This window comes from Microcella pacifica (genome assembly GCF_009371975.2).
GTDB lineage: Bacteria > Actinomycetota > Actinomycetes > Actinomycetales > Microbacteriaceae > Microcella > Microcella pacifica.
In genome coordinates, this window is the sequence record NZ_VIKT02000016.1 from 12642 (window position 1) to 68695 (window position 56054).

Sequence of the window (56054 nt, forward strand, 5' to 3'; positions counted from 1 at the left end):
CCGTTCTGGCCGCCGAGGAGCACGGTGCCGAGGATGCTCTGCGCTGGCTCGCGGAGCGCACGGGCCGCTGACCGCCGGTCTCCCTGAGCGCCGCCTGGCAGGTACCTGCGCCCTCCGAGCCTGCGCCCTACTCTGGGCGTGACCGCTCCGGCGACGACCGTCCGCGACCGAGAGGAGTCCGCCATGAGCGAGGCCCGCACTGCCGCCGCACCGTCACCCTCCACCGGGGGCGCCGCGCTCTCGCCGCCCACCCGCCGTCGTGCGCTGCGCATCCTCGTCGTCGTCCTCGCGATCGGCCAGCCGGTGTCGTCTCTCGTCTTCGACTGGCTGTCGCCCTCGACGCTGCAGTCGGGGGCCGAGTTCTCGCCGATCGTGCCGCCTGGCGCCTGGTTCGCGATCTGGGGCGTCATCATCGTCCTGAGCATCGCGTGGGCGCTCGCCCAGGTGCGGCCGTCGACGGTCACGGTCGACACGGGCATCCGCGACCGCCTCGCGGGGCCCACGGCGGTCGGCTTCGTCGCCGTCTCCCGCGGCTCGATCGTCTACGCGGTCACCGTCAGCTATGCGCTCGTCGGTGTGGGGCTGAGCACGGCGGAGGCCGGTCTCACGGCGCTCTGGATCACGTGCATCGCGGGCGTGAGCATCGTGTGGGCCTCGGTCATCGCCATCCGCCTGCTGGATGCTCGGCACCCCGCCCTCGGGGCGCGCAGTACCGAGGCTCACGGCCGCGCCCTCTGACCGCCCTCGGGCTCAGCTCACCCAGCCGAGCTGTCGCAGCCAGCGCGCGCACGCTGCCGTCCAGTCGGCGGCGTTGCCCGCCTGCTCGCCGTCCGGCACCCCGTCGACGAGGCCGAGGCCGTGGCGCCCACGGGGATACACGTGCAGCTCGTGCGGCACGGCGTGCGCCGCGAGCGCCGACGCGAGCCGGTAGGCGTGCTCCACGGGCACGGCGGCATCCTCTGCGGTGTGCCGGAGGAACGTCGGCGGAGCATCCCGCGTCACCATACGGTCGACCGACAGCGCACGCCGCGTCCACGGCGCCGCCCACCGCCCCATGAGGTTGTGGCGCGAGCCGGCGTGCGTCGGCAGCTGCATCGACACGACCGGGTAGCAGAGGATCGCCGCGTCGACGAGGTGACTGGTCGCGGATGAGCGCGAGGGGCCCGACATCGCGGCGTGGCCGGCGAGGTGGCCTCCGGCCGAGAATCCGAGGATGCCCAGCCGCCCGACCCCGTCGGCCCGCAGCTCGGCGACCCGCGTGCGCACCGCGTCGATCGGGCCGGGGTGGCGCGCGGCGTTCCCGTTGACCGATGCCACCGGGTAGTGCAGCACGCTCGCCGACAGGCCGAGCGACCGCAGCCACTGCGCGACCGGCTCGCCCTCGTGGTAGGCGTGGTGGCCGTAGCCGCCGCCCGGCAGCACGATGATGTGCGGCACCGTGCCGTCCTCCGGCGCGCTCACGGGGTGCCCGCCGCGAAGACGGCGTTCTGCAGCTCGTCGGGCCGCACGGGGTGCCACGGCTCGCGCGCATCGAGCCGATTGGTGAGCAGCACGAGGCACAGGCCGGTGGCAGGGGAGAGCCAGAACTGGGTCATCGACCAGCCCTCGTGGCCGAAGACGCTGTGGTCGACGAGGCCGGGGCGGCGCGGCAGGTTCCAGCCGAGGCCGAAGTTCTCGAAGCGCTTGCGCGGCTCCGGGTCGATGATGAACAGCCCCTCCGTGCGAGGCCGCTGCATCGCGGCGAGCGTCGGTGGCGAGACGACTGCGCCGTCGCCGGCGAGGACGGAGCGGCCGACCGCGAGCAGGTCCTCCGCGCTCGCCGCGAGGCCGGCGGCCGGATGCCGTTGCGCGAACATCGCCTCAGGGTCGTGCCCCATGACGTCCCCGCCGTGCACGCGCGGGGTGCCCGCCGTGTCGAAGGAGAGCCCCTCGGCGCCAACCGCGCTCGTGAGCTGCGCGAGCCGCGATTCGAGGGTGTCGCCCGTCGCGGATTCGAGGATCGCCGAGACGCCCGCCCACGCGAGGTTGTTGTAGCGGCGGGCGGTGCCGACGATCGTCTCGAGGGCCGTGCGCTCGATCGTCTCGTGCAGGCTCGTGGCGCCCGCGGGCATCGGAGCACCGAGCGGGTGGTCGACGATGCCGCTCGAATGGCTCATGAGGTGGGCGAGGGTGACGTCGGGGCTCAGGAACCCTGGCAGAGCATCCCGCAATCGGGCGTCGACAGTGAGGGAGCCCTGCTCGACTGACCGCATGACTGTGAGGGCCACGAGGGGCTTCGTGACCGAGTACAGCGCGAAGCGGTCCTCGGTCGTCGTCGGGCGGTCGTCGACGGCGCCGAAGGCCTCCAGATGCTGCGTGCCGGCGGCGTCGGTGATGCCGAGCACGGCGGCGGGGAAACGGCCGGCGTCGACGTGGCGCCGCACCCAGGCGGTAGCGGCGCTCCAGCGCGGATCGGCGGATGCGCCGCTCACGACGCTGTGCCCGCTCATGCGACTGTGTCGGTCACGTGCGGCAGAACCTCGGCGGCGATGAGGTCGAGGTGCTCGAGGTCGGTCATGTCCATGCACTGAAGGTAGACGCGACGAGTGCCGAGGTCGGCGACGCGCTGCAGCTTCTCGACCACCTGCTCGGGGGTGCCGACGAGCACGCCCTCCTCGGCCGCGGCGCCCGCCCGCCCGGGGTCGATGCCGGCCGCGGCGCAGCGACGCTCCAGCTCGGCTGGGGACGCCGCGACGATCGTCGGCAGTGCGACCGAGAGCGAGAGCGTGAGCGGATCGCGACCCTCCTCGCCGCACACGCGGTGCAGGTTCGCGAACGCGTCGCGAACCTTCTCCTCTCCCACGAAGCCGATGTTGAACTCGGTCGCGTAGCGGGCTGCGAGCTGCGGGGTGCGCTGCGGGCCGCCGCCGCCGACGATGAGCGGAACAGGAGACTGGACGGGCTTCGGCAGGGCGGGGGAGTCGGTCAGGGCGTAGTGCGCACCGTCGAAGGCGAAACGCGCGCCGACAGGGGTGCGCCACAGGCCCGTCACGATCGCGAGCTGCTCCTCGAGCATCCCGAATCGCTTCGTGGGAAAGGGGATGCCGTACGCCGCGTGCTCCTGCGCGAACCAGCCCGTGCCGAGGCCGAGCTCCACCCGGCCGCCCGACATCGCATCGACCTGGGCGACCTGGATGGCGAGGATGCCCGGGTGGCGAAACGTCATCGACGACACGAGCGTGCCGAGGCGGATGCTGCTCGTCTCGCGCGCGAGGCCCGCGAGCGTCGTCCACGCATCCGTCGGGCCGGGCAGGCCGTCGCCGTCACCCATGACCAGGTAGTGGTCGGAGCGGAACCAGCCGTCGAAGCCGAGCCGCTCGGCGTGCTGCGCCTGGCGCAGCATCGTCTCGTAGTCGGCCCCCTGCTGGGGCTCGGTGAAGACGCAGAACTCCATCGTGTGACCTCCGCCTTCGAGCCTAGAGGGCGCGGGCGGCGCCCGGCGCGGAGCTCGACTGCCTCAGGAATCGAGCGTGGCGAACGCCTCGTCGACGAGGGAGGCCAGCCCTTCGAGGTTCACCTTCTCGAGCGACGGGATCGTGAGAGCAGCGGCGCCCTGCTTGAGCGAGCCGAGCCGGCCCTGGTACTGGGCGAGCAGGTAGCCGCCCTCGGCGACCGCGTTCACGTAGAGGCTCACGTGCTTCTGCTGCTGCGCGAGGCCGAGCAGGAACCACTCGACGCTCTCGCCCTTCGGCCGGGGCTGCTCGATGCGCGCGTAGCCGATGATGCGCTGCTCGGTGCCGCCCCAGAACACGCCCTCCCAGAGCTCGCGCTCGCGGCCACCGAGCCGCTCGCCGATGAGCGCGTCGATCGCGCGCACGGTCTCGGCGTGCGGCCCGTCGAGACTCGCGAGGAACTCGTCGACGTCGGCACCGGTGCGCTCCATGGGGAGCCAGTGTAGGCGCGCTCGGCGGAGCGGGCCAGGAGCCCCTACTCTCGAAGCATGAGCATGCTCGACGGGCCCGGCGTCGTTCTCGGCGTGGCGTCGCTCGTGCTCGGGGAAGGCATGGAGCAGCGGCACGCCGAGCTCGTCGTGCGCGCGGGCGTCAACGCCGGCGCCGCGGCGCTCGACACGGCGCGGGCCTACGCCTCGGTCGAGGACGACGCTGTGGGCGAGCGGCTCGCCGTTGTCGCCGAGGAGCGTCGGCCGGGCATCCCGGTGATCACGAAGGCCGGCCACTACCGTCTCGGCACCGCCTCGTGGGACGCCGACGGCAGCGCCGCCCGGCTGCGCCGCGATGCGGAGCGCAGCGTCGAGGTGCTCGGGGGGCCACCCGCACTGCTACTGCTGCACCGCGCCGACCAGGTCGACGACGTCGCGGCATCGGTGCGCGCGCTCGACGAGCTGCGGCGCGAAGGGCTCGCGCTGCGGATCGGGGTCTCGAATGCCTCCGTGGAGATGCTCGAGCAGCTCGAGGGCATCGCCGAGATCGACGCCGTGCAGAACCGGCTCGGGCTCGGAGTCGAGTCTTTCGCCGAGTACCGGTACTGCCGTGAGCGCGGCATCGACTTCTTCGCCTACGCGCCCTTCGGCGGGCCGAGAGCCGCTCCTCTCGCGACGCGCGTGCCCCGGGTGGCGGCGCTCGCCGCCGAACGGGAGCTGTCGGTGCACCGACTCGCGCTCGCCGCGATGCTCGACGCGGTGCCCGGTTGCTGGCCGGTCATCGGGCCACGCCGCATCGAGAGCGCGGTCGACAGCATCCGCGCTCGCGAGCACGAGGTCGACGACGCGCTGCGCGCGGCGTTCGCTGACGATCTGACGTCGCGCGGGGTGTCGGTGCAGGAAGCCCCGAACGCGTGAGCGTGAGGAAGGACCCCGCCGCGACGACCACCACAGCGCCGCGACGGGGTCGGAGGGAGCGGAGATGCGCATCCCGCTCTCTCGAGGTCAGCCGCGCGGTATGAGCCGCTGCAGCTGAGTCACGTGGCCAGGCTCGAGCTCCTCGAGGGAGGTCACGCCGAGCAGGCGCATGGTGCGGGCGATCTCGGAGCCGAGGATCTCGATCGCCCGGTCGACGCCCTCGCGGCCGCCGGCCATGAGCCCGTAGAGGTAGGCGCGGCCGATCAGGGTGAAGCGTGCCCCGAGGGCGACGCTCGCGACGATGTCGGCGCCGGTCATGATGCCGGTGTCGAGGTGCACCTCGGTGTCGTTGCCGACCTCGCGCACGACCTCCGGCAGGAGGTGGAAGGGGATCGGCGCGCGGTCGAGCTGGCGCCCGCCGTGGTTCGAGAGGGTGATGCCGTCGACACCCAGATCGGCGAGCCTCCTCGCGTCGTCGACGGTCTGCACGCCCTTGACGACGAGTTTGCCCGGCCACTGCTCCTTGATCCAGGCGAGGTCCTCGTAGGTGACCGTGGGGTCGAACATGGAGTCGAGAAGCTCGGCGACGGTGCCGTCCCAGCTGGAGAGGCTCGCGAAGGCGAGCGGCTCGGTGGTCAGGAAGTCCCACCACCACCACGGGCGGGGGATCGCGTTGGCGATCGTGCCGAGCGTGAGGGCCGGCGGAATCGAGAAGCCGTTGCGCTTGTCGCGCAGGCGCGCGCCGGCGACGGGCACGTCGACGGTGACGAGGAGAGTGTCGAAGCCGGCCTGCGCAGCGCGGTCGACGAGCTGCATCGACTTCTCGCGGTCCTTCCACATGTAGAGCTGGAACCAGTTGCGACCCTCGGGCGCCGATGCTCGAACGTCCTCGATGCTCGTCGTGCCCATCGTCGACAGCGAGAACGGGATGCCCGCCGCAGCGGCCGCGGAGGCACCAGCCTCCTCGCCCTCGGTCTGCATCATGCGCGTGAATCCGGTGGGCGCGATGCCGAAGGGCAGCTCGACGCGCGACCCGAGCACATCCCATCCGGTGTCGACGCGGCTGACGTCGCGCAGGATCGCGGGGTGGAACTGGATGTCTTCGAAGGCTTGCCGCGCACGCCCGAGCGAGATCTCGGCCTCCGCCGCACCTTCGGTGTAGTCGAAGGGCGCCTTCGGGGTGCGCCGCTGCGCGATCGCCCGCAGGTCGTGGATGGTCAGCGCGCTCTGCAGCCGCCGCTTCTTCGCGTCGAGCGTCGCCTTCTTGAACTTCATGAGCGGCGCGAGCTCGCTCGGGCGGGGGAAGCGGCGTTTCACCATGGGGCTAATCCTTTGCGTGTGTCTGGTCGTAATGGCCGAGGAGCCGGTCGCGGGCGCCCTCGATGTGGGCTCGGGTGAGCTGCCCGGCGACGGCAGCGTCGCCGCGGGCGACGGCATCGAGGATGCTCTGGTGCTGGTCGACCACATCCCCGAGGGCGAGCAGCCGGTGCGATTGCACCTGCCCGGTGCAGAGCTCGATCTCGCCCATGAGCAGCCCGTGCAGGCGTGCGAGGCGCGGCGAGTGCTGCGCTTCGACGAGGGCGCGGTGGAAGGTCACATCTGCGCGGGCCAGTGGCGCGGTGTCGCCGTCGTCGGAGACGAGTGCATCGCTCAGCATGCGCTGGGCCGCGACGGCGTCGGCGGGGTGTGTGCCGCTCTCGGCGAGGTTGCGCAGGGCGGCGACCTCCACGGTCGCGCGCGCGGCGTAGAGGTCGACGATGTCGTCACGGGTCAGCTCGGGCACGCGCGCGGTCTTGTGCGCGGTGCGTCGCAGCAGCCCGTCGGCGACGAGGCGCTCGAGCGCGACCTTCGCGGTGGGGCGGGCGACGCCGAAGCGGTCGGCGATCGCCTGCTCGGTCACGGCCGAGCCTGGAGCCTCGCGCTGCGTGAGGATGCTCTCCCGCAGCGCCTCGTAGACGGCGTCGGGCACGCGCGTCACAGCGAGGGCTTCGGCGGTCATGCGCTCGACCGTACCAGATTGTTAGACAAGTGTACGAGGAAAGTATGGGCGAGCCCGCGCGGCGACGGAGCTACCGCGCGGTGCTCGCGCGCACCACGAGTTCGGGTTGGAAGACGACCTCACGGGGGTCGAGCCCCGGGTCGGCCACGGCCTCGAGCAGCAGGTCGATCGCGGTGGAGCCGATGAGCTGGCTCGGCTGCCGCACCGACGTGAGGGGCACGACGGCCGCGCTCGCGAAGTCGATGTCGTCGTAGCCGACGAGGGCGATGTCGTCCGGCACACGCAGGCTGCCGGTCATGACGAGAGCCTGCAGCACGCCGACCGCGAGCAGGTCGTTGACGGCGAAGATCCCGTCCGGACGGTCGGCCGGAGTGCGCGCGGCGACCTCCTCGCCGCCACGTCGGCCGTCGACGACCGTGAGCCCGGGGGCGTTGATGATCTCGAGCGTCGAGTCGGAGACCTCGGCGATCGCCCGCCGTGCGCCTGTCACGCGGTCGGCGACCTGGCGGATGTCGAGCGGCCCCGCGAGGAGCGCGATGCGGCGACGGCCGATGTCGAGCAAGTGGCGCACGGCGAGGTACCCGCCCGCGACGTCGTCGACGGCGACGGAGGAGAACCCCGTGCCCTCGCCGCGCCGGTCGACGAGCACGGCCGGCGTGCCGCGCTCGCGCAGCCGCTCGAGCCGCTCGGTGACATCTCCGAGAGGAGAGATGAGCACGCCGTGCACGCGCTGCTCCTCGAAGAGGTCGAGGTAGGTGGATTCCCGTGCAGGGTCCTCGTCGCTGTTGCCGAGCAGGATCGACAGGCCCTCGGCGGCGGCGCGGTCCTCGGCGCCGCGCGCGAGCTCGGTGAAGAACGGGTTGCGCACGACGAGCCCGACCGTGCGGCTGCGCCCGGCGCGCGAGGCCGACCCTGCGGGCCTCCACAATTCAGGAGATCCTGCACACGTGGTGCTGCCGCGAGTGCTGGATCCGCGCGCGTCGGTCGCCGTGGACGCCAACACTCCTGAATTGTGGGGATGCCGCAGCGGCATCGTTGTGGGGCCGGGTGCCGGCGACAACGCGGGCGCCGCACTCGGGCTCGGCGCGCGCCCCGGCGACGTCGTCGTCTCGATCGGCACGAGCGGCACCGTCTACGCCGTGAGCGCAGACCCGGTCGCGGATGCTCAGGGCACGGTCGCCGGGTTCGCCGACGCCGCGGGAGCCCACCTCCCGCTCGTCGCGACGCTCAACGCCGCGCGTGTGCTCGACGCCGTCGCGCGCCTGCTCGGTGTCGACCACGACGGTCTCGCCGAGCTCGCCCTCGCCGCGCAGCCCGGCGCCGACGGCCTCGTGCTGCACCCGTACTTCGAAGGCGAGCGCACTCCCAACCTGCCCGACGCGACCGCGACGCTCACCGGCCTCACGCTCGCGAGCACGACGCGGGAGAACCTCGCGCGCGCGGCGGTCGAGGGCATGCTGTGCGGCCTCGCCGACGGGCTCGACTCGATCACGGGCCTCGGCGTGCCGGCTGAGCGCATCCTGCTCATCGGCGGTGCTGCGCGCAGCGCCGCGGTCGGGCCCGTCGCGGCGCAGGTGTTCGGCGTGCCGGTCGTCATCCCCAAACCGGGTGAGTACGTCGCCCTCGGCGCCGCCGCGCAGGCGGCCTGGGCGCTCGGCGACGCGCGGCCCGAGTGGCCCGTCGAGACCTGGGCCGAGCATCCCGCCGATGCGCGCCCGGTGATTCGAGAGCAGTACGCCGCACAGGGCTAGCCTGGGGGCATGGCCGAGACGCGCTCCGCCCCGCCGATGCCGATCGTGACGCTCACGATCAACCCCGCGCTCGACGTGAGCACCTCCACCGAGCGCGTGCGTCCCGAGCACAAGATGCGCTGCGGCCCGAGCCGCGTCGACCCGGGCGGCGGGGGCATCAACGTGAGCCGGGTCATCCGGCGCCTCGGGGGTCAGTCGACGGCGATCTACGCGCTCGGCGGGCCGACCGGTCAGGCCTACCGCCAGCTGCTCGAGGCCGAGGGCATCATCGGTCGGGTCATTCCGATCGGCGGGTCGACGCGCGAGAACGTCACCATCGACGAGACGTCGACGGGCGACCAGTTCCGGTTCGTGCTGCAGGGCCCCGAGCTGAGCGACCGCGAGTGGCAGGCCGCGCTCGATGCGACGGAGGATGCGAGCAGGCTCGGCGGCTACGTCGTGCTGAGCGGCTCTCTCGCCCCGGGCGTTCCCGACGACTTCTACGCCCGGGCGACCCGAGCCGCCCACCGCCACGGCGCCCGTGCGGTCGTGGATGCCTCGGGCGAGGCGCTCGAGGCGGCGCTCGACGAGGGCGTCTTCCTCATCAAGCCGAGCGGACGCGAGCTCGGCGAGCTCGTCGGCGCGACCCTCACGACGATCGAGGATCGCGTCGCGGCCGCTGAGGAGCTCGTGCGGCGAGGCCGCGTCGAGACCGTCGCCCTCACCCTCGGCGGCGACGGTGCCGTGCTCGTGAACCGCGAGGGCACGACGCGGTTGCGTCCGCCCCCGATCGAGGTCGCCTCGACGGTCGGTGCGGGCGACAGCTTCCTCGCCGGGGTCGTGCTGCGCCTCGCCGAGGGGCGCGACATCGCGGAGGCGTTCCGCGCTGGAGTGGCGGCGGGGGCCGCCGCGGCGATGACAGCCGCGACCGAGCTGTGCCATCGCGATGATGTGGAGCGTCTCGAGAGCGAGTTGGCGGAGGCGTCGCACTGACGCTGTGCGCGGGAACGCCACCGGAGAGCGGCGTTCGAGGAAACATCGCCGCAATACTGCCCGAGTAGGGTGGGTCCATGGCCGACCTGTTCGAGGGATACGCGCCGACGCCGACTCGGCGCGGCTCCGCGGTCGCCTTCGACGAGATGTTCGCCCCCGACAGCGAGGTGCGCCTGCCCTACCGGCAGATCCATCAGGCTCTCGCCCAGATGAGCACCGACGAGCTGCGCGGCCGCACCGAGGCGCTCGCCGACAGCTATCTCGCACAGGGCGTCACCTTCGACTTCGCCGGCGAGGAGCGACCCTTCCCGCTCGACGCCGTTCCTCGCGTCATCGACCGTGCCGAGTGGGTCGACGTCGAGCGCGGCATCGCCCAGCGCGTGCGGGCTCTGGAGCGCTTCCTCTCCGACATCTACGGGCCGCAGAAGGCCATCGCCGACGGCGTCATCCCGGCCGGCATCATCTCCTCCTCCTCGCACTTCCACCGCGCCGCGGCGGGCATCCAGAGCGCGAACGGCGTGCGCATCCAGGTCTCCGGCATCGACCTCATCCGCGACGAGCACGGCGCGTGGCGCGTGCTCGAAGACAATGTGCGCGTGCCGAGCGGCGTGAGCTACGTCATCTCGAATCGCCGCGTCATGGCGCAGACGCTGCCCGAGCTGTTCGTCTCGATGCGCGTGCGCCCGGTCGGCGACTACCCGAACCAGCTCCTGCACGCCCTGCGCGCCTCGGCGCCGAGCGGGGTGGGGGAGCCGACGGTCGTCGTCCTCACGCCGGGCGTCTACAACTCGGCGTACTTCGAGCACACGCTCCTCGCGCGCCTTATGGGCGTCGAGCTCGTCGAGGGTCGAGACCTGTTCTGCTCGGGCGGGCGCGTCTTCATGCGCACGACGAGCGGCCCGCAGCGCGTCGATGTGATTTACCGCCGCGTCGACGATGAGTTCCTCGACCCGCTGACGTTCCGCGCCGACTCGATGCTCGGCACGCCGGGCCTCATGCTCGCGGCACGCCTGGGCAATGTGACGATCGCGAACGCTGTCGGCAACGGTGTCGCCGACGACAAGCTCGTCTACACCTACATGCCCGATCTGGTGCGGTACTACCTCGACGAGGACCCGATCATCCCCAACGTGGACACCTGGCGCCTGGAGGAGCCGGATGCTCTCGCCGAGGTTCTCGACCGCCTCGACGAGCTCGTGGTGAAGCCCGTCGACGGCTCGGGCGGCAAGGGGCTCGTGGTGGGTCCGGCGGCCGGCCGGCAGGAGCTCGACGAGCTGCGCACGCGGCTCATCGCCGACCCCCGAGGGTGGATCGCGCAGCCGGTCGTGCAGCTCTCCACCATTCCGACGCTCGTCGATGAGGGCATCCGGCCGCGTCATGCCGACCTGCGGCCTTTCGCGGTCAATGACGGCAGCGATGTCTGGGTGCTGCCCGGCGGCCTCACGCGCGTCGCCCTCCCCGAGGGGCAGCTCGTCGTGAACTCCTCGCAGGGCGGCGGCTCGAAAGACACCTGGGTCGTCGGCCGACAGGCGATGGTCTCCGACAGCCACGACATCCAGGGCATCGTCACCGAGCAGGCGACGGTCACCCAGTCGATCCCGATCATCACGGATGCCCACGCGCACCTGCCCGACCACAATCCGCAGGACGATCCTCGGCAGGACCAGCAACAGCAGCAGCAGCAAAGCGCGAAGAAGAACCCGAGCAATGGCGCTCCCCGTGGCAAGGGGGAGGCATCATGATGCTCAGCCGGATCGCCGAGAGCCTGTTCTGGATCGGCCGCTACGTGGAGCGCGCAGACGGCACCGCCCGCATTCTCGACGTGCACCTGCAGCTGCTGCTCGAGGACCCCTGGATCGACGAGGACACCGCGTGCCGGTCGCTCCTGAGCGTCATGGGCAGCGCCGTGGCGCCGGACCATGCCCTCACGCGCGGCGATGTGCTGAGCATCCTCGCCGTCGACCGGTCGCACCCCGCCTCGATTGCCTACTCGATCGGCGCAGCGCGCGAGAACGCGCGCCGCGCCCGCGAGGTCGTGAGCACGGAGCTGTGGGAGGCCCTCAACACGACGCGCGCCCGAATGCCGCGCCGCGTCGCCAACGACAAGGTGCACGAGTTCTTCGGCTGGGTGCGCGAGCGGTCGGCGCTCGCCGTCGGCATCGTCGAGTCGTCGTCGAGCCGCGACGAGTCGTGGAGCTTCTTCACGCTCGGTCGCAGCCTCGAGCGCGCCGACATGACCGCGCGCCTGCTCGCGACGCGCTCGCTCACCGAGGCCTCGGGTCCGTCGTGGACGACGATCCTGCGCAGCTGCGGCGCCTACGAGGCCTACCTGCGCACCTACCGCGGTGTACCGAGCGCCACGAATGCCGCCGAGTTCCTCCTGCTCGACCGGCTGTTCCCGCGTAGCATCCTCTACTCGGTCACGCGGGCCGAGAACTGCCTGCGCGACATCGAGCCGCGCGGCACGGGTCGGGCGGGCGTCGGCGATGCAGCCCTGCGCCAGCTCGGGCAGATCCGCAGCGAGCTCGAGTACCGCCCGATTCACGACATCCTCGACGACCTGCAGCGCCACATGGACGCGGTGCAGTCGGCGACGAGCTCGGCGAGCGAGGCCGTGCGTCAGCGCTACTTCCCGACGAACGCCGCTCCGAGCTGGGTGGGGGAGTCGTCATGAACCGCTTGCGCGTGCGCCACGTCACGGGCTTCCACTACGAGGGCGATGTCACCGCGTCGTACAACGAGGCGCGCATGCTGCCGGCGAGCTCGGACGGCCAGCTCGTGCTCTTCTCGCATCTCGACATCACGCCGCACTCGGCGCTGCACCACTACACCGACTACTTCGGCACGCGCGCGACGGCGTTCGAGCAGCTCGAGCAGCACCACGAGCTCGCCCTCACGGCCGACAGCCTCGTCGAGGTGCGCGAGCGTCCGGTGAACGGGGACCCGATCGGGTGGGATGCTCTGCCCGCGCTCTTCGACCGCTCGATCGCCCTCGTGGAGAGCACGCGGCAGACGCGCCTCACGATGCCGCCCGAGGAGGTCGCCGAGCGCGCCCGCGAGCTCGGTGGGTCTCTGCCACCAGCGGAGGCCGCGCGCGCGATCTGCGACTGGGTGCACGAGAAGGTCGAGTACATGTCGGGCGTGACGGGCGTGCACACGACCGCCGCGGAGGCCTGGCAGGACCAGCGCGGTGTGTGCCAGGACATCGCGCATCTCGCGCTGGGCGCCCTGCGCACCGCGGGCATCCCGGCGCGTTACGTGAGCGGCTACCTGCACCCGGTTCCGGATGCCCAGATCGGCGAGACCGTGGCGGGCGAGTCGCACGCCTGGGTGGAGTGGTTCGACGGCGGCTGGCGCGGCTACGACCCGACGAACGCGATCGAGATCGGCGACCGTCACGTCATCGTCGGCCGAGGCCGCGACTACACCGACGTTCCGCCGCTGCGCGGGGTCTACGCGGGGCCGGCGAGCTCGCGCCTCTTCGTCACGGTGGAGATCACGCGCGAGGCGTGAGCGCCCCGCCCCCTACGACTTGCGCGTCTCCGCCTCGATGACCGCGAGCTCCTGCGTCGCCGTCTCCCGGTTGCGCAGGCGCTTCGAGTAGTCGTCGCCGTCGTAGGCGACGGTCATGCGCCACCAGCGGTCGTCGGCGTGGCGGCGGCCGACGCGCAGGTTGCGGGTCGAGCGCATCCAGAGGATGGCGATGATCGCGGCGAAGAGCCCGCCGAGGGAGCCCGCGACGATCGCCCAGCGGGGCCCGGCCTCGTTGGCGATGAGGCCGACGAGGGGGGCGCCGAGCGGGGTGCCGCCCATGAAGACGGTCAGGTAGAGCGCGAGGACGCGCCCGCGAATGGATGCCCGGGTGGTGGTCTGCACGTAGGCGTTGGCCGAGGTCACCATCGTCATGGCGGTGAACCCGACCGGGACGAGGGCTACCGCGAAGAGCTCGAAGGTGGGCATGAGGGCCGCGGTCGCCATGGAGGCGGAGAGTCCGAGCGAGGCGAGCACGATGACGCGCAGTCGCGGCCGCACGCGACGCGCGGCGGCGAGGGCTCCCGCCACGGAGCCGACGGCGACGACGGAGGAGAGCAGGCCGAATTCGCTCGCCCCGCGTCCGAACTCCACCCGCGCCATGGTCGCCGTGAAGATCGCGAAGTTGAAGCCGACGGTGCCGATGAGGAAGATCATCGCGAAGATGACGAGCAGATCGCCGCGGCGACGCACGTATCGGATGCCCTCCCGCAGCTGCCCCCGGCCCTTGTTCGTCTTCCGTATCGGCTGCAGCCGATCGGAGCGCAGGAGGGCGATGGCGACGAGCATCGCCGAGAAGGTGAGCACGTTGATGAGCACGACCCAGCCTGCTCCGAGAAGGGCAACGAGCAGGCCTGCGATGCCGGGCCCGATGAGACGAGCTCCATTGAACGAGGTCGAGTTGAGGGCGACCGCGTTGGGCAGGTCGTCCTTGCCGACGAGCTCGCCCACGAACGTCTGTCGGGCCGGAGCCTCGGCGGCGGTCGTGATGCCGAGGCCGAGAGCGAGCGCGTAGACCATCCACAGTTCGGCGACGCCGGTGAGAATGATGATGCCGAGCACGAGTGCCAGGAGCGCCTGCACCGACTGGGTGGTCGCGATGAGCCGTCGCCCGGCGAGGCGGTCGGCGATGATGCCCGCGTATGGCCCGATGACGAGCGCCGGGCCGAACTGCAGGGCGAGGGTGATGCCCACCGCGGCGGCGTCGTTGTCGGTGAGCTCGGTGAGCACGTACCAGTCCTGCGCGGTCCGCTGCATCCAGGTACCGATGTTGGAGACGATCGCGCCGATGAACCAGATGCGGTAGTTCAGGATTCCGAGCGATCGGAACGTCGCGCTCACGAACTGGCGAGGCGGCGCAGGATCGGTCGCACCGCCTCGAGGGCTCGCCGCTCGGTGGCGGTGAGTGCTTCGAGCTGCTCGTGGAACCAGGCGTTGCGTAGCCGGCGGGTCTCGGCGACGAGCTCGTGACCCGCCGGGGTGATCGTGACCCACACTTGGCGCGCATCCTCGCTGCTGGGTTCTCGCGTGATGAACCCGGAGGCCTCGAGGCCGTTGAGGGTGCGATTGATGCTCGGCGGGCTCACGCGCTCATGCTCGGCGAGGGCACCGGGCGTCGTGCGACTGCCGGCGACGAGTCGCCACAGAACACTCAGCTGGCTGTCGGTGACGCCGCTGCCGGCACGCTCGGCGCGAATGCGGCGGGCCACCTGCTGCAGGAGGACTCGCAGCTCTTCATCCGGGTCGGTCGTCGTGGCCATGATGCCCTTAGCCTAGCTCATTACCTCGGCTAACCACTGGGCGACGCATACGATGGGCGTCAGGAGGATCCGCCATGCCCACATTTATCGCCGAGCGCGAGCACCGCACCGTCACCGACGCGCACGGCGTCGTCGTGCACTACTACGTGTGGGCGCCCGGCAAGCCGCGCGGTGCCGTGCAGATCGCGCACGGGGTGGGCGAGCACGCGCTGCGCTACGAGGCGCTCGCGCAGTCCCTCGTCACCGCCGGCTACGTCGTCTACGCCGACGACCATCGCGGCCACGGCCAGACCGGTGTCGAGTACTGGGGCGGTGACCTCAACAAGATCGGCAAGCTCGGCGTCGGGGGCCTCCGGGCGACGCAGCAGAACCTGCTCGACCTCGCCGAGCTCGTGCGCCTCGACTACCCCGACCTCCCCTTCGCGCTCATCGGCCACTCCTGGGGCTCGCTCATGGCGCAGAACCTCCTCAACGAGGGCCCTGTGCCGTGGGACGCGGTCGTCCTCACCGGCACGGCGTACCGCACGCCGTTGGCGATGAACGGCGGCGACCTCAACGCGCGGCACAAGCACCTCGGCACGACGGGTGCGGAGTGGCTCAGCCGCGACCCGGCCGTCTCGGAGGCCTTCGCGGCCGACCCGCTCACGACCGACGCGAAGGTGCTGCAGCTCTTCGGCCTTCGCGACGGCCTCCGCCTCTACGGCACACCGAAGCGCGTCGAGCGGCCGATGCCGATGCTCATCATGGTGGGCGACGACGACCCGCTCGGCGGCGAGGCGAGTGCCAAGAAGCTCGCCGACGCCTATCTGCAGCGCGGCGGCCTCACCGATGTCGAGCTCATCGTGTACGAGGGCGCCCGGCATGAGGTCTTCAACGAGACCAACCAGGTCGAGGTGCGCGCCGACCTCGTCGCCTGGCTCGACGACCGGCTGCTCGCCGGCTCCTAGCCGGCCGCGTCCGTCTCGGGCGTCCTGCCCACGGGCATCGAGATCGCCGTCAGCACGACCACGCTCGGCTCGAGCGCGTCGAGACGGTGCACACCGTCGGGGATGCGCGCGATCATCCCTGCGTCCATGTCGATCGTGCGGGTCGCATCGCTGAGGCGCACTCGTCCGCGCACGACCTGCAGCACCGCCTCGCCCGGGTTCCGATGGTCCGGCAGCGCCCCTCCCTCGGCGAATCCGATCGCCGTCATGCGCAGAGTCTCGTGATCGAGGTCGATGCGCTGCGCACTGCGCCCCTGAGGGCTGTCGGCGGCTTGGGCTATCAGGTGGTCGGCCAACGTGGGCAGGTGCAGGGCGATCGGATCCATGCCTGCACCCTACGCCGACGTCCGCACCCGCGCGTCGCGGTCAGCAGTAGGGTGGGTGCCCTGAAGGCGGGGTCTCCCGCCACCTGCACCGCCGACCTTGATTCCGGCGGGCACCGTCTCGAACGAAAGCGCTCCGCCATGTCGATCACGTCCTCGTCGCCGTCCCTGCGAAGGGTCGTGGACCCGATTCTCGAGACCGTCGCCGCTCGAAACCCGGGGGAACCCGAGTACATGCAGGCCGTGCACGAGGTGCTGGAGTCGATCGCACCGGTGCTCGACGAGCGCCCCGACTACGTCGAGGCGGGAATCCTCGAGAGGCTCGTCGAGCCCGAGCGCCAGGTGGTCTTCCGCGTGCCGTGGGTCGACGACGACAATCGCGTGCAGGTCTCTCGCGGGTTCCGCGTGCAGTTCAACTCGGCCCTGGGGCCGTACAAGGGCGGCCTGCGATTCCACTCGAGCGTCAACCTCGGCATCGTCAAGTTCCTCGGCTTCGAACAGATCTTCAAGAACGCCCTGACCGCTCAGGGCATCGGCGGGGCCAAGGGTGGGAGCGACTTCGACCCGCACGGCAGGAGCGACGGCGAGGTCATGCGCTTCTGCCAGAGCTTCATGGATGAGCTCTACCGGCATCTCGGCGAGCACACCGACATTCCCGCGGGAGACATCGGTGTGGGTGCTCGCGAGATCGGCTACCTGTTCGGGCGCTACCGCAAGATCATGAACCGGCACGAGTCCGGCATGTTCACCGGCAAGGGCGTTGCCTGGGGTGGGGCGGAGGTGCGCACGGAGGCCACCGGCTACGGCACGGTCTTCTTCCTCGAGCAGATGCTCGAACGCAGCGGCCGTGCGATCGAGGGATTGAACGCTGTGGTGTCCGGGTCCGGCAACGTCGCGCTCTATGCGATCGAGAAGATCCAGCAGCTGGGGGGAACAGCCATCACGGCGTCCGACTCCTCCGGTTACGTCGTCGATGAGAAGGGCATCGACCTCGATCTGCTCAAGCAGGTCAAGGAGGTCGAGCGCTTGCGCGTGAGCGACTACGCCGAACGTCGACCGGGTGCTCACTTCGTGCGCGCAGGCTCCGTGTGGGACGTGCCCACCGATATCGCGCTCCCCTGCGCCACTCAGAACGAGCTGGACGGCGCGGCGGCGGCCACCCTCGTTCGGCAGGGCGTCACCGCTGTGGCAGAGGGGGCGAACATGCCGTGCACGCCGGAGGCCATCGAGGCCTTCAGGGAGTCCTCAGTGCTCTTCGCGCCGGGGAAGGCTGCCAACGCGGGCGGAGTCGCGACGAGTGCTCTGGAGATGAGCCAGAACGCATCGCGCCAGCGCTGGAGCTTCGCCGACAGTGAGGATCGCTTGCGCGCCATCATGACGTCCGTGCACGACATGACCTACGAGTCATCGGAACGCCATGGCGCGCGGGGGGACTACGTGATCGGAGCCAACACGGCGTCCTTCGTGAAGGTCGCCGACGCGATGCTCGCGCAAGGCGTGATCTAAACGCGACTGCCAGGGTTCCCTGTCGCTGCGTCAGGGCAGGGCGAATAGGCTCAGTGTCATGCACGGTGAGGCACTGCACGCAGAGTACAAGGTTCCCGGCGGCAAGCTCGTCGTCGTCGACCTCGCGGTGAGCGACGACCGCATCGGCATGTTCCGCCTCGCTGGCGACTTCTTCGTCGAGCCCGACGAGACGATCCCCGCGATCGAGGCGGCGGTGCGCGGTATGCCAGCGGCGTCCGATGCGAAGACCCTCACGGCGAGAATCGAGGATGCTCTGCCCGACGGTGCCGTCCTCCTCGGGTTCAGCGCCGAAGCGGTCGCGACGACGATCCGCCGCGCGCTGTCGAGCGCGACGACCTTCGCCGACTACGACTGGCAGCTGCTGCGCGGCCCCGCGCTCGCGCCCCTGCAGCAGATGGCGCTCGACCAGGTGCTCGCCGAGTGCGTGGGCGACGGCTCGCGCGGGCCCACCCTGCGCATCTGGGAGTGGAAGAGCCCCGCGGTCGTCATCGGCTCGTTCCAGTCGGTCAGCAACGAGGTCGATCGCGACAACGCCGAGCGCTACGGCTTCGAGATCGTGCGCCGCATCTCCGGCGGCGGGGCGATGTTCATCGAGCCGCAGTCGGCCATCACCTACTCTCTCTACGCCCCGAGCGAGCTCGTCAACGGCATGAGCTTCGCGGAGTCCTATGCGTTCCTCGACGAGTGGGTCATCGTCGCCCTGCGCGAGCTCGGGCTCGATGCGCGCTACGTGCCGCTCAACGACATCGCGAGCTCGGCCGGCAAGATCGGCGGCGCGGCGCAGAAGCGGCTCGGCTCGGGCTCCGTGCTGCACCACGTCACGATGGCGTACGACATGGACGCGGATCGCATGACCGAGGTGCTGCGCATCGGCCGGGAGAAGCTCAGCGACAAGGGCGTGAAGAGCGCCAACAAGCGGGTCGACCCGCTCAAGTCGCAGACCGGTCTGACGCGGGACCAGGTCATCGAGACCCTGCTGGGCACGTTCCGCTCGCTCAACGGCCTCACCGACAGCGAGATCGCCCCGGAGGAGATGGAGCGCGTGGAGAAGCTCGTCGCGGAGAAGTTCTCCACGGAGGACTGGATCCAGCGCGTTCCGTGAGCCCGCGCATCCGGGCCGTCGGCCTCACGCTCCTGCTCGCCGGCGTCGTCGTCGGCGGCATCGTGCTGTCGGCGATCACGGGGCAGCTCGCGATCACGCCCACCGAGGTCGCTGGCTCGCTGCTGCGTGCTGTCGGCCTCGACACCGTGTGGGCGCCCACCGACCCCATCGTGGAGTCGACGCTGTGGTTCGTGCGCTTCCCGCGCATCCTCATGGGCCTCCTGGTGGGGGCGGCGCTCGCCGTCGCGGGCGCGGTCATGCAGGCGATCTTCGGCAACCCGCTCGCCGAGCCCGGCGTCGTCGGGGTGTCCTCCGGTGCCGCCCTCGGTGCTGCGACGGCGATCGTGCTCGGCGCCTCCGTGCTCGGTGGCGCGGGCATCGCCGTGTTCGCCTTCCTCGGCGCGCTCCTCGCGACGCTGCTCGTCTACGTGGTGTCGCGGGCCGGCGGGCGCACCGAGGTCGTCACCCTGCTGCTGACCGGCATCGCGATCAACGCTTTCGCGCAGGCCGGCATCGCCTTCGTGCTGTTCGTCGCCGACACGGCGAGCCGCGAGCAGATCGTCTTCTGGCAGCTCGGCTCGATCGCGGGCTCCCTGTGGTCGCAAGTGGCGATCGTCGCCGCCGTGGGCGTGGCGGGCGTGATCGCCGCGATCCTCCTGGCGCAGCGGCTCGACCTGCTCGCGCTCGGCGAACGCAACGCGCGTCACCTCGGCGTCAACGTCGAACGGCTGCGCCTCGTCTCGATCGTGCTCGTCGCCCTGCTGACGGGCGTCGCTGTCGCCTTCACGGGCATCATCGCCTTCGTGGGGCTCGTCGTGCCGCACATCATCCGCATGATCATCGGGCCTGCGCACCGCGGCCTCATCATCGCGAGCGCGGTGGGCGGCGGAGCCCTGCTCGTGCTCGCCGACCTGCTCACGCGCACGATGGTCGCGGGCGCCGAGCTGCCGATCGGCATGCTCACCTCGCTCATCGGCGGCCCGTTCTTCTTCTACCTGCTGTGGCGGCAGCGCCGCCGCAGCGGAGGCTGGGCATGAGCGCGCCGGGGTCCGCCCTCATCGAGGCCCGCGGCGTGAGCGTGCGCCTCGACGGGCGGGGCATCCTCACCGGCATCGATCTGGATGTGCGCGCGGGTGAGATCCTCGCCCTCGTGGGTCCGAACGGCGCCGGCAAGTCGACGCTGCTCTCGGTGCTCAGCGGCGACGCGAGCCCGAACGAGGGAGAGGTGACGCTGCTGGGCCGGCCGATCGGCGACTACCGTGCGCTCGAGCTGGCCCGGCTCCGCTCTGTGCTCACGCAGGCGAACGCCGTGAGCTTCCCTTTCCGCGTCATCGAGATCGTGCAGATGGGGCGCAATCCCTGGATGCGCGGCTCGACGGTCGACGACGACCGCGAAGCGGTCATCCGTGCGGTCGAAGCGGCCGACGTGGAGCACCTGCTCGGCCGACGCTTCACCTCGCTCAGCGGCGGCGAGCAGGCCCGGGTGTCGCTCGCCCGCGTGCTCGCGCAGTCGACCGACATCGTCTTCCTCGACGAGCCGACCGCGGCGCTCGACCTGCGTCACCAGGAGGAGGTCATGCGCGTGGCGCGCGGCCTCGCCGCGCAGGGCCGAGCGGTCGTCGTCGTCGTGCACGACCTCTCGCTCGCGGGTGCCTACGCCGACCGCATCGCCCTCCTCGACAGCGGTCGGCTCGACGCGCTCGGCACGCCCGCCGAGGTCATGACGGCCGAGCGCGTGAGTCGCGTCTACGGGCTCGAGGTGCGGATTCACCGGCTCGGCGCCTCGGGGCGACCGGTCGTGCTGCCGCTGCGTGACTGAGCGTCGGGCTGGGACTGAGAGCCGCGCCGACCAGGCTCAGCCCTGCTGCTCGGGGCGGGGCTTCTGCTCGTAGTGCGGCTGAGGGCTGTGCTGAGGCTGCGAGCCGGGCGGCGTGCCGGGCTTCGGCCCGGCCTGACGCGGGTCGCGCCCGCTGAGGAGCTTCCAGATGGCGAAGCCCGCCCCGGCGAGAACGGCGAGGTCGTCCCCGAAACCGAGTGGCCCGACAAGGAGCTCGGGAATCACGTCGATCGGCGAGACACCGTAGGCGAGGGCGCCGAGGCCGACGAGCACGGCGGCGAGGATGGCGCGAGTGCGGCTCATGGCACCAGAGTAGTCCCGAGCGGCCGCACTGTCGGGGGTGCACCAGCCGACGCGGGGGCGGCGCTCAGCGACGCGAGGAGAGGTCGGCGTACTCGGGGTGCTGACGCATCCAGGACGCCACGAACCCGCAGATCGGCTTGACGGGCTCGCTCGTGGTCTCGCGTAGCTCCTGCAGGATGGCCTGCACGACGGCCCCGCCGACGCCCTGGCCGCGCTTGAGCGGCGGTACTTCGGCGTGGAGGAGGCGGAGGGTGCCGCCCGCGTGGTCGTAGATGATCCAACCCTGCAGCTCGTCGCCGTCGTAGGCGGCGTAGCGGTCGGCGTCGGGCTCGTGCGTGACGGTGAGACTCATGCCGCACACCCTAGCGAGCCGGCTCGGGGGTGCTCTCAGGCGCTGTCGCCGTGCACGAGACGCGTCGGCAGGATCGTCACCTGGGCGACGTCGCGGCCCTCGATGCGGTCGACGATGAGGCGCGCCATCGTGCGGCCCACCTCGACGGAGGGCTGCTCGACGGTCGTCAGCCGCGGGGTGGCGTTCTGGGCGAAGTAGTCGTTGTCGATGGAGGTGATGGCGACATCGTCGGGCACCGTGAGCCCAGCATCCCGCAGCACCCCCAGCGCTCCGGCGGCCATCTGCGAGCTCGCCGCGAAGAGGGCGTCGATCGTCACGCCGCGATCGAGGATGCGCCTCATGGCATCGGCTCCGCCCGCTGGCGTGAAGTCGGCGCGCTCCACGAGGTCGGCAGCGAGCCCGGCCGCGTCGAGGGCCTCCCGCCAGCCGTCGACGCGGTCGAGACCGGCCGCCATGTCGGCGGGCCCCGCGATCGTCGCCACGCGGCGCCGGCCGAGCGACACAAGATGCTCGGTCGCGTGACGGGCTGCGGCGACGTTGTCGACGTCCACGTAGTAGCCCTCGCCGCCCTCGGCGCTCATCGGCCGCCCGCCGAAGACGACCGGCAGCGTGCGTGCGAGGGCGAGGTAGGAGCGGTCGTCGGAGTGGTGCGAGAGCACGAGAGCGCCGTCGACGTTGCCCGCCTGCAAGAAGTTGCGGGTCTTCTCGGCGTCGGCCTCGGGCGCGATGAGGAGGCTCAGCGTGTACGCCGTGCTCGACAGTTCGAGGGCGACGCCCTGGATGACCTGCGCGAAGTAGGGGTCGGCGAAGAACTTGGCAGTGTTCTCGGGGATCACGAGCGCGATCGCGAACGTGCGCCGCGAGGCGAGGATGCGTGCCGCGCGGTTGGGTACGTAGCCGAGCTCGGCGATCGCGCGCTCGACCGCCGCGATCGCCGCGGGCGTGACACGGGGGGAGTCGTTGATGACCCGAGAGACGGTCGCGCGCGACACCCCCGCGACGGTCGCCACCATCTCGAGGGTCGGTGCCCCGGTGACGGTGTCGTGGGTCGCCGTGTCGTCGCTCATGAGGATGCTCCGATGGGGGTCGTGCCGGTGCGCCTCGGGTCGGCGGGGTCGGTGCGTGCCGCCATCCTACGGCGCAGCGGTCGCCGTGGTGGCGGCGCGCGCCTCGCTGATGAGCTGCGCGTACACGCGACCGCTGCGCTTGACCGTGCGCTTCTGCGTCTCGTAGTCGACGTGCACGATGCCGAACCGCTTGTCGTAGCCCCACGCCCACTCGAAGTTGTCGAGCAGCGACCACACGAAGTAGCCGCGCACGTCGGCTCCATCCTCGATCGCGGCGGCGACCGCCTCGAGGTGGGCGAGCAGGTACTCGACGCGGGGCTCGTCGTCGATCGAGCCGTCTTGCTCGACGACGTCGTCCCACGCCGACCCGTTCTCCGTCACGTAGAGCGGCGGAAGGGTCGGGTACTCGCGGCCGAGGCGCACGAGCAGCTGCCGCAGGCCATCGGGGTTGATCTCCCAGTCCATGGCCGTGCGGGGCAGGCCGCGGCGGGGGAACGTGAGGTGCTCCGAGCCCACGAACGGGTTGCCGTGCGCGTAGTCGGTGGGCCGCAGCACGCGCGGAGCATCCGGAGGCAGGGGATGACCGCTCACGTTGTCGTCGTGGTAATGATTCACGCCCAGGAAGTCGATCGGCGCCGCGATCGTCTCGAGGTCGCCTTCGCGGATGAGCCCCTCGAAGTGGTGCTCGCGCACGTCCTCGACGAAGTCGGCAGGGTAGGCGCCGAGCAGGAGCGGTTCGAGGAAGGCGCGGTTCCAGATCGCGTCGAGCCGTCGCGCGGCGTCCTGGTCCACGGGGTCATCGGGGTCGTTCGGCACCGCGTTCGTGAGGTTGAGCGTGATGCCGAGCTGCTGGGCTCCGTGCTCGCGCAGCGCGCGTGTGGCGAGCCCGTGCGCGAGGTGCTGGTGGTGCAGGGCCGCAAGCGCGGCGCGCGGCTCGCTGCGGCCAGGTGCGTGCTCGCCGCCCGCGTATCCGATGAGGGAGGAACACAGCGGCTCGTTGAACGTCGTCCAGTGCGTGACGCGATCACCGAGCACCTCGTGCACGAGGGCGGCGTAGTCGCGGAACCGGTAGGCGGTGTCGCGGTTCGCCCAGCCGCCCTTCTCCTCGAGGGCCTGGGGAAGGTCCCAGTGGTAGAGGGTCAGCCAGGGCAGGATGCCCGCCTCGAGCAGCTCGTCGACGAGGCGGCTGTAGAACGCGAGCCCGGCGCGATTCGGCTCGCGGTCACCCGGCTTGACGCGCGCCCAGCTCACCGAGAAGCGGTACGAGTCGAGGCCGAGCTCGCGCATGAGGGCCACGTCGTCGGGCATGCGGTGGTAGTGGTCGACGGCGACGGCGGGGGAATCGCCGCGCGCGACGGCACCGGGAACGCGCGCGAACGCATCCCAGATCGAGTCCTCCTTGCCGTCCTCGTGCGCGGCGCCCTCGATCTGCGCGGCCGCGGTGGCGGACCCCCACAGGAATCCCGGGGGGAGGTTCCGTGGCGCCATCAGCCCTTCACCGCTCCCTGCATGATGCCCGAGATGAGCTGGCGACCGGCGGCGATGAAGAGGATGAGCAGCGGCAGCGTCGCGAGCACGGCGCCGGCGAGCACGATCGAGTAGTCGACGTAGTAGCCGGACTGCAGCTGGCCGAGAGCCGTCTGCAGGGTCGGGTTCTGCGGGCTCAGCACGATCAGAGGCCACAGGTAGTCCGTCCACGCCATCATGAACGTGAAGAGGCCGAGGATCGCCATCGCGGGTCGGGCGGCGGGCACCGCGACCGTGAAGAAGGTGCGGATCTGGTTGGCGCCGTCGACCCTCGCCGCCTCGATGAGCTCGTCGGGAATGACGCCCACGAGGTACTGCCTCATGAAGAAGACCCCGAACGCCGTGACGAGGGTCGGGATGATGACGGCGCCGAGCGTGCCCGTCCACCCCAGCTCGCGCATGACGATGAAGAGCGGGATGATGCCGAGCTGGGTGGGAATCGCCATGGTCGCGATGACGAACACGAGCAGCCCCTCGCGACCCTTGAAGCGCAGCTTCGCGAAGGCGTAGCCCGCGAGGGTCGAGAACGTCACGACGGAGATCGTGATGATCGAGGAGACGATGATCGAGTTGCCGAGGGCGAGCCAGAAGGGAATGGCGTCGAGCACTCGTGCGGCGTTGGCGAGGAAGTTCCCGCCGGGGATGAGCGGCAGCGTCTCGCCACGGGTGGCGTTGGTGCCGCTCGCGACGACGAAGGACCACCACAGGGGGTACGCGGTGCCGAGGACCCAGGCGAGCAGCAGGCCGTAGCTGAGGAAGCCGGGGCGCAGGGCCACGCCGGAGCCGCCGACTCGGCGCCTGCGCGGTCGGGGATGCTCGACCTCGGTCTCGTCGGCACCGGCGGGCCGCACGGGCATGACGGGGGTGGGGGCGGGCGCGGTCATCGGTTTCCCCTCCGGTGGGCGGCGAGTTGTCGTCGCGCACGACGGTTCAGGCGGTTCCCTTCGACGCTCGCGATGCGCCGGGAGATGCCGAAGTTGACGAGCCCGATCGCGACGATGAGCAGGAAGAGCAGCCACGCGATGGCCGCGGCCCGCCCGAAGTCCTGGCGGAAGAACGCCATCTCCCACAGGTAGAGCACCGTGGTCTGGAACTGTCGCTGGGCGCCGCCGATGCCACCGGCGTTCGAGACGTCGAACAGGCGGGGCTCGGCGAAGATCTGCAGGCCGCCGATCGTGGACGTGATGATGACGAAGATCACGGTGGGCCGGATGCTCGGGATCGTGATCGAGAAGAACCGACGGGAGGCTCCCGCTCCGTCGATGGCCGCGGACTCGTGAAGGTCGCGGGGCACCGCCTGCATGGCCGCGAGCAGGATGAGGGTGTTGTAGCCGGTCCAGCGCCAGTTGACCATCGTCGCGATCGCGACATGGCTGGCGAAGACGTCGTGCTTCCACTCGACCGGGTCGATGCCGACGAGGCCGATGAGGTTGTTGACGAGACCGGAGTCCTCGCTGAAGACGCTCGAGAAGATGAGGGCGACGGCGACGGGGGTCACGACGTAGGGCAGCAGCACGCTCATGCGCCAGAAGGTGCGGGCCTTGAGGTGCTGGTCGAGAATCGCTGCCAGCACGAGCGCCATCGCGAGCTGGGGCACGGTCGAGATGAGGAAGATGCTCAGCGTGTTGCCGATCGAGTTCCAGAAGAAGCGGTCGCCGAGGACGGCGGCGAAGTTGTCGAATCCGACGAAGTCGCCCTGCCCCTGCAGGAGCGGCCAGTCGTGCAGGGAGACGACGAGCGTGTAGATGAGGGGGAAGAGCCCCGTGACGGCGAAGAGCACGAAGAAGGGGGCGATGTAGAGGTACGGCGAGGCCTTGAGGTCGAATCGGGCCAGGGTGAGCCCCGTGCGACGGCGGGGCGCTGCGCCTGGGGTGGCCGGTGGCGTGCCCTGCTCGGGTCGCGCGAGTGTGCTCGTCATGGTGGTTCCGTTTCGCCGGCGCTCGAGGCCGGTGTCGGCCGCGATACGGGGAGGAGTGGGATGGAGGGAGGTGCGCGACGGGGGCCGTTCCGTTCGGGTCGGGAACGGCCCCCGTCGCCGTGGTGGTGCTAGCCGACCAGCTCGTCGAGCAGGGCCAGGGCCTCGGCCCAGGCGCCTTCGCCGTCGAGCTCGCCGCGGTCGAGCGCCTGCAGCGGCGGGCCGAAGACGTTCTCCTGGATCAGTGAGTCGTCCGGTCCCTTGAACTGCGCGACGACGCCCTCGGCGCGACCCGCGAGGATCGAGCCCACCGGCGCGTCATTGAAGAACGCGTTCGGCGTGGGGTTTGCGGCCAGCTCTGCCTGAGCCTCGAGGGTGCTCGGGAAGGTGCCCGCGGCCTCGAACTGCGTGATCTGCTGCTCGGGCTCGGTCAGCCACGAGGCGAGGGCCGCCGCGGCTTCCTTCTTGTCGCTCGTCTCGGGCACGGCGAGGAACGCGCCGCCCCAGTTCGCCGCGCCGCCGGGGAAGACGTCAGCGAAGTCCCAGCCGGTCGAGGCGTCGCCGCCACCGGCTTCGGTGTTGCCCTGCACGACGCCGAGCATCCAGCCCGGGCACACGAAGGTCGCGAAGGTGCCGTCGACGAACGACTGTCCGCCGTTCCAGTCCCACGCGCCCTGCGCGGCCGACTGGCCGCCCTCGGTCGCGGCGGCGAGCTGGTCGAAGCGCGCCTTGAGCTCGGCGTTGCCGTCGACGTTGAGCTCGCCATCCGAGGTGTAGTAGCCCTCGGGCAGCTGGTTCACCATGGCGTTCCAGACGAAGCCCGAGTGGTCGTACCAGGCCTTGCCGGTGGCGTCGACGTACTGCTGGCCGACCTCGAAGAAGGTGTCCCAGCCGCCATCGAGCAGCTCGGCGACGCCCTCGCGGTCACTCGGCAGGCCGGCGGCCTCGAAGAGCGGGCCGTTGAAGCAGATGCCCTCCGGTCCGATGTCGGTGCCGTAGCCGATGACGCGGCCGTCCGGGTCGGTCGCCTGCTGGTACTTCCAGTCGACCCAGTCGCCTGCGCGGTCCTCGATACCGTAGTCGCGCAGGTCGACGAACTCGCCGCTGACCTCCATGATCGACCCGAGCCAGCCTTCCTCGAGGGCGACGATGTCGCTCAGTCCGCTGCCGGCGGCGAGCTTCGTGAAGGTGTCGGTGCGGGCGTTGCCACCGGTGTCGATGTTGTTGGCGACGATCGTCACGTTGGGGTTGAGGTCCATGTACTCCTCGTACAGGTCCTCGTACCCGAAGGTGCCGAAGGTCGTGATGGTGAGCTCGATGGGCTCGTCGGCCGAGGGCTCGCTGGCTTCGGTCGCGCAGCCGCTCGCAACGAGCGCGAAGGCTGCGGCTCCCGCGACGGCGGCGCCTGCTGTGGTGCGTCGTGACAGTCTCACGGTCACTCCTTTGTGCGTGTGTGGGTGAATGGATCGAGAGGGGATCTCTCAGCGTGAGAGCGCTCTCATTCAGAGACCGTGAGAGCGCTCTCACACTTCGGCACACAGTACGCATCATCGGACTGGAATGTCAACGCTAGTTCCAGATCGAACTGAAATCCCTGATCAGAGGGATGCTCTTCCCCCACCCGCGCACTCGCCGACCACCCTCGGGCTCGCGTGCGCGGCCCGGTAGGCTCGACTCGTGAACGCACTCGGCACCTCCCTCATCGCCCTCACAGCGGCGACCCTGCTCGCACTCGCGGGGTGCGCCGTCGACCGAGGGCCGCTGCCCGTGCCGAGCACCCCCACGGCGACCCCGAGCGAGACCCCGACGCCCACCCCCACGCCGACTCCGACGCCCACCTTCGACCGCGAGGCGCGCTCGATCGACGACCCGAACTCGCTGTGGGTCGTCGCGAACAAGCTGCGCCCGCTGCAGCCGCAGAGCTACGCCCCGAGCGATCTCGTATTCGTCGACATTCCCTACGTGTACGAGCCGTACTTGCGTGCAGAAGCAGCGGATGCCGCCGTCGACATGTTCGCGACGGCGCGCGAGGAGGCGGGGCTCGAGCTGCAGTCGCAGAGCTCCTACCGTAGCTACGACTCGCAGGTGCGCATCTATCAGGGCTGGGTCGACAGCCTCGGGCAGAGCGCGGCCGACCTCACGAGCGCGCGTCCAGGGCACAGCGAGCATCAGACGGGCCTGTCGATCGACATCAGCTCGGTGCCGTCGGTGTGTCCGCTCGATCAGTGCTTCGGCGACACGCCTCACGGTCAGTGGCTCGCCGCCAACGCGCACCGGTTCGGCTTCCACCTGCGCTACCCGGCGGGGCTCACCGACATCACCGGCTACGAGTACGAGCCGTGGCACTACCGATACGTGGGCGTCGAGCTGGCGACCGAGCTGCATGAGACGGGCATCCGAACTCTCGAGGAGTTCTTCGGGCTGCCCCCGGCGCCCACTTACGCGGGCTGAGCCTCCGTCCTCAGTAGGTCGGCTGCCTCGTCAGCGCCCGGCGGCGCGCGCGATGCCCGCGACGAGCTGCTCGACGAGCGGCCGAGGCGTCGCGAGGATCATGCGCACGTGGCCAGCGCCGGCCCGCCCGCTCGCGGTGCCCTCGGTGAGGGATACGGCAGCGCGCTCGCGAATGGTCGCCGCCGGGGTGTCGCCGAGCCCGAGCGCGCTCACGTCGAGCCACGCGATGTAGGTGCCCTCCGGCCGCCGGTAGCCGACCTCGGGCAGGCGGTCGGCGAGCAGTTCGCCGAGCAGGGCGAGGTTGCCGTCGATGTAGTCGACGACGTCGGCGAGCCACGCGCGACCGTGATCGTAGGCTGCCGTGTTGGCGATGACGCCGAGCGTGCTCGCGCCGTGGCTGCCGAGCGGCCCGAGGCTCTCCCAGATCGCCTCGTCGGCGTCGCTGCTCGTGATGAACTGCGCGCACTTGACACCGGGCAGGTTCCACGCCTTCGACGCCGAGATCGCGGTGACGGTGTGCCGGGCGGTCACGTCGCTCACGCTCGCGTACGGCACGTGGCGCCTCTCGCCGAACACGATCGGGGCATGGATCTCGTCGGAGAACACGCGAGCGCCGTGCCGGTCGACGACGGTCGCAAGCGCCTCGAGCTCCGGCCGCTCGAACACCCGGCCACCCGGGTTGAGCGGATTGCACAGCAGCACGAGACCTGCGCCCGCGGCCAGCGCGGCGTCGATCCCGTCGAGGTCGAGCGTGTGGCGGCCTTCGTCGACGGCGTGCGGAACCTCCACGACCTCCCGCCCGAGCGTCGCCGGGAAGGTCAGGAAGGGCATGTACGCCGGGGTCGGCACGACGACGGCAGAACCGGGGCGCGTGTAGTGCCTGATCGCGTACTCGAGGCCCTGGATGACGTCGGCGATGGGATGCACGCGCTCCGGCGTCGGATCCCACCCGGTCTCCTCGGCCAGCCATCCGGCGGTCGCCCGCGACAGCTCGTTCGAGACGCCCCGCGGCAGGTAGCCGAGGTCGCCGCGGTCGACCGCGTCATGCAGCGCCGCCGTGACCGCGGGCGCCGTGCCGAGGTCCGACTCGGCCACCCACGCGCCGAGCGTGCCGGGGAAGAGCGACCACTTCATGCCGCCGTGGGCACTCAACTGCTCCGGCGTGATCGCATCCCACGCGGCGAAGCGCTCGGCGCGGCTCACGAGCCGCCCAGCGCGGCGTCGACGATCGCCTTCGCCTCGCGCTGCACCTGCGCGAGGTGCTCGGGGCCGCCGAAGGACTCGGCGTAGATCTTGTAGACGTCCTCCGTGCCGCTCGGCCGCGCCGCGAACCACGCCCGGTGCGTCGACACCTTGAGGCCGCCGATGGCCGCACCGTTGCCGGGCGCCTCCGAGAGCGTCGCCGTGATCGGGTCGCCCGCGAGCTCTTCCGCCGTGATCGCGTCGCCCTGCAGCGAGCCGAGCGCGGTCTTCTGCGCGGCGGTGGCGGGAGCATCCACTCGTTCGTAGGCGGGGTCTCCGTAGCGGTCGGTGAGGTCCGCGTAGATCTGCGAGGGGGTCTGCCCGGTGACCGCGGTGATCTCCGACGCGAGGAGGGCGAGCAGAATGCCGTCCTTGTCGGTCGTCCACACCGTGCCGTCCTTGCGCACGAAGCTCGCCCCAGCGCTCTCCTCGCCGCCGAACGCGACCGAGCCGTCGAGGAGGTCGGGCACGAACCACTTGAACCCCACGGGCACCTCCCACAGGCGCCGCCCCAGGCCGTCAGCGACCCGGTCGATCATCGTGCTCGAGACGAGGGTCTTGCCGATCGCGGCATCGGCTCGCCAGCCGGGGCGGTGGGTGTAGAGGTACTCGATCGCGACGGCGAGATAGTGGTTGGGGTTCATGAGACCGCCGTCGGGCGTGACGATGCCGTGCCGGTCGGCGTCGGCGTCGTTGCCGGTGAGAAGGTCGTAGTCGTGCCGGTGGGCGAGCACGCTCGCCATCGCGTGGCGGCTCGACGGGTCCATGCGAATCTTGCCGTCCCAGTCGAGGGTCATGAAGCCCCACCGCGGGTCGACCGTCGGGTTCACGACCGTGAGGTCGAGACCGTAGCGCTCGGCGATGAGAGCCCAGTAGTTGACCGCGGCACCGCCGAGCGGGTCGGCGCCGATGCGCAGGCCGCTCGCGCGCACCGCGTCGAGATCGAGGATGTCGCCCAGGTCCGCGACGTAGTGCTCGCGGAAGTCGTAGGGTTGCGCATCGACGGCGACCTGACGCTGCACGTCACGGTTGCCTCCGGCGATGAGCTCGTTGGCGCGGCGGGCGATCCAGCTCGTCGCGTCCGAATCCGCCGGCCCACCGTGGGGAGGGTTGTACTTGAAGCCGCCGTCGCGGGGCGGGTTGTGACTGGGGGTGATGACGATGCCGTCACGCTGTGCGTCGGTGGGAGCATCCCGATTCGCCCGCAGGATCGCGTGGCTGAGCGCGGGGGTGGGAACCCAGTCGTTGTGAGCGTCGACGAGGGCCGTGACGCCGTTCGCCGCGAGCACCTCGAGCGCCGTCCGCTGTGCAGGGGCGGAGAGCGCGTGCGTGTCGGCGCCGACGAAGATCGGCCCGCGCGTGCCCTGCTCGGAGCGGTACTCGACGATCGCCTGCGTGATCGCGGCGATGTGGGTGTCGGTGAAGGCGCCGTCGAGGCTCGAGCCGCGGTGCCCGCTCGTGCCGAACACGACGCGCTGCGCCGGGTCGTCGAGGTCGGGAACGCGGTCGTCGTACGCCCCCAGCAGCGCGTCGATGTCGACGAGGTCGTCCGGGCGGGCGGGTGTTCCGGCGCGTTCGGTCATGCGCCCATCCAACCACCGGGCCCTGCGAGCATCCACACCCGAACCCCTGCGGCACAAGGGGCGGGATGCTCGGCAATAGACTGCCGAGCATGAGCGACGCCCCCGACGCGACCCCGGTGTACTCCTATCTGGGCCCGATCGGCACGTTCACGTGGGAGGCCCTGCGCCAGGTGCCTGAGGCCGCGGGTGCGACCTGGCGCAGCGTGAGCAATGTCGGCGAGGCGCTCGACGACGTGACCGCGGGCCGCAGCGTCGGCGCGATGATCGCGATCGAGAACTCGGTCGAGGGCGGGGTGAGCGCCACGCAGGACGCCCTCGCGACCGTGCCAGGCCTGCGCATCATCGGCGAGTACCTCGTGCCCGTGAACTTCGTTCTCGTCGCCCGACCGGGTGTGCGCCTCGAGGATGTGCGGGTCGTCTCGGCGCATCCCGTCGCCTACGCGCAATGCCGCCATTACCTGGAGTCGGCCCTGCCCGATCACGGCCACATCCCCGCGCCGTCGAACGTCGCCGCCGCTGCGGGGCTGCTCGAGAACGATCTCGCGCAGGCCGCGGTCGCGCCGCCGGGCATCACCGACCACCACGCTCTCGAGGTGCTCGCCGAGCAGATCGGCGACAACCCGAACGCCGTCACGCGCTTCGCGCTCGTGAGCCGCAGCCTCGCCATTCCCGAGCGCACCGGCGCCGACAAGACGAGCATCATCGCGGAGCTTCCCGACGACGCGCCCGGTCGGCTGCTCGAGATGCTCGAGCAGTTCGCCACGCGCGGTGTCAACATGAGCCTGCTCGAGTCGCGGCCCATCGGCGACGCCCTCGGCCGCTACCGCTTCGTCATCGACCTCGACGGCCACATCCACGACGAACGGGTCGCCGACGCCCTTCTGGGGCTGCGACGCTTCAGCCCCAAGGTCATCTTCCTGGGTTCGTACCCGCGGGCGGACAAGCGTCAGGTCGAGTTCGTGCAGGAGTACGGCGACGAGGTCTTCGCGGATGCGCGCGACTGGTTGCGGAGCATCCTCTCGGGGGAACCGGAAGCCTAGGACTGCCCGGCGGCACCGAGCCGCTCGCGCTCGCCCTTCGGGATGCGCACGATGAGGGCGGCGGGAGCGACCCGCACGGCGACGTGCGTCACGAGGCCGATCTCCTCGCCGTCGATCTCGAACTCTTCGGGCTTGTCGAAACCGAGTGTCATCCGGCGCCCCTGGAAGTAGCGGAGGGCGCGCACGCGCTTGTCCGCGGCCATGATGCGCCGCCCGACACGGGACTTGTGGAGCACGCCGTTCTCCCAGACGAGGGCGGTGCCCACGCGGATCCAGCCCCACAGGTTGCGCGGGCGCATGGCGACGACGTCGAGAAACCCGTCGTCGATCTTCGCCTCGGGCAGGATGAGCACGCCTCCCGGCAGTGCACCGCAATTGCCGATGAGGACGGTGTGGGCGCTCGTCGACCGCGGGGAGGAGCCGTCGAGGGTGTACCGCAGGCGCACCGCGTCGACGTCCTTGAAGATGCGCGCGATCGCCTCCACGTAGGCGAGCCAGCCGACCCGCTTCTTGAGGTCGGCGTTCGTCGCCGCGATCATCTTCGCGTCGAGGCCGATGCCGATCATGACGACGAAGGCGTGCGCTTCCGTTTCACCGCCCTCCCGGGTGATCTCCGCGATCCCCGCGTCGATCGCGTGATCCTCGCCCGTGAACGCCGTGCCGACGGCCTCCTTCATGCGGTTGACGCTCACCCCGAGGTTGCGCGCGAGCAGATTGCCGGTGCCCGCGGGCATGAGCACCATGGGCATGCCGGAATCGACGAGCCCTTCCGAGACCGCTCGCACGGTGCCGTCTCCGCCGGCGACGAGCACGGCGGTCACGCCAGCGTCGACGGCGTCACGCGCGACACCCTGGCCGGGGTCGTCGACGCTCGTCTCGAGCCAGAGGGATTCGGCCCAGCCGTGGTCCTTCTCCGCGGCCGCGACCGTTCGCCGCAACTCCTTCAGCTCGACCTTGACCGGGTTGACGACGACGCCGAGTCGCGGAAGGTCGGCGGAGGCGCCAGCAGTGGCCATGGCGTCAGAGTAGAGCATGTCGCACGGGCGATGCCGCGCGAATCCGTGGCAGAGCGCGTGACAGACTAGGAGCGTGATCGACCCCCAACTGCTGCGCGAGAATCCGGATTCCCTGCGACGCTCGCAGGAGGCCAGACGGGCATCAGTCGACCTCGTCGACGAGGCGATCGCGGCCGACCAGGCGCGTCGCGAGGCGATCACCGCCTTCGAGTCTCTGCGCGCTGAGCAGAACGCCGTCGGCAAGACGGTCGCGGCCGCACCCAAGGACGAGAAGGCGGCGCTCGTCGCCCAGGCCCAGGAGCTCTCGGCGCGCGTCAAGCAGGCCCAGCACGAGGTGACCGCCGCCGAGGAGGAGTTCGCTCGCGTCGTCGGCGGCCTCCCCAACGTTGTTCTCGACGGCGTGCCCGCCGGCGGTGAAGCCGACTTCGTCACGCTGCGGGAGGAGGGCGCGGTACCGCGCTTTGACTTCGAGCCCCGTGATCACGTCGAGCTCGGCGAGCTGCTCGACGCGATCGACCTGCAGCGCGGAGTCAAGGTCTCCGGCTCGCGCTTCTACTTCCTCAAGGGCGTCGGTGCGCGTCTCGAGCTGGCGATCATGAACCTTGCGCTCGACCGCGCACTGGAGGCCGGCTTCACCCCTATGATCACCCCGACACTCGTGACACCGGAGGTCATGTCGGGCACGGGCTTCCTCGGCGAGCACGCCGACGAGGTCTACCGCTTGCGCGACGACGACCTCTACCTCACGGGCACGAGCGAGGTGGCGCTCGCCGGCTATCACGCCGACGAGATCCTCGACCTGAGCGGCGGCCCCCTGCGCTACGCCGGGTGGTCGACCTGCTACCGCCGCGAGGCGGGCAGCTACGGCAAAGACACCCGCGGCATCATCCGTGTGCACCAGTTTCAGAAGCTCGAGATGTTCAGCTACGTGGACCCGGCCGACGCGGTCGCCGAGCACGAGGCTCTGCTCGCCCTCCAGGAGGGGATGCTGCGCTCACTCGGCCTCGCTTATCGCGTCATCGACGTCGCGGCCGGCGATCTCGGCTCGAGTGCCGCGCGCAAGTTCGACGTCGAGGCCTGGGTGCCGACGCAGGACGCGTACCGGGAACTCACGAGCACGAGCAATTGCACGACGTTCCAGGCGCGCCGGCTCGACACCCGGTATCGCACCGCGAGCGGCAAGACCGCGCCGGTCGCGACCCTCAACGGCACGCTCGCGACAACGCGCTGGCTCGTCGCGATCCTCGAGACGCACCAGCAGGCGGACGGCTCGGTCGTCGTACCCGAGGTACTGCGCCCCTACCTGGGCGGTCTCTCGGTGATGGAGCCCGTCGCGTGAGCAGAAAGTGGCTGGTGGCCCTCGACATCGACGGCACGGTTCTGCACGAGGATGGCACGCTCTCGGATGCGGTGCGCGACGAAGTGCAGCGCGTGCGCGACGACGGGCACGAGGTCATGCTCGCCACGGGCCGCTCGGTCGCGATGACGCTCCCCATCCTCGACCGGCTCGGCATCGCGCCCGAGTACGTCGTGTGCTCGAACGGCGCGATCACACTGCGTCGCGATGAGAAGGCCCCCACCGGGTACCAGCGCCACCATGTCGAGACGTTCGATGCCTCGGCAGTGCTGGAGCGCATCCGGCCCCACCTGACCCACGCCAATTACGCGGTCGAGAACGAGGAAGGGCTGTACCGCTTCCACGGCTCCTTCCCCGACGGCGCGCTCGGCGCGGTGAGCGAGGAGGTGCCGTTCGAGAAGCTCGCGCACGAGCCCGCGACGCGCGTCGTCGTCATCTCCCCCGGGCACGCGATGGAGGAGTTCCTCGCCGCCGTCGAGCTCATGGGTCTGCACCAGGTGAGCTACAACGTCGGCTGGACGGCGTGGCTCGACATCGCTCCCGACGGCGTGAACAAGTCCACCGCCCTCGAGCGGGTGCGAGATGCTCACGGCATTCCCCGAGACCGCGTTCTGTGCGTGGGCGACGGCCGCAACGACATCGAGATGCTCGACTGGGCGACGCGCGGCGGGGGGCGCGGTGTGGCGATGGGGCAGGCCCCGGAGGAGGTCGTCGCCGTCGCCTCCGAGGTCACCGCGAGCGACACCGAGGACGGCCTCGCGAAGGCCCTCGCGACACTCCAAGCCCCTCTATAGACACGGTCGGGTACTCTTCTCACTGACCACCAAGGAGGGCTGTCCGAGCGGCCGATGGAGCTGGTCTTGAAAACCAGTGGGCAGAAATGTCTCGTGGGTTCGAATCCCACGCCCTCCGCTCGCGCAGCCCGACCTCATCGGGCTGCCTGCCCGTCGGGGATGCTGTGCCTGAGGAGACCGCATGACTGAGCAGATTCGTGATCGCGCGAGTCGGTCTTTGCCGACCGCATCCGTGCGCCACGGCCGACTCAAGCGGCACAGCGCGTGGAAGACTCTCCTCGCCGTCCTGGGCGGCACCATGGCGGTCGTGCTCGTGAGTGGTGTCTCCGTCGCGGCAATCGCGGTCAACCAGCTCAACGAGAACATCGACGTCGTCGAGCTCGTCACGGCAGAGGGCGAAGAGCGCGTCATCCCGACTGTCGGCGAGTGGGAGGGCGGCTTCAACGTGCTGCTCGTCGGCGTCGACAACGCCGAAGGACAGTCGGACGGCGACGACCGTGGCGGCGCCGTGCTCAACGACGTCAACATCCTCGTGCACGTCGCCGAGGACCAGCAGTCGGCGGTCGCGGTCAGCATCCCTCGTGACATGGTCGTCCCGATCCCCTCGTGCCCGAACCCGGAGGGCGGCAGCTACTTCGCGATGTCGGCACAGCCGATCAATGTCGCGATGTCCTACGGCGGCTTGAGCTGCGTGGTGCTCACCGTCGAAGCGTTGACAGGTCTCGACATTCCGTACGCGGGCGTCATCTCGTTCGACGGTGTGGCACGAATGTCTTCCGCCGTGGGCGGCGTCGATGTTTGCGTGGACGGCCCCATCTTCGACGAGTTCACGGGGCTAGATCTTCCCGAGGCGGGCACATACAGTCTCGAAGGCCGACAGGCGCTGGCCTTCCTGCGCTCGCGCAAGGGCGTCGGTGACGGCAGCGACCTCGGGCGCATCAGTTCGCAGCAGGTCTACCTCTCCTCACTCATCCGCAAGGTGCAGTCTGAGGGGGTGCTCACCGACGTCACGAAGCTGTACGGCATCGCGACCGTCGCCACGTCGTCGATGAAGCTCTCCAGCAGCCTCGCGAGCGTCGACACCATGGTGTCGATGGCTCTCGTGCTCAAGGACATTCCGACGGAGAACATCACGTTCGTGCAGTACCCGGGCACGACCGGCGGCACAGGAGTGTACTCGGGCAAGGTCCAGCCGATCGAGTGGCAGGCGTCTGCTCTGCTCGAGAAGATTCGTAACGACGAGTCCTTCGCTCTCCAGGAGGGCGAGACGGGCATCGGTTCAGCGCTGAACCCCAACGCCCCGGCACCCGAGCCCACGACCCCCGCACCGACGGGCTCGGCGGCACCAACGGTCCCGCCGCTCGCGGACGAGGAGCCCGCAGAGGTTCTCGAGGGGGTCAAGGGCCAGACCGCGGCCGACTACACCTGCTCCGTCGCCAACTAAGCCGTGTGAAGCCTCACCCGCGAGCGGCTATAGTGGGGGAGGCTTCAGCCAGGAGACGTCGCATAGTCCGGCCGAGTGCACCACCCTGCTAAGGTGGAGTCCCCTCACGGGGACCGAGGGTTCAAATCCCTCCGTCTCCGCTCAAAATCCCTGGTCAGAAGCACTTTCTTCCTTATTTCCGATGGGCTCGACGGTCGCCGAGTAGTGGCTTCCCGTGTCCCCTGTGTGTACCCACGGGGACATTCCGGGTACACACGCGGTCCGCGGTGTCGCGCGCTGCCGAGGAAATCCCTGATCCGCCGCTGATCGTGTGTCGTGGGCTTCCACCTGCGATGAGTGGAGTCCCCCTCGCAGTTCTTCTCGAGGCCATCCGATCCGGGCGGCATCATTCGGCACGTCCCGCTCTCGAGCCCGTGGTGGATGCCGCTCGAGAGTTTCCCGCGGATCCCACGATCTCAGCGGGTCACGTCAGTTTGTGTGTCGACTCCAGGCTCAGGGAGACGGCGTTGCCGGCGGGACTTGGCCTCTGGCCGACATATCCCTATAGGGTATGTTGCATGGGTAAACCCCCTACGGGTATGGAGAGCTGATGTCGCACGATCACACATCCCACGCCGCGCTGAGTGCATCGGAGGAGGATCTGGCGGTCTGCCCGGTGATGCCGACGAATGTCGTGGTGAAGAGCGAGGCGGAGGAAGCCGGGCTCTATCGGGATCACGCCGGGGAGCGCTACTGGTTCTGCTGCGCGGGCTGCGGCCCGCGCTTCGATGCCGATCCGGAGCGTTTTGTCGCGGCGGCCCGCTCGCTTCCTGCTCCGCGAGAGGTGCTCGCCCAGCGTGCTGATCGGCGTCACGGGTCGGATGGCGGGCACGAGGGTCACGATCACGGATCGCACAGTCACCACGACCTCGGGGCGCACGAGCATTCCGGGCACGGCGATCCGGTCGCTCATTCGTCGCACGACCACGCCGGTCACGGCGGGCACATGGATCATGCGGCGATGGGGCATGCCGGTCATGGCGGGCATGCCGGGCACGGGGATCATGTCGGGCAGTTCCGGCGGCTGTTCTGGATCATGCTCGTGCTGGCGGTGCCGGTGGTCGGTTTCTCCGGGATGTTCGCGATGCTGCTCGGCTACGAGCTGCCCGACGCGGCATGGGTGCCCTGGGTCTCCCCGGTGCTGGGCACGGTGATGTTCGCCTGGGGCGGCTGGCCGTTCCTGACCGGGGCGGTGGCCGAGGTGCGGGCGCTCAAGCCCGGGATGATGCTGCTGATCGGGCTGGCGATCACGGTCGCGTTCCTCGCGTCGCTGGGGGCGAGTCTCGGGGTGCTCGATCACGCGCTGGACTTCTGGTGGGAGCTGGCACTCCTGATCGTGATCATGCTGCTCGGGCACTGGATCGAGATGCGGTCGCTCGCCCAGACCACCTCCGCTCTCGACTCGCTCGCCGCCCTCCTGCCGGACGAGGCGGAGGTGGTCGACGGCGAGACCACGCGCTCGGTGACCCCGTCGGAGCTGCAGGTCGGGGATGTCGTGGTGGTGCGACCGGGCGGGCGCGTCCCGGCTGACGGCCAGGTGATCGCCGGGTCGGCCAGCATGGACGAGTCGATGATCACCGGGGAGTCGACGACCGTCCGGCGCGGCGAGGGCGCGACGGTGGTCGCGGGCACGATCGCGACCGACTCGGCGATCCGGGTGGAGGTGAGCGCGGTCGGCGATGAGACGACGCTCGCGGGGATTCAGAAGCTGGTCGCCGAGGCTCAGGGGTCGTCGTCGCGGGCGCAGCGGATCGCGGATCGTGCGGCCGCGTGGCTGTTCTGGTTCGCGCTCGGTGTGGGGGTGATCACCGTCGTCGTCTGGAGTCTGGTCGGTCTGCCCGACGAGGCGATCATCCGGACGATCACGGTGCTCGTGATCGCGTGCCCGCATGCCCTCGGCTTGGCGATCCCGCTGGTGGTGTCGATCGCGACCGAGCGCGCCGCCCGGGGCGGGGTGCTGGTCAAGGACCGTCTGGCCCTGGAGAGCATGCGCACGGTGGACACCATTCTGTTCGACAAGACCGGCACCCTCACCAGGGGCGAGCCGACCGTCACCGCCGTCGAGACCGCAGGGGGCGTCGCCGAGGACGAGCTGCTGGCGCTTGCCGCGGCAGCCGAGTCGGACTCCGAGCATCCGCTCGCCCGCGCCATCGTGGCGTCCGCGGCCGATCGCGGCGTGCCGGTGCCGAACGCCGACGACTTCACGTCGGCACCCGCCGTGGGCGTGACCGCCGTGGTCGGCGGCAGGACCATCCGCGTCGGCGGTCCCCACCTCCTCACCGAGGAGGGCGCCGTCGAGCTGCCGATCGCGGACCAGTGGCGCCGTGAGGGGGCGATCATCCTGCACGTCGTTGCCGACGGGCGGGTGATCGGCGCGCTGCGCCTCGCCGATGCGGTGCGGGAGGAGTCCCGCCAGGCGGTGGATGCTGTCCATGCGCTCGGCCGCGAGGTGGTCATGATCACCGGTGACGCCGAGGCGGTCGCGACGACGGTCGCGAAGGAGCTCGGCATCGACCGGGTCTTCGCGGGCGTGCGCCCCGAGGACAAGTCGGCCAAGGTGCGCGAGCTGCAGTCCGAGGGTCGCAAGGTCGCGATGGTGGGCGACGGCGTCAACGACGCACCCGCCCTCGCGCAGGCGGACGTGGGCATCGCGATCGGTGCGGGCACCGACGTCGCCATCGCATCCGCTGGCGTCATCCTGGCCAGCTCGGACCCGCGATCGGTGCTGTCGGTGATCCAGCTGTCCGCGGCGACCTTCCGGAAGATGAAGCAGAACCTGTGGTGGGCCGCCGGCTACAACCTGCTGTCCGTGCCGCTCGCGGCGGGGGTGCTTGCCCCGATCGGCTTCGTCCTCCCGATGTCGGTCGGCGCCATCCTGATGTCGCTGTCGACCATCGTTGTGGCGGCCAACGCCCAGCTCCTGCGACGCCTCGACCTCAGACCCGAAACCAGCGCCCGCGAGATCCTCGGCGACCGGGTAGACACCCGCATCGAGAATGAGGCCGCTCATGTCGGCTGACCACGCCCACCACGGCTACATCTCCGACAAGGAGAGGTACCTCGCCCGGCTCAAGCGGATCGAGGGGCAGGCGCGCGGCATCCACCGGATGGTGGACGAGGAGCAGTACTGCATCGACATCCTGACCCAGATCTCCGCTCTCACCAGCGCGCTGCAGGGTGTCGCGGTCGGGCTGCTCGACGACCACCTGAAGCACTGCGTCACCGACGCGGTCCGCTCAGGCGGTGACGTCGCCGAGCAGAAGCTCGACGAGGCGACCCAGGCGATCGCCCGACTCGTCCGCTCATAGATCAGACTCATTCGTTCGGAGAAGGGAGATACGTCGATGATGTGGGGCTACTACGACATGGGCTGGGGTCTCTGGCTGCCCTGGCTGCTTCTGATCCTGCTCGGAATCGGGCTGCTGATCTACGTCGTCATCCGATCCGCGACGCGCTCCCGCCCGCCCGAATCGAGCGGGAGCGCCGCCGATCCCCGCCGGATCCTGCAGGAGCGCTACGCCCGGGGAGAGATCGACACGGACGAGTTCACGGAGCGCATGCGGATGCTTGGCGACGGATGAGCGAGGGGATCACCCGCCGGCAGGTGCTCGCGCTCGGTGCGGCCGGAGCCGGGGCGCTCGCGGTCGGGGCGACGGGCCTCGTGGTTTCCGGTCTGAGCTCTCAAGTCGGAACCCCCGAGTCCGGACCGGTTCCGGGGCCGGGCGGTGGCGCGTGGGCCGAGCCGGCGGTGCTCACGTCGCAGAATGGCCTGCTCGAGCTAGATCTGCGGGTCGCCGAGGCGAACGTCCTGATCGGCGGGAGCGCCGTGCGGATGCTGAGCTATAACGGAACCGTTCCGGGACCAACTCTTCACCTGCGTCCCGGCGACCGGCTCCGGGTGTGGCTGCGCAACGAGCTGGGCGAGCCGACGAACGTCCACACCCACGGACTGCGCGTGTCGGCGGTGGGGAACGGCGACAACCCGTTCCTGCGCATCGACCCGGGCCAGACGTTCGAGTACGAGATCGACCTGCCCGACGACCATCCGTCCGGGGTCTTCTGGTACCACCCCCACCAGCACGGCCTGGTCGCCGACCAGCTGTTCGGCGGCCTCTACGGCGCCATCATCGTCGATGAGGACGACTGGTCCGACACCGCTCCCCGGGTCGTGGTCGTCTCGGACGTCACCATCGCCGGCGGCAGCGTGGCGCGGGTCGCAGGCGTGGATCGTATGCTCGGCCGGACCGGCGAGACGCTGCTGACGAACGGGCTCGTGGCGCCGCGACTGGCGGCGCCGTCCGGGTCGGAGCAGCGGCTGCTCGTGATCAACGCGTGCGCCAGCCGCTACCTGGACATGGGACTCGCCGGGCTGAACGCACGTCTCCGCGGCCTCGACTCCGGGCACCGGGACGAGGAGCTGGTGGACCGGGTGCTCCTGGTGCCGGGGAACCGCGCCGACCTCGTCATCACGACCCCGGCACGGCCGGTCGACCTGATCGCCGCCGGCTACGATCGCGGCCAGGCCGGCATGGGCATGATGGGCGGTCCGGCTGCCATGGTTTCCGATGCGCTGATGTTGACCGTGACCCCCGATGCGTCAGCGTCGGTCCCGGATATCTCGCCACCCACGCCGGAGACCCACCCCGACCTACGCGACGTGACGGTCGACGGCACCCGCACCATCACCATGCAGATGGGGATGGGCGGCGGGATGCGATTCCTGATCGACGGCCGCGCCTTCGACCCGGACCGCGTCGACCAGCAGGTGAGCATCGGCACGGTCGAGGAGTGGACGATTCGCAACACCTCTCCGATGGACCATCCCTTCCACCTCCACATCTGGCCGATGCAGATCATCCGCGCGGAGGGCGCGGAAACCGCCGAACTGGACATCCGCGACGTGGTCGACGTCCCCGCGGGCAGCAGCGTCGTCGTCCGGATCGCGTTCGACCGGTTCCCCGGACGAACCGTCTACCACTGCCACATCCTCGACCACGAGGACCTCGGAATGATGGGTGTCATCGAAGCCGGATGACGCCACACCGACCGCCGCACATCGCAACCGAAAGGCAACGCACATGCTTCCTCGTCTCCCCTTCGGAGTCGCCGCGACCGCGGGCATCGCCCTGCTCCTGACCGCCTGCGCACCGCAAGAACCCGAACGCGTGGAAGCCGAGATGCCCTCCCTCGGTCACGTTCATGCGATCATCACCGACCCGGTCACCGGACAGACTCTCCTCGGCACCCACGACGGTCTCGTCACAGTCAATGACGACGGGACGATCTCCGACCGGGTCGGCGGGCACGGCTTCGACGCGATGGGGCTTGCGGCCGCGGGCGAGGCGCTCATCGCATCCGGGCATCCGGGATCCTCGACACCGGCCGAATGGGGCTCCCCGCACCTGGGATTCATCCGGAGCGAGGATGGCGGGCAGAGCTGGGCGCCGGTCGCGTACACGGGCGAGAAAGACTTCCACGCCCTGGCCGCCGGTCCGTCCGACGAGCTGTACGGGCTCTCGACCGATGACCCGGCACTGCTCACCAGCATCGACGGCGGTGTGACATGGATGCCGACGGGCGCGGCACTGGCCGCCTATGCGCTGGCCGTCGACGCCGCGGGCGTCGTGTACGCAACCACGCCGGACGGTGTCCGGGTCAGCGTCGACGCGGGGGCAACGTTCGAGGACTTCCCGGGTGCGCCGCCGCTGTACCTGGTGAACACGTCGCCGGATCACACCGAGCTGGCCGGCGTGGACGTCTCGGGCGGCATCTGGAGGGCGGCCACCGACGATGCATCCTGGTTGCAGGTCGGCACGGCCGTCGGCCAAGCGCAGGCGGTCACGATCACCGCATCCGGGGACATCGCCATCGTCGACGATTCCGGCTACCACGTTCTCCCCGAATAGCCGCATCGTCGAAGGAGTCGATCCGTGAGCACAGCGACGAGAAAGATCACTCTGGCGGGCTGCGTGGCCCTTGGCACCGGCGTCATGATCGGTGCCGGGATCTTCGCGCTGACCGGGCAGGTCGCCGAACTCGCGGGGGACTGGTTTCCGGTCGCCTTCGTCGTCGGCGCGGTGGCGACCGGACTGAGCGCATACGCCTACGCACGGTACGCGAGCGTGAATCCGTCATCCGGCGGGATCGCGATGCTGCTCAAGGACGCCTACGGCCCCGGCGTGGTGGCGGGATCCTTCTCGCTGTTCATGTACGTGTCGATGGTCATCGCGGAAAGCCTGCTCGCCCGCACCTTCGGCACCTACCTATTGCGACCCTTCGGCCTCCAGGACTCCGCCGTTCTGGTACCTGCCCTCGGCATCCTGGCGATCGCCTCCGCCGCGACCATCAACCTCGTCGGCAACCGGCTCGTGGAGGGCACAGCGCTGGCGACCGCGGTGCTCAAGATCGCGGGCATCGCCCTGCTCGCCATCGCAGGGCTCATCGGCGGGCTCGCTTCCGGTCTCGACTCACGCGTCGAAGGAGCCGCCGAGCCGCCCGGAGCGCTCTCCCTCATCGCAGCCGTGGGCCTCTGCGTGCTCGCCTACAAGGGATTCACCACGATCACAAACCATGGCGACGATGTCCGCACCCCCGAACGGAATCTAGCGCGATCGATCGGGATCTCGATCGCGATCTGCGCCGTCATCTACCTGCTCATCTCGCTCGCGGTCGGCTCGAGCATCGGGGCCGCAGGCGCGGTCGACGCCCGAGACTACGCCCTCGCCGAATCCGCCGAGCCGCTGTTCGGCGCGTGGGGAGTCGGCATCACCGTTGCGGTCGCCGTCGTGGCCACGCTCTCCGGCCTGTTCGCCAGCCTCTACTCGGTGTCACGCCTCCTCGGAATGCTCCAACACATGCGACGGGCCCCCCGACTCCCCTCACGAGTCCCGCACCAGCCACTGCTCATCACCGCAGGTCTCGCCATGCTCGTGACGGCCTTCCTCGACCTGAGTCGCATCGCCGCGCTCGGAGTGTTCCTCTACCTCTCCATGGACATCGCCGTCCAATGGGGGGTCGCCCGACGACTGCGCACCAAGATCGCCGCAACCCCGTGGGTTCCGATCCTCGTGATCGGACTCGACGCCGCAATCCTCATCGCCTTCGCGACGATCAAGATCCCGACCGATCCCCTCACGGTGATCGTCGCCCTAGTAGTCGCGGCAACGATCGTGATCGCGCAGGGTCTCGTCGTACGGCACGTGCGGCGGTCCGAACATGAACAGAATGCGGATCGCGGTTCCTAGAGGGGCCGGCCGGCAGCTGGGTCGACCTTGGTCGACTCGGTGGTGGGGTCTCGCCACAAGAACATGAAGAGCTGCGACCAGGATCGAGTGGTCGCTCAGAGCTACGGGTGCTGTTCGCATTCGACCCGAAGCGGTGGGCGATCCTTCTCGTCGCGGGGGACAAGGCCGGGAACTGGAGCAGGTGGTACCGGTCGAACATTCCGGTGGCCGACAACCGATTCACGGAGCATTTGGAGCAGTTGGGGAGGAAGGGAAGTTCATGAAGAAGACACTTGATGAACTGGTGCGCGAGCGTCCGGTCGACCGCACTCAGGTGGACGCGCACAAGCGCCGGATGCTCGATGAGCTCCGCGCCTATCGTCTACGCGAGCTCCGCGAGGCGTCCGAGCTCACCCAGGTCGAACTCGCCGGCAAGCTCGGCGTCAGCCAGAACCGGGTCTCCCGCATCGAGCACGGCGACATCGAACGCGCCCAGGTCGATACGCTCCGGAAGTACGTCGAAGCGGTCGGCGGTCACGCCCACGTCGAGGTCGAACTCGGCGACGAGCGCATCCAAATCGCGTGACGTCGTGTGTCCCCCCTGTGTACCCGTCAAGCAGATGATGCTGTGTTTGGTGGTGCCTGGAGTGTGCAGAAGCCCAGAAAGTCGGGCCTGATGCGGAATCGGCGGCCCTGCTAAGGTGGAGTCCCCTTTGAGGGGACCGAGGGTTCAAATCCCTCCGTCTCCGCTCCGAAAATCCCTCATCACCGCACAGGCCTCCCCGAGTGCCCGACGTCGCACTCTCGCGCCCGTGCCGCTCGCTGTCTTTCGGCCGTCACTCAGTCTGCGCGGCGGAGCGCTCCACTCCGTCGAGGATCAGATCGAGCCCGGGTTCGAAGGAATCGGCGAATTCGTAGCCCGGTTGCATGACGTGCTCCATCGTGAAGCGCACGAGCGACGGGTACCTCTCGGGCGAGAGCGGCACGATGATGCGCTCACTCGCCTCGGTGAGGTCACCGCCACCGCCGTCGCCGAAGGGCAGTGCGGCTTCTTGAAGCGCGAAGCCGTAGACGAAGGCGTCGACGACCGCGACACCGCGCGCGACGAGGGGCAGTGGGAACCCCGTGCCCAGCCAGGTTGCGAGCATCGCCTCGTGATGGTCGAGGATGTCGGCGCCCGGGGTTCGTCGGGACTCCATGATCGGGATGGCCCAAGGGTGCCTTCGAAGCGCGGCGCGCAACGATCGGGCGCGCCCCGCGATGGCCTCCCGCCAGGGTGCCGCGGGATCGGGTCGCTCGACCTCGTCGAAGACGCGTCCGACCATCCCGTCCACGATGTCGTCCTTGCTGGAGACGTAGTGGTAGAGGCTCATCGGGCGCACTCCGAGGTGATCGGCGAGCCGCCGAATAGTCAGCGGATCTAGCCCGATCTCGTCGGCGAGCTCGACCGCGCCGCTGACGATCTTGTCGCGACCGAGCGCTGCGCGCGGCCGTCCGTCGGTCGATGCCATGGTGCGTTCCCCCGTTCGCTCTTGACCCATCGTACTAAGTATGGCTAGTGTTGTGCGAATCGTCGTACTTAGTACGTCTATCGCGAAATGAGGAGACACTGATGACCACGTCCACTACGACCCCGCCCACCATGACCGCCGTGGTGCAGCAGGGGTACGGCTCGACCGACGTGCTACGCGTCGAGCGCATCTCCACACCCGAACCGGCCGAAGGGCAGGTGCTCGTGCGGGTGCATGCCGCCGGGCTCGACCGCGGCGTCTGGCACATCATGGCCGGACTGCCCTACATCGTGCGCCCGATGTTCGGGATGACGAGCCCGCGCCAGCCGGTGCTCGGTGTCGACGTCGCCGGAGTCGTCGTCTCCCTCGGCGCCGATGTGACCGACCTCGCCGTCGGCGACGCCGTCTTCGGAACCGCCGACGGCAGTTTCGCCGAGTACGCGGTCGCCGACGCCGGCAAGCTGGCCCGCATCCCAGCGGGAATCGGGTTCGACGAGGCGGCGGCCATTCCGGTCTCGGGTCTTACGGCGCTCGAGGCAGTGCGCGAGCACGGCCTCGTCGAGCCCGGGCATCGCGTGCTTGTCATCGGCGCCTCCGGTGGCGTCGGCGGCTACGCCGTGCAGATCGCCGCAGCACTCGGTGCCGAGGTGGTCGGAGTCGCGAGTGCCGCGAAAGCCGACTTCGTGCGCTCGCTCGGCGCAGTGCGATGCCTCGACTACGCGACGTCGGATGTCACCGCCCTCCCGGAGCGCTACGACGTCGTCATCGACATCAACGGCCGTCTTCCCATCGGCAGGCTCGAGCGCATCCTCACACCGGCCGGTGCGCTCGTGATCGTCGGCGGTGAGAACGGCGGGGCGCTCACCGGCGGCATCGAGCGCCAGTTCGGCGCCCGCATCCGCTCCGCCTTCACCCGGCGCCGGCTCGGCTTCTTCATCTCGTCCGAGTCGCGCGCCGGACTCCACGAACTCGCCGGGCTCGTGGAGTCCGGCGCTGTCCGCGCAACCGTGGACACCGTGCGACCGCTCAGCGCCGTGCGCGAGGCGATCGACGACCTCTTGGCCGGCCGCATCCGCGGCAAGGCTGTCATCCATGTGACGGACTGACCGTCGCTCATCTGAAGGAGAACACCACCATGCCCACACTCACCGACACCACTCGGCGCACCGCGGCTCGCATCGCCGCGGCCGGCTACGTCGCTCTCTTCGTCCTCGGGGTCTTCGCCAACTTCGTCGTCAAGCAGGGGATCATCGACCCCGTCGACGCCGAGGCGACCGTCGTCGCGATCCGCGAGCAGGAGACCCTGTTCCGCATCGGTCTCACGGCCTTCGTCGTCGTCTTCCTGATCGACATCCCCGTCGCGTGGGGCCTCTACGTGCTCTTCGCGCCGGGCGGCCGCGCGCGATCGCTCCTGGTCGCCTGGTTCCGCATCGCCTACACCGTCTTCCTCGGTGTCGGCGCGGTCTTCATGTTCCTCGGGCTGCAGATCGCGACCGGCGTCACCGACCTCGCCCCAGACGTCGCACTGCTCATGTTCGCGGCCTTCGACTTCGCCTGGTATGTGGGACTCATCGCGTTCGGTGTGCACCTCGTGCTGCTCGGGGCGCTCATCATCCGGTCGCGGATCGCGCCGCGTATCGTCGGCGTCATCCTCGCCGTCGCCGGTTCCGCCTATGCGGTCGACACCCTCGTTCACGTCCTTGTGGCCGACTACGCGGCGATCGCCGACGTGATGCTCGCGATCGTCGCCATCCCGTCGATTGTCGCGGAGCTGACGTTCACGGTGTGGCTGCTCCTCGCCGGCCGCCGCTCGAGCTCCGTCACTGCTGAGGATGTCCGCATCCCCGTCGCCGCCTGACCATAAGTACGGCGAGGAGCAGGAAGACGACCAGAGCCCCCGGACTCCCGAGTTCGGGGCTCTGGTCACCTCGGGAGAAGGGCGGCCACGGGTTTCGAGCCTGCTGGTTGACATCCTTGAACCTTCCTGCTTTGGTTAGTTACATAGATAACTAACCGACGAGCTTCGCCGAGCCATTGGGCGACCGAGGCGGCGTTCCGCGAGCAGGAGATTCTGCTCAGCCTCGAGCCCCCGCCGTCATCTTCCTCGTCACCGCTCAACCGGCGCGGTCACCCGCGAGCCGCCTGAGCTCGTGCCGGTCTTCACACGCCCGTTGAAGGAGCAGAAGAATTGAATATCGCCGCACTGCTGCCGATCCTCGCGCTCAGTCTGAGCGCCGCCGTGCCTGTTGCCCTCGGCGTCGCCACGCCGACGACAGCTCCAGCAGGGCCGATCGAGGAACTGATCGACCGCGAGATGCCCGCCGCCGGCGTGCCCGGCGTGGCGTACGCCGTCGTGCAGGACGGCGAGATCGCCTCGGCAGGCGCGAGGGGTGTTCTCGAGATCGGTGGCGACGCCACGGTCACACCTGACACTCCCTTCGTGATCGGCTCGATCTCCAAGAGCTTCACGGCGCTTGCGGTCATGCAGCTCGTCGAGGCTGGCGAGATCGACCTGGATGCCGAGATCTCGCGGTACGTCGACGACTTCTCCGGCAGACCCTCCGGCGCGATCACGATCCGGCAGCTACTGAGCCACACGAGCGGCTTCTCCACCGGGCAGGGGAACGCGCCGTATCGGGACGCCCCGTACGACGACGATGCGCTCGCGCGCGGGGTCGCTCGGCTCGCGGAGACGACTCCCGCCCACGTACCCGGCTCCACATGGGAGTACTCGAACGCGAACTATCAGATCGCGGGTCGCCTGATCGAGATCGCGAGCGGCGAGGACTATCAGACCTATGTGACAACCCGTATTTTGGAGCCCGTGGGCATGCACGACAGCTTCGTCGCCGACGGCGAGGTCCACGACTCCGCGGCGAACGGCCACGTGCCGTGGTTCGGCACGAAGCTCACGCTGGCCGACGGCCCGACCGACCGCGTGACTGCCCCGCAGGGTGGCATTTTCGCGAGCGCCAACGATGTGGCGCGCTACCTGCAGATGTTGATGAACGGCGAGGACGACGTGCTGAGTGCCGACGGCAAGGCGCAGATGATGCGCCCGGCGAGCGATGTCTCGCCCTACTACGGATTCGGCTGGAACGTCGAACCCGATGGCTCGGTCTGGCACACCGGGGTGAGCCCGGGTGTCGAAACTCTTGCGACGATGATTCCGGCCGAGAGCACGGCGGCCATCGTGCTCGTCAACGCCGGTGGCGGGATGGGCTTCCAAGAAACCGTCGCCCTCCGCGTCGGAATCTCCGACACGGCGCTCGGCCGCGATTACTATGACGGCTCGTCGGCATGGATTCTCCAGGTGCAGTTCGTCGGGCTCGTGATCCTGCCCATCGTCTACCTGCTCAGCATGGTCTGGGCGTGGCTGCGCCGCACGAAGGTTCGCGCCAAGACCCAGTCAGGCGTTCCGGGGCTCTTCAGTTTGTGGTTCCCGCTGCTGACCACGACCGCCGCCGCGTGGGTGCTCCTCGGCCTGGTACCGAGCCTGAACGGCAGCCCGCTGGCGCACTGGGCGCTCTTCCAACCCGATGTCGTCCTGGCGATCGTCGCCTCGGCGGTGACCGGCGTCATGTGGGCCGGGTTCCGACTCCTCGTGGCCTACTCTGGGCGAGCAAGACCCGCCTGACTCGATCCCGCCGCGAAGACGACGATGTGCGCTCGTCGACCGAAGCGGCCTGCGGCGCGACGTCGGCCCTAGAGTCGCTCTCGGTGCGCGTGCGCCGCAACTCATCGACAGCGGGAAGCCGCAGTGGACGATTCGGAGTTCTGGGCGAAGGCCGAGAGGCACCTGGTGCGGTACGGGGCGACCTTCACCCCGCGCGTCATCAGCCGAGCATCCGGATCGTACGTCTACGACCGAGACGGCACAGCCATTCTCGACTTCACGTCGGGCCAGATGAGTGCGGTGCTCGGGCACGCGCACCCCGACATCGTCGCCACCGTCACCGAGTCGATCGGCAGCCTCGACCACCTCTACAGCGGCATGCTGAGCGAACCCGTCGTCGAACTCGCGACCACGCTTGCCGGCACGTTGCCCGACTCGCTGTCGAAGACGCTCCTGCTGAGTACGGTTGCCGAAGCCAACGAAGCGGCCATCAAGATGGCGAAGCTCGTCACCGGCCGCTACGAGATCGTCTCCTTCGACCGCTCCTGGCACGGCATGACCTCGGGGGCGGCCTCGCTCACGTTCTCGGCGGGCCACCAGGGGTACGGGCCCGCGACGCCCGGCAGCCTCGCGCTGCCGACGCCCAACGCCTACCGCTCGCCCTTCCGCCGGCCGGACGGCTCGTACGACTGGCAGGCCGAGCTCGACTACGGGTTCCGCCTCATCGACGCGACCTCGAGCGGCAGCCTCGCGGCCTGCCTCATCGAGCCCATCCTGTCCTCCGGGGGCCTCATCGAACTGCCCGAGGGCTATCTCGCGGCGCTGCGCGTCAAGTGCGAGGAGCGCGGCATGCTCCTCATCCTCGACGAGGCGCAGACGGGGGTCGGCCGCACGGGCACCATGTACGCGTTCGAGCGCGACGGCGTGGTGCCCGACATCCTGACGCTCTCCAAGACGCTCGGCGCCGGACTACCCGTCGCCGCGGTCGTGACAAGCGCGCAGATCGAGGAGCAGGCGCACGAGCGCGGCTTCCTGTTCTTCACGACCCACGTCTCTGACCCTCTCGCGGCGGCGGTCGCCCTCACGGTGCTGCGCGTGGTCGAGCGCGACGGGCTCGTCGATCGCGCGCGCCAGCAGGGCGTGCGCATGCGCGAGCGCCTGCTGAGCATCCAGAACAGGTTCGATGTCGTCGGAGACGTGCGCGGCCGCGGACTGCTGCAGGGCATCGAGCTCGTGCGCGATCGCGAGACGCGCGAGCCGGCCGATCGCTTGGGCGCCGCCGTCACCGACGAGTGCCTGCGCCGCGGACTCCACATGAACATCGTGCAGCTGCCCGGCATGGGCGGCGTGTTCCGCATCGCGCCGCCGCTCACCATCAGCGACGACGAGCTGGATGCTGGGCTCACGATCCTCGAGGAGTCGCTGTCGAGCGTGCTCGAGCGAGACGGCTCCTGACCGTCATGATGTTCATCACCGGAGGATGCTCACTGAACGTCACGAGGGAGGCGCGATGACGAACCCCGAACGCGTGCAAAGAATCGAGAATGGCCTGCTGGCGGTGTTGGTGCTCGTGATGGCGGTCGTCATCTATCCCGAGTGGTGGTGGGTCACGCTCGCGGCCTTCCTCCTGTTCGATCTCTCGGCTCTGGGCTACGTGCGATCCGCTGCGATGGGAGCCGCCCTGTACAACAGCGTCCACAACTATGCGTGGCCTGCCGTCGTCGCAGCCGTCGGCCTCCTCGTGCAAGGGTCTGCGCCAGTGCTCGCGACCGTCTGTGGGCTGACTGCGCTGGCCGGCGCCTTTCACGTGGCCGTCGATCGGGCACTCGGCTACGGACTCAAACTGCCGGACGCCTTCACGCACACCCACCTCGGGTGGATCGGTCGCGACCGTCCCCGCGCTTGACCGACTCTCGATGGGGATCATTCTGGCCGAGACCCGGCCGCGTGGCAGGCTGTCGTCATGTACCGGCTGAGGGAGCCCGCGCCCGAGTTGCGGCCCTACATCGAGAACTACTGGTCGGTCTCGCACGAGCCCGGTGAGGAGGTAGACCTCCGCGTCGAAGTCTTCGTGGATGCGCGCGCCGATCTCGTGTTCAACGTCGGCGTGCCCTACCGGCGCGTGGTCATCGGGGGTGCGACCGTCGAGATCTCCGCATCCACCCTCGACGCACAGCGCCTCGTCCCGATTCGTATCGAGCAGCGAGGTGCCGTGACGATCACGGGGGTGCGGTTCTGCCTAGGAGGACTCGCGCCATTCACTCGTGTGCGCCTCGACCGATGGAGCGGTCATACACCCCCGCCGCGCGACGTTCTCGGCGACGAGGCGATCGACCTGGAGGCGGAGCTGCGGGCTTCGCCCGACCTCGAGTTCTCGGCGCGCGTCCTCGACGAGTTTTTCCTTGCGCGACTGCGCCGCGACTCCGCGCAGTCAGCGTTCGAGGAGGCGCTCGCCGCCCTCGTGCACGCAGGCGGGCGCGCAGGTCTCGACGAGCTCGCCGAGACGGCGGGCGTCTCACCGCGACAGGTCGAGCGGCTCTTCGCGCGCTGCCTCGGCTTTCCGCCCAGCACCGTCGGTCGCGTCGTGCGCTTCCAGACCGCTCTGCGGCGACTCATGGAGGATCCGGGGGTGACGCTCGGCGACGTCGCAGCGGATGCGGGCTACTACGACCAGGCGCACTTCGTCCGAGACTTCCGTCTCTTCAGTGGTGGCGTGCCGCGCGGCTACCGCGGCTACTACCCCGAGGAGGGGCCTTCGGACTTCGCCCCGAACGTGGTCGTGTTCGTACAAGACGAGAGCGAGCTGCGCGGCTGACACTGACCTGGGCGCGACTCGGCGCCCTCGGGCAGAGGAGGACACATGGCGGAGCACTGGTCGGGAAAGGGAACACCCGACGATCCCTGGGTCTTGTCGACTCCACCGCTGTCGTCGACGTACATGATGCATCGCGATGACTCGGTGCAGCCAGCGCTGCTCGTGTGCACCGTCGGCACAACACGGCTCACCTACCTCGCGCGTGCGGTCGACGATCTGCACGCGATGCTGCTGGCCCATGGCGACTGGATGCTGCTCGGCTCCGCCGACGAGCAGAAGGAACCGGCGGCCGGCACCGTGGAGGCGTGGGCACGCTCCCCGCAGAACCCCGTGGGCGGGTGGTACGGCCAGAAGAAGGGCTTGAGGGGGCGTTTCGGCATGTACCTGCCGCCCCTGCTCGAGGCCCTCGGACTCGTGGAGCTTGAGCACAACGCGCGCAACAACCGGGTCAGAGCAACGGTGTCAGCGTCATGACGGCCACGGAGGAGCGTTCGGCCTTTCGCGTACCGGTGGCGCCGGGCCGAGACTTCCGACCGCGCGTCGTCGAATGGCAGCCGCCGTGGCGCATGGTGTGGCGCGATGGTGCGCTGCCACTGTTCCGAGGCGATCGCACGTTCTCGATCACATCGGCAGCTCGACGGTGACCGTCGTGCCACCGCCGAGTTCGCTCTGCACCTGGATGGTGCCGTCGTGCGCGTCGAGGATGCGCTTGAGGATCGGCAGGCCGAGCCCCACGCCGGGCGCCCCCGAGCGCATGGCCGCTTCCGTGCGGAAGAAGGGGTCGAAGATGCGCTCGATGTCGGCAGCCGAGATGCCCATCCCCGAGTCGCGCACGGTGAGGCGCACGATCCCGCGCCCCTCGGCGTCGCCGCCGACTCGCTCGTCGTAGTCGACGCTCACATCGACCTGCCCGTGAAGCGGAGTGAAGCGCACGGCGTTCGCGATGAGCGCCTCCGCGATGAGGCGGAAGAGACGGGGGTCGATCGGCGCGCTCGTCGTGGGCGCGCTGAACCGCAGCTCGATCGACTTGGCCTGCGCCTCGAGCCGGAATGTCTCGAGTGCGCTCGCCGTGACCTCGTCGAGCTCGGTCGCCACGGGCTGTGCCGACGTCGGTTCCATGTCGGCCTGCGCGGCCAGGATGAGCTGGTCGACGATCGCGAATTCGCGCACGAGGTTGCGCTCGACGACCTGCAGGTACTCGGCGAGGCGCTCGCCGCCGCTCGCGTGAGCTTCGGTGGCCAGTTCGAGGAAGCCCCTCATGACGGTGAGTGGTGTTCGCAGCTCGTGCGAAACGCTGCTGATGAGACGATCGCGCGAGCGCACGGCCTCCACGTAGGCGGTCACGTCGGTGAAGACCATGACCGTGCCCTCGAGCTGTCCGTGCTCGTCGACCAGGCGACGGGAGTTGGCGAGGAATGCCGCGGTCGTGACTCCGTCGTGCGCGCGGGCCCAGAAGAGCTCATCAGTCATGCCCTCCTCGGTCATCGCCTGCATGAGGGGCTCGCGCTCGGGAGTGTGCGGCGTGCGCCCGTCTGCTTCGAACGACGGGATGGAGCGGATCGCCGAATACGGGTCCGGACCTTCCGCGCGCACGACGGGGTGCTCGCGCAAGGCGCGGTTGACGATCACGGGCGTGCCGTTGCCGTCGAGAACGATCATGCCGATGTCGACCGTGTCGACGATCACGTCGCGCGTGCGCCGAGCAGCGCGTTCCGAGCTCGAGGCCGTCTCGGCCTCGTCGACGAGCTGGAACCCAAACAGGCTGGAGACCGCGGCGACCAGCGGAACCATGAGCAGGGCGGCAACATCCGATTCGACGGTGTCGGGTGCGGAGGTCGCGGCGCCGACGAGATCGCGGGCGATCGTCGCTCCTCCGAGCACGAATGCAAGAGGGATGCTCCACCCTCGACCGCTCGTACCCAACCAGGTGGCCGGCACGACGACCGTGAGCAGGGGGGCGAGTGACGCCGAATCGCTCGCGTCGAGTCGCAGCAGCGCGATCGCGATGATGTCGATCGACGGCACAACGTAGAAGAAGGCGGCGGCGGGTGTGAGTGCGGGTCGCCACACGGTCAGGACCAGAGTGATCGCGAGGGCGACGCCGAGACCGACAAAGGTTCCGACGGTGGCCAGCTGTGCGCCGTCGACGAGGGCGACCGCGAGCTCGCTCACGAGCAGGAGCGCGAGGAACAGCCACTGGGTGATGAGCACGGCCGTGCGCGGGTCGAACGGATGGGGGAACAGGGTTATCGTCCGCACCGGTTGCGCTCGCTTCAGACTTCTCGTCACATGCTGGGCTTGTCTAGGCTCACCATCCTCGCGCAGGAGGCCCCGCAGCGTCTACCGACGGACGGGAAGCCCCTCCTCTGGCTGATATGCTCTCTCAGTCGCCTCGTGCGACACGCGCCCGTAGCTCAATGGATAGAGCATCTGACTACGGATCAGAAGGTTGGGAGTTCGAGTCTCTCCGGGCGCGCCAGCAAAAGGCCTGGTCAGGCAGTGTTTCTGATCGGGCCTTCTTTGTTGCCTGCCGAGCGCGTGCAATCCAGGTGCAATCCAGGGGGCCAGATGTGCTGCTTCGATGACCGGAATGCCGGGTTCATGTCTCTGGTTGACGGTAGTGTCAACTCGAACTGATCCCGCTAGGAGGTGGTAGATATGTCAGCACGAACTGCCAACGAAGTGGCGAACTGGTTCCTGGCATGGGCGGAAAGCGAAGATGCTGAGCTGGACAACTTGAAGCTCCAGAAGCTCCTCTACTACGCCCAGGGGCACGCCTTCGCCGCCCTCGGGCAGGAACTCTTCAATGACGAGATCCAGGCATGGGCACATGGACCGGTCGTCCCCTCCATCTATCGGCGCTTCAAGAGTTGCGGCGCAAGTCCTATTCCCGCCGAACAGTCGGTTCCCTCAGATTTTGATTGGGACGACTATCGAGACGTAGAGTCCTTCCTCCAGCGCGTTTGGAACACCTACGGCAAGTACGCGTCGTGGACTCTTCGGAACATGACGCACCGTGAGTCCCCGTGGCTGGAGCACTTCAACGCTGACGAGCGGAGCGCCGTAATTCCGAAGTCTGCTCTCAGGACGTACTTCGCCAACTAGTGCATGGCGAAGCACAAGAAGGGGCTGGGAAAGGGCACGCCACCTTCAGCAATCCCTGACACCGTAGAGGATTCGGCAGTTCCTCGCGCACGAGTCACAGGCCACCCCCTCTTGTCATTCCGTCACCTTCAGCCGGGATGGGGTGTCTCGAACATGACACCTGAACAGTGTTTCGCGTTCTTGGAGAAGTGGGCGAAGCGCTCCCAGCTCAAATGGAGCGAGCTGGCTACGCATAGTCGCCACGGGTTGGGGTCTGAGAAGATCCCGAGCCACAAGATCAAGCCCTCGATTCCCGAGCCGTTGCGGCAGGACGACTACAAGGTTTTGCGCCATGAAAGCAACCTGCCGATGGTTGGGATCCAGGCCGGAGACATCCTCTATGTGCTGTGGATCGAGTGCAACTACGGCGATCTGTACGACCACTGAGCTGGGCTTCGTGAGACGCCCTGCTCGCAACGGGGGACCCTTCGAAGCTCCAGTTGTGGCGCAGTGCTGCAAATTGCGCCGGAGTGAGCATGGCTGAAACATCGACGTGACTGGTGCTCGGTGTCATGCTCAACCGCATGGATGCCCGAGAGATCATTGATGGATTCGACCGGATACTGCCTGAGCAAGAGAAGGCTCTTCAACTAGCGGCGGTCAACGCAGGTAAGTTCCACGCGAGCAATTCGCCAATCTTCACCGCCTTCACACAACTCCAGTTCTTCGTATTGACGGTGGACTACGACATGCGCGTGATGTTGCGGACGTTACTCGCAGACCCTCAGAGCAGGGTCACCGCTGAAAAGTTCTTGGCCCTCACACTGGAGGAATCCGACGAGTTCATCGGGGCGGTAATCGGAGACATGAAGAAGGCGCTCCGGTCGGCAGGCAATCCGGCCAGCACCGATCCCGCAAAGAACGCGTTCGATGCACAGCGATTCGATGAGGTCACTGCGCAGTACTGGGTCAAGTCCCTGGAAGTGGTGTAACGGCTGATCCTTCGCTTTATGCGCTGAGTGCGATGAAGGTGTCGGCGACCACCTCGCT

General features: G+C 69.5%; 56 protein-coding genes, 3 tRNA genes and 1 pseudogene. 38 read left to right on the forward strand and 22 right to left on the reverse strand.

All coding sequences use genetic code 11. The annotated features are described in order from the left end of the window. Positions 1–183 precede the first annotated feature (183 nt). Positions 184–738, forward strand: coding sequence for a hypothetical protein (locus FK219_RS09670; protein WP_152582564.1), 555 nt, complete (start codon positions 184–186; stop codon positions 736–738). A gap of 12 nt (positions 739–750) precedes the next feature. Here the strand turns inward: FK219_RS09670 and FK219_RS09675 are convergent, their stop codons facing one another. The 4 genes from FK219_RS09675 to FK219_RS09690 form a co-directional block, all read right to left on the reverse strand. Beyond that, entirely contained in the window at positions 751–1461 is a 711-nt protein-coding gene (locus FK219_RS09675; protein WP_152582565.1) for an alpha/beta hydrolase, read from the reverse strand. Then, a complete protein-coding gene (locus tag FK219_RS13750) occupies positions 1458–2489 on the reverse strand; it encodes a serine hydrolase domain-containing protein (protein ID WP_152582566.1) in 1032 nt (343 codons plus the stop codon). Before FK219_RS13750 ends, FK219_RS09675 begins: the two co-directional genes overlap by 4 nt. Next, positions 2486–3433 carry an LLM class F420-dependent oxidoreductase gene (locus tag FK219_RS09685; protein WP_152582567.1) on the reverse strand — a complete coding sequence of 316 codons (948 nt, stop codon included), beginning with the start codon at positions 3431–3433 and terminating at the stop codon, positions 2486–2488. Before FK219_RS09685 ends, FK219_RS13750 begins: the two co-directional genes overlap by 4 nt. Positions 3434–3496: 63 nt before the next feature. After that, complete coding sequence (locus tag FK219_RS09690) at positions 3497–3922, reverse strand: DUF1801 domain-containing protein (RefSeq protein ID WP_152582568.1); 426 nt, start codon at positions 3920–3922, stop codon at positions 3497–3499. A gap of 57 nt (positions 3923–3979) precedes the next feature. Between FK219_RS09690 and FK219_RS09695 the strand changes: the two genes are divergently transcribed. After that, positions 3980–4837: an aldo/keto reductase gene (locus FK219_RS09695; RefSeq protein WP_152582569.1), complete on the forward strand. Its 858-nt coding sequence runs from the start codon at positions 3980–3982 to the stop codon at positions 4835–4837. Between the two features lie 87 nt (positions 4838–4924). On the opposite strand, the gene FK219_RS09700 is transcribed toward FK219_RS09695, so the two are convergent. From FK219_RS09700 to FK219_RS09710, 3 genes are all read right to left on the reverse strand, one after another. Beyond that, the gene (locus FK219_RS09700; protein WP_152582570.1) at positions 4925–6157 is read right to left on the reverse strand and encodes an alpha-hydroxy acid oxidase; all 1233 of its coding nucleotides are present in this window, start codon (positions 6155–6157) and stop codon (positions 4925–4927) included. Positions 6158–6161: 4 nt separating this feature from the next. Next, positions 6162–6836 (reverse strand): GntR family transcriptional regulator, encoded by a 675-nt coding sequence (locus tag FK219_RS09705; RefSeq protein ID WP_152582571.1) that lies wholly within the window; start codon positions 6834–6836, stop codon positions 6162–6164. A 70-nt stretch (positions 6837–6906) separates the two neighbouring features. Then, positions 6907–7764, reverse strand: coding sequence for a substrate-binding domain-containing protein (locus tag FK219_RS09710; protein WP_235923889.1), 858 nt, complete (start codon positions 7762–7764; stop codon positions 6907–6909). A 19-nt stretch (positions 7765–7783) separates the two neighbouring features. On the opposite strand from FK219_RS09710, the pseudogene FK219_RS09715 reads away from it, so the two are divergent. The 5 genes and pseudogenes from FK219_RS09715 to FK219_RS09735 form a co-directional block, all read left to right on the forward strand. Beyond that, positions 7784–8587 (forward strand): annotated as a pseudogene (locus FK219_RS09715) (FGGY-family carbohydrate kinase); the annotation flags it as partial. Positions 8588–8596: 9 nt separating this feature from the next. After that, complete coding sequence (locus tag FK219_RS09720) at positions 8597–9559, forward strand: 1-phosphofructokinase family hexose kinase (RefSeq protein ID WP_210416811.1); 963 nt, start codon at positions 8597–8599, stop codon at positions 9557–9559. 77 nt (positions 9560–9636) lie between these two features. Next, a complete protein-coding gene (locus FK219_RS09725) occupies positions 9637–11301 on the forward strand; it encodes a circularly permuted type 2 ATP-grasp protein (RefSeq protein ID WP_152582574.1) in 1665 nt (554 codons plus the stop codon). Beyond that, positions 11301–12233 (forward strand): alpha-E domain-containing protein, encoded by a 933-nt coding sequence (locus FK219_RS09730; RefSeq protein WP_152582615.1) that lies wholly within the window; start codon positions 11301–11303, stop codon positions 12231–12233. The genes FK219_RS09725 and FK219_RS09730 overlap by 1 nt, the downstream gene beginning before the upstream one ends. Further along, a complete protein-coding gene (locus FK219_RS09735; protein ID WP_152582575.1) occupies positions 12230–13072 on the forward strand; it encodes a transglutaminase family protein in 843 nt (280 codons plus the stop codon). Before FK219_RS09730 ends, FK219_RS09735 begins: the two co-directional genes overlap by 4 nt. A 12-nt stretch (positions 13073–13084) precedes the next feature. Here FK219_RS09735 and FK219_RS09740 read toward each other — a convergent pair whose 3' ends face one another. Both FK219_RS09740 and FK219_RS09745 read right to left on the reverse strand, forming a co-directional pair. Continuing rightward, positions 13085–14431 (reverse strand): MFS transporter, encoded by a 1347-nt coding sequence (locus tag FK219_RS09740; RefSeq protein ID WP_152582576.1) that lies wholly within the window; start codon positions 14429–14431, stop codon positions 13085–13087. Further along, a complete protein-coding gene (locus FK219_RS09745) occupies positions 14428–14850 on the reverse strand; it encodes a MarR family winged helix-turn-helix transcriptional regulator (RefSeq protein WP_152582577.1) in 423 nt (140 codons plus the stop codon). The genes FK219_RS09740 and FK219_RS09745 overlap by 4 nt, the downstream gene beginning before the upstream one ends. Before the next feature lie 74 nt (positions 14851–14924). Here FK219_RS09745 and FK219_RS09750 point away from each other — a divergent pair, with 74 nt between their 5' ends. Further along, complete coding sequence (locus FK219_RS09750; RefSeq protein WP_152582578.1) at positions 14925–15797, forward strand: alpha/beta fold hydrolase; 873 nt, start codon at positions 14925–14927, stop codon at positions 15795–15797. Here the strand turns inward: FK219_RS09750 and FK219_RS09755 are convergent. Then, complete coding sequence (locus tag FK219_RS09755) at positions 15794–16162, reverse strand: cupin domain-containing protein (RefSeq protein ID WP_152582579.1); 369 nt, start codon at positions 16160–16162, stop codon at positions 15794–15796. The two genes, FK219_RS09750 and FK219_RS09755, sit on opposite strands and share 4 nt — an antisense overlap. Positions 16163–16300: 138 nt before the next feature. On the opposite strand from FK219_RS09755, the gene gdhA reads away from it, so the two are divergent. From gdhA to FK219_RS09775, 4 genes are all read left to right on the forward strand, one after another. Next, positions 16301–17665, forward strand: a complete 1365-nt coding sequence (gdhA, locus tag FK219_RS09760) for an NADP-specific glutamate dehydrogenase (RefSeq protein WP_152582580.1) — start codon at positions 16301–16303, stop codon at positions 17663–17665. 73 nt (positions 17666–17738) lie between these two features. Beyond that, positions 17739–18788, forward strand: coding sequence for a lipoate--protein ligase family protein (locus FK219_RS09765; RefSeq protein ID WP_152582617.1), 1050 nt, complete (start codon positions 17739–17741; stop codon positions 18786–18788). Further along, a complete protein-coding gene (locus tag FK219_RS09770) occupies positions 18767–19825 on the forward strand; it encodes a FecCD family ABC transporter permease (RefSeq protein ID WP_152582616.1) in 1059 nt (352 codons plus the stop codon). The genes FK219_RS09765 and FK219_RS09770 overlap by 22 nt, the downstream gene beginning before the upstream one ends. Beyond that, the gene (locus FK219_RS09775; RefSeq protein ID WP_152582581.1) at positions 19822–20607 is read left to right on the forward strand and encodes a heme ABC transporter ATP-binding protein; all 786 of its coding nucleotides are present in this window, start codon (positions 19822–19824) and stop codon (positions 20605–20607) included. The genes FK219_RS09770 and FK219_RS09775 overlap by 4 nt, the downstream gene beginning before the upstream one ends. Positions 20608–20643: 36 nt before the next feature. Here FK219_RS09775 and FK219_RS09780 read toward each other — a convergent pair whose 3' ends face one another. The 7 genes from FK219_RS09780 to FK219_RS09810 form a co-directional block, all read right to left on the reverse strand. Further along, the gene (locus tag FK219_RS09780) at positions 20644–20928 is read right to left on the reverse strand and encodes a YkvA family protein (RefSeq protein ID WP_152582582.1); all 285 of its coding nucleotides are present in this window, start codon (positions 20926–20928) and stop codon (positions 20644–20646) included. Positions 20929–20992: 64 nt separating this feature from the next. Next, positions 20993–21280, reverse strand: a complete 288-nt coding sequence (locus FK219_RS09785; RefSeq protein ID WP_152582583.1) for a GNAT family N-acetyltransferase — start codon at positions 21278–21280, stop codon at positions 20993–20995. 35 nt (positions 21281–21315) lie between these two features. Further along, positions 21316–22347, reverse strand: a complete 1032-nt coding sequence (locus FK219_RS09790) for a LacI family DNA-binding transcriptional regulator (RefSeq protein ID WP_152582584.1) — start codon at positions 22345–22347, stop codon at positions 21316–21318. A gap of 66 nt (positions 22348–22413) precedes the next feature. Further along, complete coding sequence (locus FK219_RS09795; RefSeq protein WP_152582585.1) at positions 22414–23835, reverse strand: glycoside hydrolase family 1 protein; 1422 nt, start codon at positions 23833–23835, stop codon at positions 22414–22416. Beyond that, positions 23835–24731, reverse strand: a complete 897-nt coding sequence (locus FK219_RS09800) for a carbohydrate ABC transporter permease (protein WP_152582618.1) — start codon at positions 24729–24731, stop codon at positions 23835–23837. The genes FK219_RS09795 and FK219_RS09800 overlap by 1 nt, the downstream gene beginning before the upstream one ends. Before the next feature lie 23 nt (positions 24732–24754). Next, positions 24755–25792 carry a carbohydrate ABC transporter permease gene (locus FK219_RS09805; RefSeq protein ID WP_152582586.1) on the reverse strand — a complete coding sequence of 346 codons (1038 nt, stop codon included), beginning with the start codon at positions 25790–25792 and terminating at the stop codon, positions 24755–24757. Positions 25793–25920: 128 nt separating this feature from the next. Then, positions 25921–27222, reverse strand: coding sequence for an ABC transporter substrate-binding protein (locus FK219_RS09810; protein WP_152582587.1), 1302 nt, complete (start codon positions 27220–27222; stop codon positions 25921–25923). A 244-nt stretch (positions 27223–27466) separates the two neighbouring features. Here FK219_RS09810 and FK219_RS14010 point away from each other — a divergent pair, with 244 nt between their 5' ends. Beyond that, positions 27467–28240, forward strand: coding sequence for a M15 family metallopeptidase (locus tag FK219_RS14010; RefSeq protein ID WP_152582588.1), 774 nt, complete (start codon positions 27467–27469; stop codon positions 28238–28240). 30 nt (positions 28241–28270) lie between these two features. On the opposite strand, the gene FK219_RS09820 is transcribed toward FK219_RS14010, so the two are convergent. Beyond that, positions 28271–29443 carry a MalY/PatB family protein gene (locus FK219_RS09820; protein ID WP_246299271.1) on the reverse strand — a complete coding sequence of 391 codons (1173 nt, stop codon included), beginning with the start codon at positions 29441–29443 and terminating at the stop codon, positions 28271–28273. Further along, complete coding sequence (gene pgm / locus FK219_RS09825; RefSeq protein ID WP_152582589.1) at positions 29440–31065, reverse strand: phosphoglucomutase (alpha-D-glucose-1,6-bisphosphate-dependent); 1626 nt, start codon at positions 31063–31065, stop codon at positions 29440–29442. The genes FK219_RS09820 and pgm overlap by 4 nt, the downstream gene beginning before the upstream one ends. Positions 31066–31154: 89 nt before the next feature. Here pgm and pheA point away from each other — a divergent pair, with 89 nt between their 5' ends. After that, on the forward strand, positions 31155–32105 hold the full coding sequence (gene pheA / locus FK219_RS09830) for a prephenate dehydratase (protein WP_152582590.1): 951 nt from the start codon (positions 31155–31157) through the stop codon (positions 32103–32105). Here the strand turns inward: pheA and FK219_RS09835 are convergent. Further along, a complete protein-coding gene (locus FK219_RS09835; RefSeq protein ID WP_152582591.1) occupies positions 32102–33121 on the reverse strand; it encodes a diacylglycerol/lipid kinase family protein in 1020 nt (339 codons plus the stop codon). The two genes, pheA and FK219_RS09835, sit on opposite strands and share 4 nt — an antisense overlap. A gap of 73 nt (positions 33122–33194) precedes the next feature. Between FK219_RS09835 and serS the strand changes: the two genes are divergently transcribed. From serS to FK219_RS09900, 13 genes are all read left to right on the forward strand, one after another. After that, positions 33195–34460 (forward strand): serine--tRNA ligase, encoded by a 1266-nt coding sequence (serS, locus tag FK219_RS09840; protein ID WP_152582592.1) that lies wholly within the window; start codon positions 33195–33197, stop codon positions 34458–34460. Next, the gene (locus FK219_RS09845; protein ID WP_152582593.1) at positions 34457–35272 is read left to right on the forward strand and encodes an HAD family hydrolase; all 816 of its coding nucleotides are present in this window, start codon (positions 34457–34459) and stop codon (positions 35270–35272) included. The genes serS and FK219_RS09845 overlap by 4 nt, the downstream gene beginning before the upstream one ends. A 33-nt stretch (positions 35273–35305) precedes the next feature. Continuing rightward, a tRNA-Ser gene (locus tag FK219_RS09850) sits at positions 35306–35390 on the forward strand. A gap of 63 nt (positions 35391–35453) precedes the next feature. Next, the gene (locus tag FK219_RS09855) at positions 35454–36716 is read left to right on the forward strand and encodes an LCP family protein (protein ID WP_152582594.1); all 1263 of its coding nucleotides are present in this window, start codon (positions 35454–35456) and stop codon (positions 36714–36716) included. 51 nt (positions 36717–36767) lie between these two features. Beyond that, a tRNA-Ser gene (locus tag FK219_RS09860) sits at positions 36768–36856 on the forward strand. A 449-nt stretch (positions 36857–37305) separates the two neighbouring features. Then, positions 37306–39774: a heavy metal translocating P-type ATPase gene (locus FK219_RS09865; protein ID WP_235923890.1), complete on the forward strand. Its 2469-nt coding sequence runs from the start codon at positions 37306–37308 to the stop codon at positions 39772–39774. Beyond that, on the forward strand, positions 39752–40063 hold the full coding sequence (locus tag FK219_RS09870) for a metal-sensitive transcriptional regulator (RefSeq protein WP_152582595.1): 312 nt from the start codon (positions 39752–39754) through the stop codon (positions 40061–40063). The genes FK219_RS09865 and FK219_RS09870 overlap by 23 nt, the downstream gene beginning before the upstream one ends. 36 nt (positions 40064–40099) lie before the next feature. Continuing rightward, positions 40100–40336: an SHOCT domain-containing protein gene (locus FK219_RS09875; RefSeq protein ID WP_152582596.1), complete on the forward strand. Its 237-nt coding sequence runs from the start codon at positions 40100–40102 to the stop codon at positions 40334–40336. Then, positions 40333–41790, forward strand: coding sequence for a multicopper oxidase family protein (locus FK219_RS09880; protein WP_152582597.1), 1458 nt, complete (start codon positions 40333–40335; stop codon positions 41788–41790). Before FK219_RS09875 ends, FK219_RS09880 begins: the two co-directional genes overlap by 4 nt. Next, complete coding sequence (locus FK219_RS09885; RefSeq protein WP_235923891.1) at positions 41771–42661, forward strand: F510_1955 family glycosylhydrolase; 891 nt, start codon at positions 41771–41773, stop codon at positions 42659–42661. Before FK219_RS09880 ends, FK219_RS09885 begins: the two co-directional genes overlap by 20 nt. A 24-nt stretch (positions 42662–42685) precedes the next feature. Beyond that, entirely contained in the window at positions 42686–43999 is a 1314-nt protein-coding gene (locus FK219_RS09890) for an APC family permease (RefSeq protein ID WP_152582598.1), read from the forward strand. A 107-nt stretch (positions 44000–44106) separates the two neighbouring features. Further along, positions 44107–44262, forward strand: a complete 156-nt coding sequence (locus FK219_RS09895; protein WP_328821668.1) for a type II toxin-antitoxin system RelE/ParE family toxin — start codon at positions 44107–44109, stop codon at positions 44260–44262. Next, on the forward strand, positions 44259–44564 hold the full coding sequence (locus FK219_RS09900; RefSeq protein WP_152582599.1) for a helix-turn-helix domain-containing protein: 306 nt from the start codon (positions 44259–44261) through the stop codon (positions 44562–44564). The genes FK219_RS09895 and FK219_RS09900 overlap by 4 nt, the downstream gene beginning before the upstream one ends. Before the next feature lie 250 nt (positions 44565–44814). Here the strand turns inward: FK219_RS09900 and FK219_RS09905 are convergent, their stop codons facing one another. Next, entirely contained in the window at positions 44815–45489 is a 675-nt protein-coding gene (locus tag FK219_RS09905; protein WP_152582600.1) for a TetR/AcrR family transcriptional regulator, read from the reverse strand. A 101-nt stretch (positions 45490–45590) separates the two neighbouring features. Here FK219_RS09905 and FK219_RS09910 point away from each other — a divergent pair, with 101 nt between their 5' ends. The 7 genes from FK219_RS09910 (at position 45591) to FK219_RS09940 (ending at position 52394) form a co-directional block, all read left to right on the forward strand. Then, the gene (locus tag FK219_RS09910; protein ID WP_235923892.1) at positions 45591–46595 is read left to right on the forward strand and encodes an NAD(P)-dependent alcohol dehydrogenase; all 1005 of its coding nucleotides are present in this window, start codon (positions 45591–45593) and stop codon (positions 46593–46595) included. A gap of 29 nt (positions 46596–46624) precedes the next feature. Next, positions 46625–47347, forward strand: a complete 723-nt coding sequence (locus FK219_RS09915; RefSeq protein ID WP_152582601.1) for a DUF4386 domain-containing protein — start codon at positions 46625–46627, stop codon at positions 47345–47347. A gap of 330 nt (positions 47348–47677) precedes the next feature. After that, positions 47678–49126, forward strand: coding sequence for a serine hydrolase domain-containing protein (locus FK219_RS09920; protein ID WP_210416813.1), 1449 nt, complete (start codon positions 47678–47680; stop codon positions 49124–49126). Positions 49127–49249: 123 nt separating this feature from the next. Then, the gene (locus FK219_RS09925) at positions 49250–50560 is read left to right on the forward strand and encodes an aspartate aminotransferase family protein (RefSeq protein WP_152582602.1); all 1311 of its coding nucleotides are present in this window, start codon (positions 49250–49252) and stop codon (positions 50558–50560) included. Between the two features lie 55 nt (positions 50561–50615). Further along, positions 50616–51011 (forward strand): DUF4260 family protein, encoded by a 396-nt coding sequence (locus FK219_RS09930; protein ID WP_152582603.1) that lies wholly within the window; start codon positions 50616–50618, stop codon positions 51009–51011. 57 nt (positions 51012–51068) lie between these two features. Next, positions 51069–51920 (forward strand): helix-turn-helix domain-containing protein, encoded by an 852-nt coding sequence (locus tag FK219_RS09935; RefSeq protein WP_152582604.1) that lies wholly within the window; start codon positions 51069–51071, stop codon positions 51918–51920. 45 nt (positions 51921–51965) lie between these two features. After that, on the forward strand, positions 51966–52394 hold the full coding sequence (locus FK219_RS09940; RefSeq protein ID WP_152582605.1) for a DUF6855 family protein: 429 nt from the start codon (positions 51966–51968) through the stop codon (positions 52392–52394). A 147-nt stretch (positions 52395–52541) separates the two neighbouring features. On the opposite strand, the gene FK219_RS14170 is transcribed toward FK219_RS09940, so the two are convergent. After that, positions 52542–54179 (reverse strand): sensor histidine kinase, encoded by a 1638-nt coding sequence (locus FK219_RS14170; protein WP_152582606.1) that lies wholly within the window; start codon positions 54177–54179, stop codon positions 52542–52544. A 144-nt stretch (positions 54180–54323) separates the two neighbouring features. On the opposite strand from FK219_RS14170, the gene FK219_RS09950 reads away from it, so the two are divergent. The 4 genes from FK219_RS09950 to FK219_RS09965 all read left to right on the forward strand — a co-directional run bounded on the left by FK219_RS09950 (position 54324) and on the right by FK219_RS09965 (position 55996). Then, positions 54324–54399: transfer RNA gene (locus FK219_RS09950), tRNA-Arg, on the forward strand. A 179-nt stretch (positions 54400–54578) separates the two neighbouring features. Further along, positions 54579–55025: a Panacea domain-containing protein gene (locus tag FK219_RS09955; protein ID WP_152582607.1), complete on the forward strand. Its 447-nt coding sequence runs from the start codon at positions 54579–54581 to the stop codon at positions 55023–55025. A gap of 153 nt (positions 55026–55178) precedes the next feature. Continuing rightward, a complete protein-coding gene (locus tag FK219_RS09960) occupies positions 55179–55451 on the forward strand; it encodes a hypothetical protein (RefSeq protein WP_152582608.1) in 273 nt (90 codons plus the stop codon). 137 nt (positions 55452–55588) lie between these two features. Further along, positions 55589–55996 (forward strand): hypothetical protein, encoded by a 408-nt coding sequence (locus tag FK219_RS09965; protein WP_152582609.1) that lies wholly within the window; start codon positions 55589–55591, stop codon positions 55994–55996. Positions 55997–56054: the final 58 nt, after the last annotated feature.

What these genes read in the sequence shown, in the direction of transcription:
- FK219_RS09855 (WP_152582594.1), top strand. Translation starts at nt 35,454, where the DNA reads ATGACTGAGCAGATTCGTGATCGCGCGAGTCGGTCTTTGCCGACCGCA.
- FK219_RS09670 (WP_152582564.1), top strand. Translation starts at nt 184, where the DNA reads ATGAGCGAGGCCCGCACTGCCGCCGCACCGTCACCCTCCACCGGGGGC.
- FK219_RS09785 (WP_152582583.1), bottom strand. Translation starts at nt 21,280, where the DNA reads ATGAGTCTCACCGTCACGCACGAGCCCGACGCCGACCGCTACGCCGCC.
- FK219_RS09955 (WP_152582607.1), top strand. Translation starts at nt 54,579, where the DNA reads ATGTCAGCACGAACTGCCAACGAAGTGGCGAACTGGTTCCTGGCATGG.
- FK219_RS09685 (WP_152582567.1), bottom strand. Translation starts at nt 3,433, where the DNA reads ATGGAGTTCTGCGTCTTCACCGAGCCCCAGCAGGGGGCCGACTACGAG.
- FK219_RS09915 (WP_152582601.1), top strand. Translation starts at nt 46,625, where the DNA reads ATGCCCACACTCACCGACACCACTCGGCGCACCGCGGCTCGCATCGCC.
- FK219_RS09805 (WP_152582586.1), bottom strand. Translation starts at nt 25,792, where the DNA reads ATGACGAGCACACTCGCGCGACCCGAGCAGGGCACGCCACCGGCCACC.
- FK219_RS09725 (WP_152582574.1), top strand. Translation starts at nt 9,637, where the DNA reads ATGGCCGACCTGTTCGAGGGATACGCGCCGACGCCGACTCGGCGCGGC.
- FK219_RS09745 (WP_152582577.1), bottom strand. Translation starts at nt 14,850, where the DNA reads ATGGCCACGACGACCGACCCGGATGAAGAGCTGCGAGTCCTCCTGCAG.
- FK219_RS09780 (WP_152582582.1), bottom strand. Translation starts at nt 20,928, where the DNA reads ATGAGCCGCACTCGCGCCATCCTCGCCGCCGTGCTCGTCGGCCTCGGC.
- FK219_RS09905 (WP_152582600.1), bottom strand. Translation starts at nt 45,489, where the DNA reads ATGGCATCGACCGACGGACGGCCGCGCGCAGCGCTCGGTCGCGACAAG.
- FK219_RS09795 (WP_152582585.1), bottom strand. Translation starts at nt 23,835, where the DNA reads ATGGCGCCACGGAACCTCCCCCCGGGATTCCTGTGGGGGTCCGCCACC.
- FK219_RS09755 (WP_152582579.1), bottom strand. Translation starts at nt 16,162, where the DNA reads ATGGATCCGATCGCCCTGCACCTGCCCACGTTGGCCGACCACCTGATA.
- FK219_RS09930 (WP_152582603.1), top strand. Translation starts at nt 50,616, where the DNA reads ATGACGAACCCCGAACGCGTGCAAAGAATCGAGAATGGCCTGCTGGCG.
- FK219_RS09720 (WP_210416811.1), top strand. Translation starts at nt 8,597, where the DNA reads ATGGCCGAGACGCGCTCCGCCCCGCCGATGCCGATCGTGACGCTCACG.
- FK219_RS09835 (WP_152582591.1), bottom strand. Translation starts at nt 33,121, where the DNA reads ATGGCCACTGCTGGCGCCTCCGCCGACCTTCCGCGACTCGGCGTCGTC.
- FK219_RS09940 (WP_152582605.1), top strand. Translation starts at nt 51,966, where the DNA reads ATGGCGGAGCACTGGTCGGGAAAGGGAACACCCGACGATCCCTGGGTC.
- FK219_RS09870 (WP_152582595.1), top strand. Translation starts at nt 39,752, where the DNA reads ATGAGGCCGCTCATGTCGGCTGACCACGCCCACCACGGCTACATCTCC.
- FK219_RS09735 (WP_152582575.1), top strand. Translation starts at nt 12,230, where the DNA reads ATGAACCGCTTGCGCGTGCGCCACGTCACGGGCTTCCACTACGAGGGC.
- FK219_RS09750 (WP_152582578.1), top strand. Translation starts at nt 14,925, where the DNA reads ATGCCCACATTTATCGCCGAGCGCGAGCACCGCACCGTCACCGACGCG.
- FK219_RS09775 (WP_152582581.1), top strand. Translation starts at nt 19,822, where the DNA reads ATGAGCGCGCCGGGGTCCGCCCTCATCGAGGCCCGCGGCGTGAGCGTG.
- FK219_RS09705 (WP_152582571.1), bottom strand. Translation starts at nt 6,836, where the DNA reads ATGACCGCCGAAGCCCTCGCTGTGACGCGCGTGCCCGACGCCGTCTAC.
- FK219_RS09935 (WP_152582604.1), top strand. Translation starts at nt 51,069, where the DNA reads ATGTACCGGCTGAGGGAGCCCGCGCCCGAGTTGCGGCCCTACATCGAG.
- gdhA (WP_152582580.1), top strand. Translation starts at nt 16,301, where the DNA reads ATGTCGATCACGTCCTCGTCGCCGTCCCTGCGAAGGGTCGTGGACCCG.
- FK219_RS09910 (WP_235923892.1), top strand. Translation starts at nt 45,591, where the DNA reads ATGACCACGTCCACTACGACCCCGCCCACCATGACCGCCGTGGTGCAG.
- FK219_RS09690 (WP_152582568.1), bottom strand. Translation starts at nt 3,922, where the DNA reads ATGGAGCGCACCGGTGCCGACGTCGACGAGTTCCTCGCGAGTCTCGAC.
- pgm (WP_152582589.1), bottom strand. Translation starts at nt 31,065, where the DNA reads ATGACCGAACGCGCCGGAACACCCGCCCGCCCGGACGACCTCGTCGAC.
- FK219_RS09800 (WP_152582618.1), bottom strand. Translation starts at nt 24,731, where the DNA reads ATGCCCGTGCGGCCCGCCGGTGCCGACGAGACCGAGGTCGAGCATCCC.
- FK219_RS09730 (WP_152582615.1), top strand. Translation starts at nt 11,301, where the DNA reads ATGCTCAGCCGGATCGCCGAGAGCCTGTTCTGGATCGGCCGCTACGTG.
- FK219_RS09880 (WP_152582597.1), top strand. Translation starts at nt 40,333, where the DNA reads ATGAGCGAGGGGATCACCCGCCGGCAGGTGCTCGCGCTCGGTGCGGCC.
- FK219_RS09865 (WP_235923890.1), top strand. Translation starts at nt 37,306, where the DNA reads ATGTCGCACGATCACACATCCCACGCCGCGCTGAGTGCATCGGAGGAG.
- FK219_RS09960 (WP_152582608.1), top strand. Translation starts at nt 55,179, where the DNA reads ATGACACCTGAACAGTGTTTCGCGTTCTTGGAGAAGTGGGCGAAGCGC.
- FK219_RS09965 (WP_152582609.1), top strand. Translation starts at nt 55,589, where the DNA reads ATGGATGCCCGAGAGATCATTGATGGATTCGACCGGATACTGCCTGAG.
- FK219_RS09900 (WP_152582599.1), top strand. Translation starts at nt 44,259, where the DNA reads ATGAAGAAGACACTTGATGAACTGGTGCGCGAGCGTCCGGTCGACCGC.
- FK219_RS09875 (WP_152582596.1), top strand. Translation starts at nt 40,100, where the DNA reads ATGATGTGGGGCTACTACGACATGGGCTGGGGTCTCTGGCTGCCCTGG.
- pheA (WP_152582590.1), top strand. Translation starts at nt 31,155, where the DNA reads ATGAGCGACGCCCCCGACGCGACCCCGGTGTACTCCTATCTGGGCCCG.
- FK219_RS09790 (WP_152582584.1), bottom strand. Translation starts at nt 22,347, where the DNA reads ATGAGCGACGACACGGCGACCCACGACACCGTCACCGGGGCACCGACC.
- FK219_RS13750 (WP_152582566.1), bottom strand. Translation starts at nt 2,489, where the DNA reads ATGAGCGGGCACAGCGTCGTGAGCGGCGCATCCGCCGATCCGCGCTGG.
- FK219_RS09695 (WP_152582569.1), top strand. Translation starts at nt 3,980, where the DNA reads ATGAGCATGCTCGACGGGCCCGGCGTCGTTCTCGGCGTGGCGTCGCTC.
- FK219_RS09700 (WP_152582570.1), bottom strand. Translation starts at nt 6,157, where the DNA reads ATGGTGAAACGCCGCTTCCCCCGCCCGAGCGAGCTCGCGCCGCTCATG.